The sequence below is a fragment of the Streptomyces sp. NPDC019937 genome (genome assembly GCF_040631655.1).
Classification (GTDB): domain Bacteria; phylum Actinomycetota; class Actinomycetes; order Streptomycetales; family Streptomycetaceae; genus Streptomyces.
On sequence record NZ_JBEYAL010000055.1, the window covers coordinates 1 to 47,229 of the forward strand.

The window sequence follows — 47,229 nt, forward strand, 5'->3', positions numbered from 1 at the left end:
AGTCCTTGCTGCCCGAGTCCTTGCCGTCCTTGTCCTTGCCGCCCTTGTCCTTGCCGTCGGACGCGTCCTTCTTGTCCCCGGCCTCGTCCTTGTCGATGCCGGTCTTCGCGGGCTTCGGCGTGGCGTGCGGGGCGCACGTCACGTCCGTGGCGTCCACCGTGCCCTTGAGCAGGTAGGCGTCCACCCGGTCGTTGATGCAGGGGTTGACCAGGCCGGTGACACCGTGCGAACCGGCGTCCCTCTCCGTGATCAGACGCGAACCCTTGAGGCGCTTGTGCAGCTCGACGCCGCCCTCGTACGGGGTCGCGGCGTCACGGGTGCTCTGCACGATGAGCGTCTTCGGCAGGCCCTTGCCCGCGCCGACCTCCAGCGGGTTCTGCTGCTTGGACCGCCAGGTGGCGCAGGGCAGGTTCATCCAGGCGTTGGACCAGGTCAGGAACGGGTAGTCGCGGTGCAGCCGGGTGTTGTCCCGGTCCCACTTGCGCCAGCTGGCCGGCCACTTGGCGTCGGCGCACTCCACGGCGGTGTACACCGCGTTGCTGTTCTCCGAGGCGATGTTGCCCGCGGTGTCGGACATGTCCGGCCCCGCGGCCTCGACGAGCGCCTTCTCGTCCCCGGCCAGGTAGTCGCTCCACACCTGGGCGACGGTGGCCCACGACGAGTCGTAGTACGGGGCGCTCTGGAAGAAGCCGAGCAGCTCGGCCGGGCCGACGACCCCGCCGATCGGGCTCTTCTTGGCGGTCGCGCGCAGCTTCTCCCACTGCGCCTGCACCTCTCCCGGGGTGCCGCCGATGTGGTAGGCCGCGTCGTTCTTGGCCACCCACGCCTTCCAGTCGTCCCAGCGCATCTGGAACGCGACGTCCTGGTCCAGGTTGGCCTGGTACCAGATCTTCTCCCGCGACGGGTTCACGACCGAGTCCACGATCAGGCGGCGCACATGGGCGGGGAAGAGCGTCGCGTAGACGCCGCCGATGTACGTCCCGTAGGACACGCCCAGGTAGTTGAGCTTCTTGTCGCCGAGCGCGGCCCGGAGGACGTCGATGTCGCGGGCGGTGTTGGGCGTCGTCATGTGCGGCAGCATCCGGCCGCTGCGCTCCTGGCACCCGGCGGCGTACTCCGCGGCGAGCTTGCGCTGCGCCCGCTTGTCCGCCTCGCTGTCGGGCACCGGGTCCATCTTGGGCGCCTTGACGAACTCCTGCGGGTCGACGCAGGAGATGGGGGCCGAGTGGCCCACCCCGCGGGGGTCGAAGCCCACGAAGTCGTACGCCTTCGCCGCCTTCGTCCACAGCGGGTTCTTGTTGGTGACCCGGGTCGGGAACTTCAGCCCGGAGCCGCCCGGTCCGCCCGGGTTGTAGATCAGCGAACCCTGCCGCTCGGAGGCGGTCCCGGTGTTGCCGATGCGGTCCACCGCGATCTTGATGGTGCGGCCGTTCGGCTTGGCGTAGTCCAGCGGAACGGTCACATAGCCGCACTGGATGGGCTTGGCCAGGTTCCAGTCGGCCGGACAGTCCGTCCAGTCGATGCCCGCCTTCGCGGCCCGGGCCGCGGCGATCGCCGCCCCCCGGGCCTCCGCGACGCCCCCCGGCGTCCGCGTGGGCTCCGATGCCCCCGCCGTGGGAGCGGCCAGCGCACCGGTTATCAGCGCACCGGTCATCACGCCGCCGGCCACGCCGAGTACTGCTGTGCGTCTCACGTAGAAATCCCCCTGCTTTGTTGCGCCGCCAGTGCGGCGATGATCACAGAGTGTCAGGAGGATCCTCGCGCCTCACTTACTCCTGAGTACAGGGCAAACCGCCGTTTCTTTATCAACACGTCACCTTCACGTACGGCCCGTCAGCTCCCGACGGCCCCGGCGATGAGGGCCTGGAGCTGCTCGGCGGCGCGGTCCAGCGGCTGAATGCTGCGCTTGGCCCGGCACATGGCCACGGTGCCCTCGACGGCCGCGACGACGAGCGTCGCGAGCTGCTCCGCCTGCCCGGGCGGGGCGCCGTGCTCCCGCAGGGAGGCGGCGAGCAGGTTCTCCCAGTCGTCGAAGACCTCCGCGGCGGCCACGAGGGCCGGCGGGGTCTCGCCGGGCGGGGGCTCCTCGATGGAGACGGCGAGGACCGGACACCCGGCCCGGAAGCCGGTGTCGATGACGATCCCGCGCCACAGGGCGAGGAAGGCCCGGAGCCCCGCGGCCGGGCCCGCCTGAAGCTCCTTGCGGAGGATGCGGGCAACGCTCTCCCCCGCGTAACGGACGGCCTCGGTGGCCAACTGCTGCTTGCCCTCGGGGAAGTAGTGGTACGTGGAGCCGAGCGGCGCCTCGGCGTGCTTGGCCATCTCGCGGATGCTCGTGGCGTTCAGACCGCGCCGACTGATCATGTCGGCCGCTCCGGTCACGATCCGCTGCCGGGCCTGCGGGCCGCCGTTGGCCATGTTCACTCCCCTCTGGCTATAACGCTCGTCATAGTCTAGCGTGACCTCGCGTTATAACGACTGTCATAGACCACGACATCGCTGGACGACGAAAGCCGAGGAACAGCCATGCCGATGATCCGGCTGACCGCCCCGACCGGTGCCCTGACCGAGAAGGGCCGCGAGGGCATTCAGCACGATCTCGCCACGCTGCTGCTGCGCTGGGAGGGCGTGCCCGACACGGCCCTCTTCCGCGCCCAGGCGTGGAGCTATCTGATCGAGCTGCCGGAGGGGGCCCAGACCACCGCGGAGGACGGCGCGCCGCGCTTCCTGGTCGACATCACCGTGCCCCGGGGCGCCCTGTCCGATCGCCGCAAGGCAGGTCTGGTCGAGGACGTGACCAAGGCCGTGCTGAAGGCCGCCGGGCTCTCCCCGGACGAGGCGCTGCGGGTGTGGGTGCTGATCCACGAGCAGCCGGACGGCACGTGGGGTGCGGGCGGGGCGGTCATCCGGTACGCCGACCTGGTCGCCCTCGCCCGGCAGAGCGCGGAGGAGCCGGGCGATGCGTGAACTGACGTACGTCGCGCGGCACACCGTCGAATGGCGCGAGGTGCCCGATCCCCGGCTGGAGTCCGGCCGGGAGGCGATCGTCGCACCGGTGGCCGCCACTCCCTGCGACGTGGACTCCGCGATCCTCGCCGGGCACGGCTTCATCGACCCGCCGTTCCCCCTCGGCCACGAGTGCGTGGCCCGCGTCGTGGACGCCGGCGACGCGGTGACCGGCGCCGCCCCCGGCGACCTGGTCGTCGTGCCCTGGTCCATCAACTGCGGCGACTGCGACCACTGCCGCGCCGGGCTGACCGCCCACTGCACGACCGTGCCGCACATGGCGATGTACGGCGCGCCGATCGGCGGCAGCTGGGGCGGGCTCTTCTCCGACCTGGTCCGCGTGCCGTACGCGGACGCCATGCTGGTGCCGCTGCCGCCGGGGCTCGACCCCATCGCCATGGCCTCGGCCAGCGACAACTGGTCCCTCGCGCGGCGCCTGGTCGCCCCGCATCTGGCGGCCCGCCCCGGAGCGCGGGTGCTGGTCGTCGCCCGGGGCAGCATCGGTCTGTACGTGTGCGACATCGCCCGCGCGCTCGGCGCCTCCGACGTCCTGTACGTCGACCCCGACGCCGAGCACCGGAAGCTCGCGGAGAGCTACGGCGCCCGTACCGCCGAGGCGATCGAGCCGATCCGGCACGGCTTCGACATCGCCGTCGAGGCCACCGGCCGCGTCGACCAGCTCACCCTCGCGCTCACCTCGCTCGCCCCCGAGGGCGTCTGCGAGAGCGCGGGCAACCACTTCCGGCCCGGTGAACTGCCGCTGCTCGACATGTACCTCACCGGCGTCACCCTGCGCGTCGCCCGGGACAACGTACGGAGCCATCTGCCCGACGCCCTCGAACTCGCGGGCTCCGGAAAGGTGGCGCCCGAGCGCGTCGTCTCCCATGTCCTGGACTGGGAGCAGCTGCCGGACGCGCTGCCGGAGAAGCGGCTCAAGCCGGTGTTCGTACGCGATATTCCGCCGGCCGCCCGCTGAGGGCGGGCACGGACGCCATCGCCTCGTCCAGCGTCCGGCGCAGCCGCAGACCGTCCGTGGCCACCGCGCTGACCAGGGCGGCGGGCCCGGCGAGCGGGGTGATGACGGCCGTGTCGGCGAGCAGGCGGGGTGGCACGGGGTCGGTGTCGAACGCCGGGTCGACGACGAGGAGCTGACCGGCCGCCCGGCGTCCGCCGAGCACCGCGCCGCCGTCCCAGCCGGGCGCGCCGGGGCCGTACGACAGCTCCTGGTCCAGCAGCGGGCGCCCGGCGCGGTGCACGGTGAGCCGGCTGGTCAGCCCGCCCGGGGGCTCGCCGGAGCGGCCGAGGATCTGTTCCTCGCGCAGCACCAGACGGGCGGTGGGGGCGAGTTCGACGGTGGTGGTCATGCGCAGATCGCTGCCGTGGGCGGAGATCAGGGGTTCGGGCAGCCAGTGCAGGGTGGCGCCATCGGCGACGGTCAGCCGGATCGCGTAGTGGGCGGGCTCGGCGCGGCGGCCGGGCAGCGCGAGCGTCGCGGCCGACGACCCGACGCGGAGCCGGGCACCGGGGCCGACCGTCGCGGTCAGCGCGATGCGGTCGCCGCCGAGCGGGGCGCTCATCGCCCCGACCACGGTGACGCACGCCTCGCCCTCGCCGGTCGCCCGGGTCCGCCGCAGGGCGAGCGGCCCGTCCCCGGCCAGCACGGGCAGCGCGGTGCCGCCGCGGCCGTCCGCGGCGGCGACGAGGCGAGCGGCGGCGCGTACGCCGGTGCCGTGCGCCCCTGTCGCGCCGTCGGTCGCGCCGGGCCCGCCGGTCACGCCGGGGCCGCCGTCCAGGCGGCCAGCCGCTCCCGTACCCAGTCGGCGATCGGCCGGACGCCGTCCGGCGCGACCAGGGAGGTGAAGGCGACGGGCAGATCGCCGCGCTGCTCCTTGGCGTCGCGCGCCATGCGCTCCAGGTCGGATCCGACGTACGGGGCGAGGTCGGTCTTGTTGACGACGAGCAGGTCGGCCGTCGTCACGCCCGGGCCGCCCTTGCGCGGGATGTCGTCGCCGCCCGCGACGTCGATGACGAACACCTGCGCGTCGACCAGGCCCTTGGAGAAGGTCGCGGTGAGGTTGTCGCCGCCGGACTCGACCAGGACCAGATCGAGCGGGCCGACGCTCTCCTCCAGGTCCTCGACCGCTTCGAGGTTGGCCGAGATGTCGTCACGGATCGCGGTGTGCGGGCAGGCGCCGGTCTCGACGGCGGTGATGCGCTCCGCGGGCAGCACCGCGTTGCGCAGCAGGAACTCGGCGTCCTCGCGGGTGTAGATGTCGTTGGTGACCACGGCGATCGCCAGCTCCTCGCGCAGCGCCCGGCACAGCGCGGCGACCGTCGCGGTCTTGCCGGAACCGACCGGTCCGCCGAGGCCGACGCGCAGCGCCCGGCGGCTGCCGTCGGGGCGGCGGGGGGCGGCGGCGTGGGTGTGACGCCGGGGATAGGTCTCGGGGTGATCGAGGTGCATGGCGGCTCCGGGGTGGCGGTTTACGAGGCGAACAGGCGTACGGGCCAGGTGGCGTGGTGCTCGGCCGCGATGTCGAGCAGCGGCGCCGCGGCGGCGGGCAGCGCGCCGGGGCCCTCGTCCAGGGCCCGGTGGGCCGCCTCGGCGGCCCGGGCGGCGATCCGGTCGATCTCGGGGGCGAGGCGGGCGAGGACGGCGGTGGCGTCGAACGGGTCGAGGCCGAGCAGCCGTACGGCGGCGGACGCCGGTCCCCCGGCCGACTCGTACGCGGCGGCGTACGCGGCGGCCGTGGGGTCGAGCCCGGCGGCGCGCGCGGCCAGGCCCTGCACGACGGGCTGGTGGGCGCCGCGCGGGCGGGCGGCGGCGAGGGCGTCGAGTTCGGGCGAGGGCCAGGTGGCGCGGGCGGCACGCATCAGCTGGCGGCCGAGGCGGCGTGCGGTGGTACGCAGCGCGGGGGCGGGGGTCCGGGCATCGGCGGCCTCGTCGAGCGCGAGCGGGTCCATCCCGGCGGCGGCCGCGGCGGCGAGCGCGGCCGCGGTCAGCCCGGCGGTGTGCAGCCGCCCGCGGCAGAACCCCTCCAGGGTGGCCGCGTCGCGCACCCGGCCCGCCGTGACAGCGGCCTCGACCCCGCCGGAGTGGGCGTGACCCCCGGCGGGGAAACGCCCGTCGGCGAGGATGAGCAGCGCGGCGGCCGTGGCCCGTGGCGGTGTGGCGGCGGTGCCGTCCGTGGTCTTCGCGGTCATCGTGGTTTTCGCGGTCATCGTGGTCAGAAGAGGAAGTACCGCTGGGCCATGGGGAGTTCGGCGGCCGGGGCGGGCTCGACGGGGTCGCCGTCGATGGTCACCGTGAAGGTGTCGGGGTCGACCTCCACCCGCGGCATGGCGTCGTTCTCCCGCATGTCCGCCTTGGTCACCCCGCGCGTCCCCCGGATCGGCACGAACCGCTTCCCGAGGCCGAGCCGGTCGGCCAGGCCGTCGTCCAGCGCGGCCCGCGTGACGAAGTTGAGGGAGTTGGCGGCCGGGGCACGCCCGACCGCGCCGAACATGGGCCGGGGCAGCACCGGCTGCGGCGTGGGGATGGAGGCGTTGGCGTCGCCCATCTGCGCGTACGCGATCTGGCCGCCCTTGAGCACCAGATGCGGCTTGACGCCGAAGAAGGCGGGCTCCCACAGCACCAGGTCGGCGAGCTTTCCGGACTCCACCGAGCCGATCTCGCCGTCGAGGCCCTGTGCCACGGCCGGGTTGATGGTGTATTTGGCGACATAGCGACGTGCCCGGTGGTTGTCCGCGCGCCCGTCCCCCGGCAGGGCACCCCGGCGCCGCTTCATGACGTGCGCGGTCTGCCAGGTGCGCAGGACGACTTCGCCGATCCGGCCCATGGCCTGGGAGTCGGAGGAGATGATCGAGATCGCGCCGAGGTCGTGCAGGATGTCCTCGGCGGCGATGGTGCCGGGCCGGATGCGGGATTCGGCGAAGGCCAGGTCCTCGGGGACGGCCGGGTTGAGGTGGTGGCAGACCATCAGCATGTCGAGATGTTCCTCGACCGTGTTGACGGTGTGCGGCCGGGTCGGATTGGTCGAGCTGGGCAGCACGTTCGGCTGGGAGACCACGGTGATGATGTCGGGCGCGTGACCGCCGCCCGCGCCCTCGGTGTGGTACGCGTGGATCGAGCGTCCGGCGATCGCGGCGAGGGTGTCGGCGACGAACCCGGCTTCGTTGAGCGTGTCGGTGTGGATGGCGAGCTGGGCGCCGCTCTCCTCGCAGACGCCGAGGCAGGCGTCGATCGCGGCGGGGGTGGCCCCCCAGTCCTCGTGGATCTTGAATCCGAGGGCCCCGCCGCGCAGTTGGGACCACATGCCCTCGTAGCTGACGGTGTTGCCCTTGCCGAGCAGCCCGATGTTGACGGGGTACGCCTCCAGCGCCTCGAACATCCGGGCGAGGTGCCAGGGGCCGGGGGTGATGGTGGTCGCCTTGGTGCCCTCGGCGGGTCCGGTGCCGCCGCCGACGAGGGTGGTGATGCCCGAGGACAGGGCCTGGTCGAGCAGGGTCGGGGAGATGAAGTGGACATGGGCGTCGATGGCGCCCGCGGTGAGGATCCTGCCGTTGCCCGCGATGACCTCGGTCTCGGGCCCGATGACGAGGTCGGGGTGGACGCCGTCCATGGTGTCGGGGTTCCCGGCCTTGCCGATCCCGGTGATACGGCCGTCGCGCAGCCCGACGTCGGCCTTGATCACGCCCCAGTGGTCGAGCACCACGGCACCGGTGATCACGGTGTCGGGGGCGCCCTCGGCGCGGGTGGCGCGGGACTGGCCCATGGACTCGCGGATCACCTTGCCGCCGCCGAAGACCGCCTCGTCGCCGGAGCGGCCGGGGCCGCCGCAGCGGTCCTCCTCGATCTCGATCAGGAGGTCGGTGTCGGCGAGCCGTATGCGGTCCCCGGCGGTCGGCCCGAACAGATCCGCGTAGGCGGCGCGGCTCAGCTCCGTCACAGCGCGCCTCCCGTCTCGCCGCGCAGCCCGGGGACGACCCGCGCGCCCGCCAGCGGCACCAGGTCCACCTCGACCGGGATGCCCGGCTCGAAGCGCACGGCGGTGCCGGCCGCGATGTGGAGCCGGTGGCCGCGGGCCGCGGCGCGGTCGAACGCGAGGCCCGGGTTGGCCTCGGCGAAGTGGTAGTGGGAGCCGACCTGGACCGGCCGGTCGGCCGCGTTGAGCACGGTGAGCCGGATGACCGGCAGCCCCTCGTTGAGCCGTACCGGCTCGTCCGCGTGGAGGATCTCTCCGGGGATCATGGAACGCCGCTCCCGTCAGACGATCGGCTGGTGGACGGTGACGAGCTTGGTGCCGTCCGGGAAGGTGGCCTCGACCTGGACGTCGTGGATCATCTCGGGGACGCCCTCCATGACCTCGTCACGGGTGAGCACGGTGCGGCCGGAGGCCATCAGTTCGGCGACGGTACGGCCGTCCCGGGCGCCTTCCAGGATGTGCACGGTGATCAGCGCGACGGCCTCGGGGTGGTTGAGCGACACCCCTCGTGCCCGACGCTTTTCAGCCACTTCGGCGGCCACATGGATGAGCAGCCGTTCCTGCTCGTGCGGCGTCAAGCGCACGTTTTCCCCACCTCATCCTCGCTCACGGGTTATCGCAGGTTAGTTCGGCGGTGTTGCGGCGTGGTTAACGCGTCGGCAAAGAATCGCCCTTGACGCCTACATGGCAAACCGCTGATCCTCATGTCCGCGTCACATGATCCATCCGTTTCGCTCCAACCCCCCACATCCGTACGGAGCCTTCTGTGAATCGAATAGTGCTGATCCGCCGCGGCGCGCTCGCGGCCGGAACCTGTGCCGCCGTCGCCGCCGCCCTGCTGGGCGGGGCGCCGGGAGCCGGGGCGGCCCCATCGCCCCGCGCCGCCGCGCCCGACATCGACGTGGCGGCCGTCAAGGGCGACCTCGACAAGCTCCAGTCGATCGCCGACGGACACGGCGGCAACCGCGCCCACGGGCAGCCCGGCTACCGGGCGTCCCTGGACTTTCTCAAGGGCAAGCTGGACGCGGCGGGCTTCACCACGTCCGTCCAGGAGTTCACCTCCGGCGGCGCCAAGGGCTACAACCTGGTCGCCGACTGGCCCGGCGGCAGCGCCGACCAGGTGCTCATGGCCGGTTCGCACCTGGACTCGGTCGAGGCCGGTCCCGGCATCAACGACAACGGATCGGGCTCCGCCGCGATCCTGGAGGTCGCGCTCGCCGTCGCCAAGGCCGACCTGAAGCCCACCAAGCATCTGCGGTTCGCCTGGTGGGGCGACGAGGAGGACGGCATGGTCGGCTCCACGCATTATGTGGACAGCCTGAAGTCCGACGAGAAGTCCACGATCGACTCGTATCTGAACTTCGACATGCTCGGCTCCCCCAACCCCGGCTACTTCGTCTACGACGACGACCCGGAGCTGGAGAAGGTCTTCAAGGACTGGTACGCGGCCAAGGACATCGCGACCGAGAAGGAGACCGAGGGCGACGGCCGCTCGGACCACGCCCCGTTCAAGGACGCCGGGGTGCGGGTCGGCGGGCTGTTCACCGGCGCCGAGTCCACCAAGAGCCAGGCGCAGGCGGAGAAGTGGGGCGGCACGGCGGGCGAGCCGTTCGACCCGTGCTACCACTCCGCGTGCGACAAGACGTCCAACGTCGACGAGACCGCGCTGGACCGCAACAGCGACGCCATCGCCCACGCGGTCTGGGAGCTCAGCTCCTAGCCGCCGCTCCCCAGCCGTCGTCACCCGCGGCCCGGACGCCGATCCCCGGCGTCCGGGCCGCGGTGCTCCGCCGCGATACCGAAGCGCCGCCGTTCGCCGGGAGCGGACGAGGTCGGGCGCATCGCCGACACCGTACTGATCACCTGCTCCTCCGCCGCCTCCGCCTCGACCGCGTCGAGTCGTTGCAGGTCATCCGAGGACACCAGGGCCACCAGCGGCTTTCCGTGCCGGGTGAGGACCACCCGCTCACCGCCGTAGACCACGCGGTTGATCAGCTCCGCCAGCTCCGCCCGGGCTTGCGTCACCGGAATCTCGTACGCCATGCTCCCCATCGTACGGGACGTACGTCCTGTACATTTTTTACGGAGCCACGGGCCCCACGACCTTCGAGAGGTGACCCCGATGGAACGACCGGCCGCGCGCCATGTCCTGCCCGAGTTCACGGAGCGCACGAGCACGGGCGTGCGCACCATGGACCCCTACTCCAAGCTGCTCTCCGAGCGCATCGTCTTCCTCGGCACGCCCATCGACGACACCGCGGCCAACGATGTGATCGCGCAGCTCATCCACCTCGAATACGCCGGCCCCGACCAGGACGTCTCGCTCTACATCAACTCCCCGGGCGGCTCGTTCGGCGCGATGACGGCGATCTACGACACGATGCACTTCGTCAGCTGTGACATCGAGACCATCTGCCTGGGCCAGGCCGCGTCCGCCGCCGCCGTGCTGCTCGCCGCCGGGGCGCCGGGCAAGCGGCTGGCGCTGCCGGGCGCGCGGGTGCTCATCCATCAGGCGGCGTTCGGCGAGCCCGTCCGGGGCACCACCTCGGACCTGGAGATCCAGGCCGGTGAGCTGCTGCGGACCCAGGCGCTGCTGGAGGAGATGCTGGCGCGGCACACCGGGCAGAGCGCCGAGCGGATCCGCGCCGACGTCGACCGCGACACGATCTTCGACGCCGCGGCCGCGGTGGCGTACGGGCTGGTGGACGGGGTCACCGAGAGCCGTAAGCGTGCCGGTTCGCTGCCCGGGGCGAGGTGATCGCGCCATGCTTCCGCCGGAACTGCCCCCGCTGCCCGCGCTGACCCGCGCGGAGGGAGACCTCGTGGACCGCTACCTGGAGGCGGTCGATCTGCTCGGCCGGATCAACCCGGCCCGCGGCCACGACACCTACAGCGGGCTGCGCGCCGCGCAGGCGCTGGTCGGGAAGGCCGTCGCGCTGCGGGACGCGCTGGCGCTGATGCACGACCGGGGCGAGAGCCGGCTGCACACCGCGACGCTGGCCCGGGCGCTGCGGGTGCTGGACGGGGAGCGGCGCTCGGAGCGGGTGACGCTGCCGTCCGTCCCGCCGCGCTGAGCCCCCACCGCATCACCCGAACGGCGCAGTCCGGATCCCGGCGCGAGGCCGCCGCCGAGTTGCGGCCGAGGGCGCCGGTCCCGCCGTCCCCGCAGGCCAGGGGCCGGATCACGGCCCGCCCCGGTCACCCGAACGGCGGAGCCGTGACCACCTCACACCGCGCCCGCTCGGCTCGGAACCGGTGACCGTCCTGGGCGACCATCCCTGGGACGACCGAACCCGGCCACCGAAGGGTGGTGTGCGAGATGACCACGCACATACGGATCCCCAGAATGGCCTCCCGGGCCAGTGCCCTCTCGGCCCTCACCGCCGTCGCCGTCGGCGGCACGGTGGCGGCGCCCGCCCTGCCACAGCAGGCCGACGCGGCGACCGTGGCGGCCGAGGCGCTGCGGATCGCGGCCTCGAAGAAGGGCGCCCCGTACGCGTACGGGGCCGCGGGACCGAACCGTTTCGACTGCTCGGGGCTCACCCAGTACGCGTACAAGCGGGCCGGGAAGCGGCTGCCGCGCACCGCCGCCGCCCAGTACAACCGCACCCGCCACATCAAGGCGTCCACCCGCGAACACGGTGACCTGGTCTTCTTCCACGCGGGAGGCAGCGTCTACCACGTCGGCCTCTACGCGGGCAGCGGCCGGATCTGGCACGCGCCGAAGGCGGGCACGGTGGTGCGGCTGGAGCGGATCTGGACCGGGAAGGTCTGGTACGGGCAGGTGCGCTGAAAAATACCGGCCGGATGCCGGGGTGCTGCCGTAGGTTGACGGGTGGTCAGGGCGGCCCTGACCACCCGTCATCCGGGGAGGCCGGCACCGGGAGGGGAGCTACCTTGAGCGATCAGTTCCAGGCGGACCGGACGTACGACCAGGTGTATCTCGTCTTCGTCGACACCTCGGGCTATTCGACGATCGTCCGCTCCAATCCCAGGGACCGGGCCGCGCACGGCTTCGATCTGCTGCGGGAGCGGATGCGGGCGCGGATCGGCCAGGTCTCCGCGCAGCACCGCTGTGCCCGCAGCGATCTGTGGAACTGGCGCGGGGACGGTGGGTTCTTCGCGATCCACGACGACAGCGAGAGCGTGGCCCGCGATGTCGCGCTGGAGGCGGCCCGGACGTTCCTCACCCTCGATCTGCGGCATCTGCGGGACGAGTTCACGCAGGCGGGGGTGGACGGCGAGCTGCATGTGCGGATGGCGGTGCACAAGGGGGCGATACGGCACACCGGCGAGGGCCGGACCGGCACCATCCACTCCCCCGACATCAATCTGGCCGCGCATCTGGAGAAGGCGACGCCGCCGGACTGTCTGGCGGTCTCGGAGGACGTCTACCGCACCGCGGGCCGGTATGCGGAGCTGTTCGCGCACGTCGGCAGCCATGAGGGCAAGGACGTCTATCTGATGGCGGGCGACGGCGGCCCGGGCGAGGCGGCCAAGGCGTGGCTGGCGGGCCGTGGGCTGGCGGGCGGCACACCGGTGCACGCCTATCCCGAGCGGCCCAGCTCGGCGGAGAAGGCGCGCATGCTGGACGCGGCGTCCGCGGAGGTGCTCGACATGGGCACCGCGCTGCGCACCTCCTCCTCCCGGCTGGTCACGACCGAGCGCCCGGCCCGCTACCGCGACGCGGTGCTGGGGCTGCTGCGCCGGGGCGGGGTGTACCGCTGCTATCTGCTGGACCCGGCCTCGGACGCGGCGGCCACCCTGTCGCGGCAGTACCAGGAGGACATGACCCGGAAGATCAAGGATTCACTGGAACGGTTCGGCCGGTTCAAGGAGCGGTACGGGGCGGTGGCGGACGGGCTGCGGGTCTACCAGACGGACGAGTTCCCCGGCTTCTCGGCGCTGGCCGTCGATCCGCGCCGGTCGAACGGGCTGATCCTGTACTCCTCGTATCTGATGGGCGCCAGTCCGTACGGGGTGATCGAGCGCGGCGACATGCCCCACTACCTGATCAGCCCGGACGCGGGCCGTACGTACGCCCGCATCCTGGAGCTGGCCGAGGCGCGGGCGGCTACGGGGCAGGTGGAGCGCGTATTGTGAGCGCTTCCGGTAACCCTCAGCGGTATGAAGGACGACGCCCCGAGAACCGTCCGTCGCGAGACCGCGCTGGAGCGTGACGACCGGAACTTCGCCGAGCTGCTGCAGGAACTGCGGGTCACCCAGACGGGGGTGCAGATCCTCTTCGCCTTCCTGCTGACCCTGGCCTTCACCAACCGCTTCGGAACGCTGGACGAGGTGCAGCGCGGCACGTACGTCGCCACGCTGCTGCTCGCGGTCGTGGCGGCGGCCCTGTTCACGGCCCCGGCGGCGCTGCACCGGGCGCTGTTCCGCAGGGGCGCCAAGCGACGGGTCGTGGACGTCTCCGGGAAGCTGGCCTCGGCCGGTCTGTGCGTGCTGACGATGGCGTTCACCGGGTCGGTGCTGCTCGTGGTGGACGTGGTGCTGGGCCGCGGCCCGGGCATCGCCGCGGCGGTGGGCACGTTCGCGGTGTGCTGCGGGCTGTGGGGCGTCCTCCCGCGCTGGATCCGCCACCGCATGGCCCACCCCCCGCCGACCGCGCCGCACGACTCGCCGACCGCGTCGCACGACGACGAGGGCTAGCGCACCGGCACGGTCCACGGCAGTGCGATCCCCACCCTCTTGCCGCCTTCCGCGGTGGGGGTGACGAACACCTCGCCGCCCGATTCGGCGGCCAGGCAGCCGATGATGATCAGGCCCCGTCCGTTGTCCTGATGGATGTCGGCGGACAGCCGCTGGGGGCGGCGCGGGTAACTGTCCGTGACGCCGATCTCCAGCCTCCCCTCGTGGTCGAGCTTTATGTCCACGGTGAAGGTGGGCGACTGGCCCGAGGTGTGCTGTACGGCGTTGGTGGCGAGCTCGGAGACGATGAGGCGCACGGTGTCCGCCGCCTCCTCGCCTTCCCCGAGTCCCCATTCGGCCAGCACGTTCGCCACGTAGGCGCGGGCCGCGGGGACCGAGGCGGGCGCGCTCGGCAGAGTGACGGATGCTTCCTGATGGTCTGCCATGACGGCCTGTCCCTTTCCCGCCGGGGCACGGCTGCGGACGCGTTCGGGTGGCGCCGCGCAGCCTTGGGGTGCGGGTGGGCGGCCCCGGCGGCTCCGACCGTCAGACTGCCACCGATGCCGTCCGTGACGGGGGCGATCCACCGAGTTATGCATATATCTGTCGCCCGAAGCGGTGAACTCTGCTACGGAAGACCGGATTCGCCGGGCAGACTGGGCCATGGTCACGACAGGGCGGGACAAGTGCGGGACAGGCGGGAGGGAGATCCCATGCGGTACGGCCCGGCGGTACGCCGCCGCAAGCTCGGCGCGGAGCTGCGCCGCCAGCGCGATCTGGCGGGGCTCACCAGCGGCGAGGCCGCGCGGCGGCTGAGCTGGCACCAGTCGAAGGTGAGCCGGATCGAGACCGGGCGCAGCGGGGCGAAGCCCGCCGATGTGGCCCGGCTGCTGGACGTCTACGGGGTCACCGACCCCCAGTTGCGGACCCTGTTGGAGGCGCTGTGCGGCGGGGGCGCCTCGGACCCGGAGGGGTCGCGGCGCGGCTGGTGGTACGCCTACCGCGATCTGTTGCCGCCCGCCTACCGGGACTTCATCAGCCTGGAGGCGGAGGCGTCGGCGGCGTACACGCTGGAGACCACGGTGGTGCCGGGGCTGCTGCAGACCGCGGACTACGCGCGGACGGTGACCCGGGCGGCGCTGCCGGAGCTGCCGGAGGACCAGTTGGACACGCTGGTCGAGGTGCGGATCGCGCGCCAGTCGGTGCTGCGCGAGGAGCGGCCGCTGCGGCTGCACGCGGTGCTCGACGAGGCGGTGTTACGGCGCGGAGTGGGTGACGCCGGGGTGATGCGGGCTCAGCTGCGACAATTGGCCGAGTTGGCTGAATTACCGCAGGTGCGGTTGCAGGTATTGCCGTTTTCCGCCGGAATGCCCATTGGTATTACAGGTCCTTTCATTATCTTCTCTTTTACGCACATTACTGACCTCGACGTAGTAGTTCTCGACCATTTGACGAGTAGCCTCTATCTGGAGCGGAAAGAAGACCTCCGGGCGTACAGCAGCGCATTCGATGTGCTGCGGACCAACGCCCTGGCACCAGAGGAATCATTGACGTTCATCAAGAAAATCGGGGGCGGCGCCTGAGAGGGGCACCATGTCCGATCTGTCCGTCAAGTCCGCTGTCTGGCTGCGCAGCAGCTACAGCGTCGGAATGAACAACTGCGTCGAAACGGCCCGGCTGAGTCCGGGTCTGCTCGCCGTGCGGGACTCGAAGAACACCGCGGGTCCCGCCCTGCTGTTCGCCCCGTCGGCCTGGACCTCGTTCGTCGAGGACCTGTGCCACGGCGATCTCGGTGACCCCGGCTCCGGGGAGGCCTCCCGGCCGTAGCCGGGAGGGCTTCACACCGCCGGACACCGATCCGTCAGATCGATCCGTCAGGCGGCCGGTGCGGTCCCCACGATCACGTCGGCCGCCTGCTCCACCTGCTGATCCGTCAGATCCGCGCGAGCGGTGAGCCGTACCCGGGAGATGCCGTCGGGTACGGACGGGGGGCGGAAACAGCCCACCACCAGACCGGCCGCACGGCAGTCCGCGGCCCAGCGCACCGCCTGCTCGGGGGAGGGCGCGCGCACCGACACCACCGAGGCGTCGGGCCGCGCCGCGGTGAGCCCGGCGGCGGTCAGCCGTGCGTGCAGCCGCGCCGCGACCGTACGGGCCCGGGCGGCGCGCTCCGGCTCCCGGCGCAGCAGCCGCAGGCTCGCCAGGGCGGCGCCCACGGCGGCCGGGTTGAGGCCGGTGTCGAAGATGAACGTACGAGCGGTGTTCACCAGGTGCTCGATCACCCGGGCGGGTCCCAGCACCACCCCGCCCTGGCTGCCCAGCGACTTCGACAGGGTGGCCGTGACCACCACGTCCGGCGCGCCCGCGAGCCCGGCGGCGTACGGGGCGCCGCGCCCGCCGTCGCCCACCACCCCCAGGCCGTGCGCGTCGTCCACCACCAGCGCCGCGCCGTGCGCCCGGCAGGCCGCGGCGAGCCCGGTCAGCGGTGCCACGTCGCCGTCCACCGAGAAGACGGAGTCGGAGACGGCGAGCGCGCGCCGAGCCGGGTCCTCCTTCCGGGCCCCGTCGAGGACCTTGGCGACGGCGCCGGGGTCGGCGTGCGGGGCGACGGCGACCTCGGCGCGGGAGAGCCGGCAGCCGTCGATGAGGGAGGCGTGGTTGCCCGCGTCGGAGACGATGAGCGCGCCCCGGCCGCTCAGCGCCGAGACCGCGGCCAGGTTGGCGGCGTACCCGGAGGAGAACACCAGCGCCGCCTCGAAGCCGCAGAACGCGGCCAGCTCCGCCTCCAGCGTCGCGTGCAGCTCGGTGGAGCCGGTGACCAGCCGGGAGCCGGTCGAGCCGGCGCCCCAGCGGCGCGCCGCCTCCGCCGCCGCGGCCGTCACCCCGGGGTGCCGGGCCAGGCCCAGGTAGTCGTTGCTGGCGAGGTCCAGCAGCGGGGACTCGGCGGGCCGGGGGCTGAGCACACGACGCAGCCCGGCGCGGCCGCGCTGCTCCCGGCCCGCGTCGATCCACGCGAACGGGTCGACCGCGAACGGGTCGTCCTGGCGGTCCTGGGGCACCTGGGGCATCGGCTTCCTCGTCTTCGTTCGGGCCTGGGCCGGGCACGGCCGGGCGGGTACCGGGCGCCGACTGTGGGGTCCGGATAGAAGGTAGTCGTGCCCATGCGTGGTCAGGGTGTGGCAATACACACACCCCGAACGCCGCGTCTTGTACGGTCCCTCCTTGGCCAGGAGCGGTGGGGTAAGACAGGATCTCCGCCATGGATCTGCTGAACACGCTGGTGGAAAAGGGGCTGCGGGGCGAGTCGCCGACCCGCGCAGAGGCTCTCGCGGTATTGGCGACTTCCGACGACGACGTGCTCGATGTGGTGGCCGCCGCGGGCAAGGTGCGCCGTCGCTGGTTCGGGCGGCGGGTGAAGCTCAACTACCTGGTGAACCTCAAGTCCGGGCTGTGCCCCGAGGACTGCTCGTACTGCTCGCAGCGGCTCGGCTCGAAGTCCGAGATCCTGAAGTACACCTGGCTCAAGCCGGACCAGGCGGCGGCCGCGGCGGAGGCCGGGGTCGCGGGCGGCGCCAAGCGGGTCTGCCTGGTCGCCAGCGGGCGCGGGCCGACGGACCGGGACGTGGACCGGGTCTCGCAGACCATCGCCGCGATCAAGGAACAGAACCAGGACGTCGAGATCTGCGCCTGTCTCGGGCTGCTGTCCGACGGGCAGGCGCAGCGGCTGCGGGAGGCGGGCGCCGACGCGTACAACCACAACCTCAACACCTCCGAGGCCACGTACGGCGACATCACCACCACCCACACCTACGCCGACCGGGTCTCCACCGTGCAGCAGGCCCAGTCCGCGGGCATGTCGGCCTGCTCCGGGCTGATCGCGGGCATGGGCGAGCGCGACGAGGACCTGGTCGACGTGGTCTTCTCGCTGCGCGAGCTGAACCCGGACTCGGTGCCGGTCAACTTCCTCATCCCGATCGAGGGCACCCCGCTGGCCGGGGACTGGAACCTCACCCCGCAGCGCTGTCTGCGCATCCTGGCCATGGTGCGGTTCGTGTGCCCGGACGTGGAGGTGCGGCTCGCGGGCGGGCGCGAGATCCATCTGCGTTCCCTCCAGCCGCTGGCCCTGCACCTGGCGAACTCGATCTTCCTCGGCGACTATCTGACCACCGAGGGCCAGTCGGGCAAGGACGATCTGGCGATGATCGCCGACGCGGGCTTCGAGGTGGAGGGCACCGACACCCGGACGCTGCCCCAGCACCGCGCCGACGCGCTCGCGGCGGCCGGGGGCGGCTGCGGCTCGCACGGCGCGGAGGGCGGCGGCTGCGGCCCGTGCGGTGACGCGCCCCAGGCCGTCACGGAAGGGGACGAGCCGGTGGCGGAGCCCGTCGCGGTGGCGGCCGTGGAGTCGCACGCGGACCTGGTCGCGGTGCGCCGCCGGGGCGCGGGGACGGAACTGCCGCCCAATGCCTGAGCCGCTGACGCCCGACGCGCTGCTGGCGCTGGACCGGCAGCACGTCTGGCATCCGTACGGCCCGATGCCCGGCCGCACGGACCCGCTCGTCGTGGAGTCCGCGGCCGGGGTCCGGCTGCGGCTCGCCGAACCGGCGGAGGGCGTACGGGAACTGGTGGACGGGATGTCGTCGTGGTGGTCGGCCATCCACGGCTACAACCACCCGGTGCTCAACGACGCGGCGCGCGGTCAGCTCGACCGGATGAGCCATGTGATGTTCGGCGGGCTCACCCATGAGCCCGCCGTGCGGCTGGCCACCCGGCTCGTGGAGATCACGCCCGAACCGCTGCGGCACGTCTTCCTCGCCGACTCGGGCTCGGTGTCGGTCGAGGTCGCGGTCAAGATGTGCCTCCAGTACTGGCGCTCGCTCGGCCGCCCCGCCAAGCAGCGGCTGCTGACCTGGCGCGGCGGCTACCACGGCGACACCTGGCAGCCGATGGCGGTGTGCGACCCGGAGGGCGGCATGCACCGGCTGTGGTCGGGCGTCCTGCCGGAGCAGATCTTCGCGGACGCGCCGCCGCCCGGCTTCGACGCCGAACCGGACCCGGCGTACGAGGCACATGTGCGCGAGCTGGTGGCCCGCCACGCGGACGAGGTGGCCGCGGTGATCGTGGAACCGGTGGTGCAGGGCGCGGGCGGCATGCGGTTCCACTCCCCCGCCCTGCTGCGGACGCTGCGCGAGGCGTGCGACGAGCACGACGTCCTGCTGGTGTTCGACGAGATCGCCACCGGCTTCGGGCGCACCGGCACGCTCTTCGCGGCCGGGCACGCCGGGGTCAGCCCCGATGTGATGTGCGTGGGCAAGGCGCTGACCGGCGGTTATCTGACCCTGGCCGCCACCTTGTGCACCTCGCGGGTGGCGGAGGGCATCTCGCGCGGCGAGCTTCCGGTGCTCGCCCACGGCCCGACGTTCATGGGCAATCCGCTGGCCGCCGCCGTCGCGGGGGCCTCGATCGACCTGCTGCTGTCCTACGACTGGCGGCAGGAGATCAAGCGGATCGAGGCGGGGCTGCGGGAGGGGCTGGCGCCCGCCGCCGAGCTGCCCGGCGTACGGGACGTACGGGTGCTCGGCGCGATCGGCGTCGTCCAGCTCGACCACCCGCTCGACGACGCGGGCATGGCGGCCGCGTCGCGGGCGGCGGTGCGCGAGGGCGTATGGCTGCGGCCGTTCCGCGATCTGCTCTACACCATGCCGCCCTACATCACCGGCGACGACGATCTGGCCCGGATCTGCACGGCGGTACGGGCGGCGGCCGCGGCGGGCTGACGGGGCAGCATCCGGACCACAGCGAGACAACAGCGAAAGGCACGAAGCAACAGATGTCAGTACTGGTCGTGACCGGCACCGGCACGGAGGTCGGCAAGACCGTCACCACGGCGGCCGTCGCGGCGGCGGCGCTGGCGCGCGGCCGGTCGGTCGCCGTCCTCAAACCCGCGCAGACCGGCGTCGGTCCGGACGAGCCGGGCGATGCCGCCGAGGTGGCCCGGCTCGCCGGTGACGTGACCCTGCGCGAACTCGCCCGCTACCCCGAGCCGCTGGCGCCCGACACCGCGGCACGCCGCGCCGGGCGCCCCGCGGTACGGCCGCACGAGATCGCGGAGGCGGCGGAGAAGCTGGCGGCCGAGCACGATCTGGTGCTCGTCGAGGGCGCGGGCGGCCTGCTCGTACGGTTCGACGAGACCGGTGCGACGCTCGCCGACGCGGCCCGGCTGCTCGACGCCCCCGTCCTGGTCGTCGCGCACGCGGGCCTGGGCACCCTCAACGCCACGGCCCTCACGGCCGAGGCGCTGCGCTCCCGGGGCCTGCGCTTCCCCGGCGTCGTCATCGGCAGCTGGCCCGCCGACCCGGACCTCGCCTCCCGCTGCAACCGGAACGACCTGCAGCAGGCGGCTGGCGCCCCGCTGCTGGGCGCCGTGCCCGAGCGGGCCGGGGCCCTTGCGCCCGCCGACTTCCGCGCGGCGGCCCCGGAGTGGCTGGCCCCGCGGCTCGACGGCGGCTGGGACGCGAAGCAGTTCATGATGGAGCACCGCACGGCTTGACGGTGGGGGCGGCATGGGCAGACTCCCGGTACCGGTACACAGCCGTCCCGCTGGAGAAGGGGTGTCACTCATGCCCGTACGCCGTCCCCGGCCCCCGTGCGAAGCCGTCCACCATCCGCTCTTCGCCCGCTTCTACGCGAAGGTCAGCCCCTTGGCCGACGAACGGGCCGGGGTCGCCGGACTCCGCAGTGAACTGCTGGCCGGGCTGTCCGGCCGGGTCATCGAGATCGGCGCCGGAAACGGCCTGAACTTCGCGCACTACCCGAGCGCCGTCTGCGAGGTCGTCGCGATCGAGCCCGAGCGTCATCTGCGCCGGCTGGCGGTGCGGGCGGGCCACCGGGCCGAGGTGCCGGTGGATGTGGTGCCCGGGGTCGCGGAGGCGCTGCCGGTCAAGAGCGAGGCGTTCGACGCGGCGGTGGCGTGTCTCGTGCTGTGTTCCGTACGGGACGTCCAGCGCACCCTGGCCGAACTGATGCGGGTGCTGCGGCCCGGCGGTGAGCTGCGGTTCCTGGAGCACGGGCGGGCCGAGGGGCGGGCGCTGGCGATGACGCAGGGGGTGCTGGACCGGACGGTGTGGCCGCGGATGTTCGGCGGCTGCCACACGGGGCGCGAGGTGCGGGTGGAGATGGCGCGGGCGGGCTTCGAGCCCGTCACCCACCGGTCCCTGCGGCTCCCCGAGCGGGGACTGCCGCTGCCCACGTCGCCCTGCACGCTGGGCGTGGTGCGGCGCCCGGCGGCATAGGGGGTGTCTCGCCGATCATGCCGGGCTCCCGACGCCGCTGTGACATCAGCCGCTGCCGCGGCGGGCGGCACCTCGCGGCCCCGCGCTCGTCGCACGCAGCGCCGCTGCGCTCTCCTCACGCGGGTTGCGAGCCTCCCCCAGCTACCGCTGGGAGGTGCCCTGCACCAGACGCCGCTCGCTGATCCGGCCTGATCGACAAGACACCCCCTGGGTCAAACGCTCCAGCGGCGCAGCTCGTCCGCGATCGCGTGCACGTCCACGGCGCCGTCGTGCACCAGGCGGGCCAGATCCCGCACCCGCTCCGGCGAGATGGCCACCTTCAGCCCGCTCGCCACCAGGTACGCGTACGCGACGGCCGACGCGAACAGCGCGTTCGAGCGCTCCAGCGCCGGCACCAGGAGCAGCAGCTGCAACAGCGCGGCGGCCCGCTCCTGCGGGTCGGTGTAGATCGGGGTGCCGAATATCTCCGCCTCGTGGCGGCTCACGGCGGCCACCAGCGCACCGTAGTCGGTGACGCGCGGGTCCCCCGGGGTGTTGTGTTCGGCGATCATCAGAAGCCAGGCGAGATCGATACGCACGGTCAACGGCGCGCTTCGCCTCCGAGCTCCCGGCCGAACTCCTCGTCGAAGACGGACTGGTACTGCTTCATGAAGTCGGCGGCGGCCTCCACGAACGTGTGCCCCACCTCGCCCGCGTCCTTGCGCACCAGCTCTTCGATGTAGCGGTTGACGCTCACGCCCCGCTGCAGTGCACGCTCCCGGGCCACCTCGGCGGTGGTTTCGTCGACCCGGACGTTCAGCTGTGTTTTGGCCACGCTCTCAAGCTAGCGCATATTTGCTAGCAGCGCCAACCGCGCGCGAAAGCCGGGACGGTCCCTACCATCGAGGGCAGACCGTTCCGACACGGGAGGCGTTTGTGTCCACACCGGCGGCGACGAGAACAGACGGGGACGCGGAGGGCGGCGCTCGCGCGGCGGCCCGGGCCCGCGGCCTGACCAAGGCGTACGGCACCGGCGAGACCGCCGTGATCGCCCTGGACGCGGTGGACGTGGAGATCGAGCGGGGCAGGTTCACCGCGGTCATGGGGCCGTCCGGCTCCGGCAAGTCCACGCTGATGCACTGCCTGGCGGGGCTGGACACGGTCTCCTCGGGCCAGGTCTGGCTGGGCGACACCGAGATCACCGGGCTCAACGACCGGCAGCTGACCCAGCTGCGCCGCGACCGGATCGGCTTCATGTTCCAGTCGTTCAATCTGCTGCCCACCCTGAACGCGGCCGAGAACATCACCCTGCCGATGGACATCGCGGGCCAGAAGCCCGACCCGGAGTGGCTGGAGCGGGTCATCGACACCCTCGGGCTGCGGGACCGGCTGAAGCACCGGCCCGCCCAGCTGTCCGGCGGCCAGCAGCAGCGGGTGGCCTGCGCCCGGGCGCTGGCCTCCCGCCCCGAGCTGATCTTCGCGGACGAGCCGACCGGCAACCTGGACTCACGGGCGGGCCTGGAGGTGCTGACCTTCCTGCGGGAGGCGGTGGACGACCTGGGCCAGACGGTGGTCATGGTGACCCATGACCCGAGCGCCGCCGCCCACTCCGACCTGGTGCTCTTCCTCGACGACGGCCGGATCGTGGACCGGATGGAGCGGCCCACGGCCGACTCGGTGCTGGGCCGCATGCAGATCTTCACCCGGGCGCACATCGCGGCGGCCGACGGCCCGGTGGCCGGCACGGGCTACTGAACGCTCTGCTGAGAGCACACAACCGACCGCACGGCCGACGAAAGAGAGCCGTTCTCCGATAGGTTCGGGACCTCATCCGGTCAAGGAGGGCTCATGGCAAGGCCGTTCCGTTTCGGAGTCAATCTGCTCGCGCTCGAATCGGCCCCGGCATGGCGGGAGAAGTGCCGCCGCGCCGAGCAACTGGGCTACGACGTGCTGCTGGTCCCCGACCATCTGGGCATGCCCGCGCCGTTCGCGGCCCTGGTGGCCGCCGCCGAGGCCACCGAGCGGCCACGGTTGGGCACCTTCGTCCTCAATCTCGGCTTCTGGAATCCGGCCCTGCTGGCCCGCGAGGTCGCCACCTGTGACGCGCTCACCGGGGGACGGCTCGAGCTGGGCCTGGGGGCGGGGTATGTGAAGGCCGAGCACGACAGCGCCGGGCTGCCGTTCGGGTCGCCGCGCGAGCGGGTGGACCACCTGGAGCACACCGTCCGTGAGCTGGCGCGGCTGCTGACCGACCCCGAGCAGCAGCCACGGCCCGCGCAGACCCCGCGCCCGCCGCTGCTGCTGGGCGGCAACGGCGACCGGCTGCTGCGGGTGGCCGCGCGCCACGCCGAGATCGCCGCCTTCACGGGCGCGGTCCAGGCCCCGGAGGGCGCGCCCGCTCCGCTGTGGCTGATCAGCCCGGAGGCGCTGGACGAGCGGGTGGCGGCCTTCCGCCGCTTCGCCGCCGAGGCCGACGCCGACACGGGAGCCCGGCCGGAGCCCCCCGAGCTGAACTATCTGATCCAGCGGGTCGACACCACCGGCGACCGCCGCGCCAAGGCCCGCGAACTCCAGCCGTACGCCCCCGACGTCACCGAGGAGCAGCTGCTGGAACACCCCGCGCTGCTGCTGGGCGATCCCAAGGACATGGCGGACCAGCTGCGGGCCCACCGCGAGCGCTTCGGCTTCTCGTACTTCACCGTGCTGGAGCACAACATGGAGACCTTCGCACCGGTGATCGAGGAGCTGCGCGGCAGCTGAAACCCGGTCGACGCCGGCCACCGCCCGGTGATGGGATGCGGGCATGGACGATCTTCGAATACGGGCCGCCGGGCCCTCGGACGTCGACACCGTGCTCGCCTTCTGGCGCGAGGCCGCGGAGGGCACCAGCATCAGCGACGACCGGGCCGGGGTGGCCCGGCTGATCGCCCGGGACCCGGAGTCGCTGCTGCTGGCCGAGCGGGACGGGGCGCTCGCCGGGACCGTCATCGCGGGCTTCGACGGCTGGCGCTGCCATCTGTACCGGCTCGCGGTCCACCCCGCCCACCGCCGCCGGGGCGTGGCGACGGCGCTGCTCGCGGCCGCCGAGGAGCGGTTCGCGGCGCTGGGCGGGCGACGCGGGGACGCCATGGTGCTCGACGCGAACGCGCTCGCCCACCACGCGTGGAGCGCGGCCGGTTACGCCCGGGAACCGCAGTGGAGCCGCTGGGTGAAGCCGCTCGGCCGCGCCTGATCCGGCGGTTTGCCGTGCCTTTACGATGAGAGTGCGCGGCGTCTCCCGTCGCGCGCTCCTCCGGGCCCTGCCGGATCATGGGACGGAGGTGAACCGATGACCGAAGTCCTCCTCCTGGCCGTGGCGCTCCTGCTGGCGCTCGCCTGCGGCGGCTTCGTGGCGGCGGAGTTCTCGCTGACCACGGTCGAACGCGGCGAGCTGGAGCGGGCCGTGGAGCGCGGCGAGCGCGGTGCGGAGAGCGCCCTGAAGGCCGTGCGCGGTCTGACGTACCAGCTCTCGGGCGCCCAGCTGGGCATCACCGTCACCAACCTGGTCGTGGGCATGCTCGCCGAGCCGTCCATCGCTGTGCTGCTGGGCGGGCCGCTCACCGCGATCGGGGTGCCCCGCTCCGCCGTCCACTCGGTGGCCCTGGTCATCGGCACCGCCCTGTCGACGGTGGTGATGATGGTGATCGGCGAGCTGGTCCCCAAGAACTGGGCGATCTCCCGCCCGCTGCCGGTCGCCCGGGCCGTCGCCACCCCGCAGCGCGTCTTCAGCGCGACCTTCCGCCCGCTCATCGCCCACCTCAACAACACCGCCAACCGCATGGTGCGCCGGATGGGCCTGGAGCCCGCCGAGGAGCTGGCCTCGACGCGCAGCCCGCAGGAGCTGATCGCGCTCGCCCGGCACTCCGCGAAGGAGGGCGCGCTGGAGGAGGACACCGCGGAGCTGTTCGTCCGCACCCTCAATCTGCGCGAGCTGACCGCGCAGAACGTGATGACGCCCCGGGTGCAGGTGATCGCGCTGGACGTACGGGCCACCGCCGAGGACGTCGCCAACGCGACCCGCGCCACCGGCCTGTCCCGCTTCCCCGTGCACCGCGACAGCCTGGACGCGGTGGCGGGCGTCGTCCACATCAAGGACGTGCTCACCGTCCCCGCCGAGGCGCGGCCGCGCCATCCGGTGTCCGAGCTGATGCACGAGGCGCTGCTGGTCCCCGAGTCGCTCACCGTGGACCGGCTGCTGGACCGGCTCTCGGCCAACCGCAGCATGGCCGTGGTCATCGACGAGTACGGCGGCACGGCCGGTGTCGTCACCCTGGAGGACATCGTCGAGGAGGTGGTCGGCGAGGTGCGCGACGAGCACGATCCGCACGAGACCCCCGATCTGGCCCCGGCCGGCGAGGACGCGGAGGGCCGGGCGGTGTACGACGCGGACGGCGCCGCCCGGGTCGATCAGCTGGAGGAGATCGGGCTGCGGGTGCCCCCGGGGCCGTACGAGACGCTGGCCGGGCTGATCGCGGCCGAGCTGGGCCGTATCCCGGCCGTGGGCGACACGGTCCGGACGGAGGGCTGGCGGGTGGAGGTGGTGAACGCGGCGGGCCACCGCGCCGCCCGGGTACGGCTGCATGCCCCGCTCCCCCACGGCCACGGCCGGAGCCAGGACCACGGCGGGAGGGGCCCATGACCGCCGTCCAGCTGCTGATCGGCCTGCTGACGCTGGTCGCGAACGCCTTCTTCGTGGGCGCCGAGTTCGCCCTGATCTCGGTGCGGCGCAGCCAGATCGAGCCGTACGCCGAGCGGGGCGACCGCCGGGCGCGGGCCGTGCTGTGGGGGCTCGAACACGTCTCCGCGCTGCTGGCCGCGGCCCAGCTCGGCATCACGCTGTGCACGCTGGTGCTGGGCGCCGTCGCGGAACCGGCCATCGCGCATCTGCTGGAGCCGCTGTTCCACGCGACCGGGCTGTCGCTCGGGCTGGTCCATCCCGTCTCGTTCGTGATCGCGCTGAGCCTGGCGACCTATCTGCACATGCTGGTCGGCGAGATGGTGCCGAAGAACGTGGCGCTGGCCGAGCCGGTGCGCACCGCGCTGCTGCTCGGGCCGCCGCTGGTGGGGCTGGCACGGGCGCTGCGCCCGGTCATCTTCGCGGTCAACGCGTTCGCCAACGGTCTGCTGAAGCTGATGCGGGTCGAGCCCCAGGGCCAGGTGGCGGCCACCTTCTCGGATGACGAACTGGCGCGCATGGTCGCGGATTCCAGTGAGGCCGGGCTGCTGGACGACCGCGGTGCCGAGCGGCTGCGGGACGCGCTGGAGCTGGGCCGGCGGCCGGTGCGGGACGTGGTGCTGCCCATGGACCGGGTGGTCTCGGCGCGGATCGGGATCACCCCCGAGGAGCTGGAGCGAAGGTCGGCCGAAACCGGCTTCTCCCGCTTCCCCGTGATCGACGGATCCGGGCGGATCCTGGGCTATCTGCATGTGAAGGACGCGCTGGACGCCCATCCGCGCGACGTTCCGTTCCGCCCCGATCAGCTGCGGCCGGTCGCCCGGGTGCGGTCCCAGACGCCGCTGGACGACGTGCTGACCGCGATGCGCGACAGCGGCACCCATCTCGCGCCCGTCATCGACGCGGAGGGACGGCTGGAGGGGCTGGTCACGATGGAGGACGTGCTGCGCCTGCTGGTGGCGTGACGGCGGGCGTGACGTCACGGCGAGCGTGACGTGGCGTTACGGCGGGCCGGTCCGTCACTGGTCCCGTCTGGACTCATGGGCGATGATGCACGCCTGCCAGTGCGCCAGCGCCTCCTCCCGTCCGCCGCCGCCCTCCTCGGCCACGGCCAGCAGCGCGTCGGCGGCCATCGCGGCGAGCCGGACGGCGACCCGGCACACATCGCGCGTCTCCAGCGGCTCCAGCAGGGCCGCCGCGCCCTCACCGTCGTCGGCGAGGGCGGCGGCGACGATCGCCATCGTCGTACGGTCGCATTCAAAGGCATCCACGCGGACCAGACTGCCCTACTCCGCGCCGTACGGAACCCCGCTCCGCCCAACCGAGCGAGCCGTTCGCATCCGCGCGCCGCCCCCGCCGAGGATTCCCGGCCATCGGCGCGCGGGGCGCTCAGGGCCGGTGGCCGGGCCGTGCGCCTGCCGGGTCGTAGCGGAAGACGACGTATTCGATGTGCCCGATCACCTTCGTGCGGTCGGTGCGCCGGTACAGCTCGGGCGGCCGGAAGATGTTGTCGTCGTAGATGTCCGCCCCGGGTTCGAGGTTCCAGCTCGCCGTCGTCCCGTTCCGGGCACCGCCCTCGAAATAGATGTGGGTCATCGCCATGCGGCTCATGATGCGCGCGCCTCCGCCTCCGCGCAGCCCGCGTGCACCGGATAAGATCGTCCGAGTCATGCAGACGAACACCACCTATACGAGCTTTGTCGCGGTCGGCGACTCCTTCACCGAGGGCATGTCCGACGCCCTCCCGGACGGCGGCTACCGCGGCTGGGCGGATCTGCTCGCCGCCCGGCTGGCGGCCCGCACCCCCGGATTCCGGTATGCCAATCTCGCGGTGCGCGGGAAGCTGATCGGCCAGATCGTGGACGAGCAGACGGGCCCGGCGGCCGCGATGGGCGCGGACCTGGTGACGCTGGTCGGCGGTGGGAACGACGTCCTGCGGCCGAAATGCGACGTGGGACGCGTGTGCGGGCTGCTGGAGGAGGCGGTCGGCCGGCTCGCGCCCAGCTGCAAGCAGCTGGTGCTGATGCGCAGCCCCGGGCGGCGCGGCCCGGTGCTGGAGCGGTTCCACCCCCGGATGGAGCGGCTGTTCTCCTTCGTGGACGAGCTGGCCGTGCGGCATGACGCGCTCGTCGTGGACCTGTACGCCTCCGAGGCGGTCGGCGACCCCCGGATGTGGGCGGACGACCGCCTCCATCTGAACGCCGAGGGGCACCGCCGGGTCGCCGAGGCGGTCTGGCAGGCGCTGGGCCACGAGCCGGAGGAGGACTGGGACGCTCCGCTGCCGCCCGCGGTCCGCCCGGGCTGGGTGGCCCGCCGCACCTCGGACGCCCGGTTCGCCCGCGAGCACCTCGGGCCGTGGATCGCCCGGCGGCTGACGGGCCGTTCCTCGGGCGACGGCCGGGCGCCGAAGCGTGCCGCACTGCTGCCGTACGAGGGCTGACCGGACCGGACCGGTGGGCACCGGTCTGGCCTGGGGATACGGCCAGTAGACTCTGTCCACGTGACTGGTAAGCCGCGCATTCCGAACGTCCTGGCCGGCCGCTACGCCTCCGCGGAGCTGGCCGTCCTGTGGTCCCCCGAGTACAAGGTGACGCTGGAGCGGCGGCTGTGGCTCGCCGTACTGCGTGCCCAGAAGGACCTGGGCATCGAGGTGCCGGACGCCGCCCTCGCCGACTACGAGCGGGTCCTGGAGGACGTCGACCTGGCCTCGATCGCCGAGCGCGAGAAGGTCACCCGGCACGATGTGAAGGCCCGGATCGAGGAGTTCAACGCCCTCGCCGGTCATGAGCACGTCCACAAGGGCATGACCTCCCGCGATCTGACCGAGAACGTCGAGCAGCTGCAGATCCGGCTCTCCCTGGAGCTGGTGCGGGACCGTACGGTCGCCGTGCTGGCCCGGCTCGGCAAGCTGGCCGCCGACCACGCCGAGCTGGTGATGGCGGGCCGCTCGCACAACGTCGCCGCGCAGGCCACCACGCTCGGCAAGCGCTTCGCGACCGCGGCGGACGAGCTGCTGGTCGCCCACGGGCGCCTGGAGGAGCTGCTGGGCCGGTATCCGCTGCGCGGCATCAAGGGCCCGGTCGGCACCGCGCAGGACATGCTGGACCTGCTCGGCGGCGACGCGCGCAAGCTGGCCGAGCTGGAGCGGCGGATCGCCGGTCACCTCGGCTTCGCGCAGGCGTTCACCTCGGTCGGCCAGGTCTACCCGCGCTCGCTGGACTACGAGGTCGTCACCGCCCTGGTGCAGCTGGCCGCGGCCCCCTCCTCGCTGGCCAAGACGATCCGGCTGATGGCCGGGCACGAGCTGGTGACCGAGGGCTTCAAGCCGGGCCAGGTCGGCTCGTCGGCGATGCCGCACAAGATGAACACCCGCTCCTGCGAGCGCGTCAACGGCCTCGCCGTGATCCTGCGCGGCTACGCCTCGATGACCGGCGAGCTGGCCGGCGACCAGTGGAACGAGGGCGACGTGTCCTGCTCGGTGGTGCGCCGGGTCGCGCTGCCGGACGCGTTCTTCGCCTTCGACGGGCTGCTGGAGACCTTCCTGACCGTGCTCGACGAGTTCGGCGCCTTCCCCGCCGTCGTCGCCCGCGAGCTGGACCGCTACCTGCCCTTCCTCGCCACCACCAAGGTGCTGATGGGCGCCGTGCGGGCCGGGGTGGGCCGGGAGATCGCCCATGAGGCGATCAAGGAGCACGCGGTCGCCGCCGCCCTCGCGATGCGCGAGCAGGGCGCCGAGCGCAACGAACTGCTCGACTCCCTCGCCGCCGATGAGCGGATCCCGCTGGACCGGGCGGGGCTGGAGGCGCTGATGGCCGACAAGCTGTCCTTCACGGGCGCCGCCGCCGACCAGGTCGGCACGGTGGTCGGCCGGATCGAGGAGATCGTCAAGCAGCATCCCGAGGCCGCCGCGTACGCGCCGGGCTCGATCCTCTGACGCCGCCCGTGACCCCCGAAGAGCTGGAGGCCGCCCGCGACCGCATCGTCCCCGATGTGGTCGGGGACGGTCTGCGGGTCCTCTTCTGCGGCATCAACCCCGGGCTGATGACCGCCGCCACCGGCCACCACTTCGCCCGCCCCGGCAACCGCTTCTGGCCCGTCCTGCACGCCTCGGGGTTCACCCCGCGGCGGCTGCACCCCTCCGAACAGGGCGAGCTGCCGTCCTACAGGCTGGGCATCACCAATGTGGTCGCCCGCGCCAGCGCGCGTGCCGACGAGCTGACCGACGAGGAATACCGGGAGGGCGGCCGGATCCTGGAGGAGAAGGTCCGCCGCCTGCGGCCGCGCTGGCTCGCGGTGGCCGGGGTCACCGCCTACCGGGTCGCGTTCGGCGACAAGCGGGCGAAGATCGGCCCGCAGGAACGGACCATAGGCGACACCCGTATCTGGGCCCTGCCCAACCCCAGCGGGCTCAACGCGCACTGGACGGCGGCGGCCATGGCGGAGGAGTTCGCCCGGCTGCGCGCCGCCGCCTACGAGGAGGGGACGGAGAGCGGCTAGCCGGTGGTACAGCGGGCGCGGTAGGCCCGTTGGCGGCACGCGTCGGAGCAGTAGATACGGGGGCGGCCGGTAGGGGTGGTGGGGCGGGGGACGGGGGCGCCGCACTGCGCGCAGCGTGTTTCGTCACGCCGCATGGTTTCGTCACGCCCGTGGGGATGGTTCCGGACAAACGCCTCCACGCTGTCCAGCACGCGCTGGAGGCCGAACTCGAAGCCGCGATCCCGGGGGTGGTTCAGGGCACCGGCGGCGCGCAGGCTCGCCAGCACCGGGTAGCGGGCCGGAACGAATACGGCGTCCCAGAAGTGGGTGCGGGCGGCCCACCACTGCTCGTCGGTGAGGCCGGAGTGGCGCTCCACGGCGGCCGCGTCGAGGGAGTCGCGGGCCGCGCCGCGGACGTAGGCGTCCACCAGGTCGAAGACGTTGACCCATGCCGCCGGGGGCAGCCCGGTCATGGTGAGCACCCGCAGGACGGATTCGTACCAGGCGAGACCGTGGGGGCCCAGAGCGGGACGTCCGGCGGGGAGCCGCAGTATCCAGGGGTGGCGGTGGTACAGGGTCCAGTCGGCGCGGGCGGACTGCTCCAGCCTGATCCGCCAGCCGCCGGGCGCCGCATCGGCCGGGGGGACCTCGCCCATGACGGAGTCCGTCATGAGGTCGAGCAGTTCCGCCTTGCCGGGCACGTAGCGGTAGAGCGACATCGCGATGCAGCCCAGCCGCTCGGCGACGCGGCGCATGGATACGGCGGCAAGCCCCTCGGCGTCGGCGATCCCGACGGCGGTCCGCACGATCTGCTCCAGGGTGAAGGCGGGGCGACGGCCCTGTTTCGGGCGCTCGCCCAGTCCCCAGAGCAGTTCCAGGCCGCGCACCGCGCTCGCGTTCCCGCCGTGGCCGGTTTCCATCAGCCCTCACCCCGCCCGACGTTGACGGTCACTCAGCGTGTCCGTACAGCATAAACAATGAAATCGAACCGAATGACTCGTTCGCTCGTGGTCCTCGCCTGCCTCGCCGCCACCCTCTCCGGAACGCTCGCCGCCGGGCCCCGGGACCGGGCAGTGGCCCTGTCCCGGCAGCCGGTCGGCCTGAACCCGGCCTGGCGGCAGCAGGTGCTGGACGCCCCCGGCGCGTTCGTACGGCCCGCGTCGGTCACCGTCGAGGGCGACGGCGGCACGGTCACCGGCGCCGACGGGGTGTTACGGGAGGGAGGCCCGGCGGCGGCCCTCACCGCCACCGCGCCGCGGGGAGTGCGCATGGTGATCGACCTCGGCGTACTGGCCGGTGGGTACGTCGAATTGGGGGTCCGGCGGGCGTCGGGGGCGCCGGTCCGGGCGTCGTACGCGGAGGCACGCCGGTACCTCACCGCGGACGGGGACGCCGATCCCGACCCCGGCGGTTTCTTCCACCGGGGCCGTTCCCTGGGCAACGACGACGATCCCGACGGCCGGGCGGACGTCTTCACCCCGCCGGGCAGGCCCACCGTGCTGCGCAGCCCCGGTCTGCGCGGCGCCCAGCGGTACGTGGCGATCACGCTGGACGGACCCGGCCGGCTCGCCCTGGACTTCGTACGGGTGCGGAAGACCACCTTTCGCGGTGCGTACGACGGGCACTTCCTCTCCAGCGATCCGGTGCTCAACCGGGCCTGGTACGCGAGCGCCTACGGCCTGGATATGTCAACGGCCCGTGGACGCCGTACCGGCGCCGGGCAGGCCGGTCCCTGGGTCGTCATGGACGGCCCCAAGCGGGACCGGACCGTCTACGCCGGCGATGTCCAGCTCGTGGCCCTGGCCGCGTACCAGCAGGGCGGCGCGTACCGGCGCGTGCTGCGCGACACCATCAGCCTGTTCGCCTGCCAGCAGTTGCCCGACGGCACCCTTCCGGCGACCAGCCGGATCGACGTCCCGTGCGACCCCGGCGACCCCGGCCCGCCGGACGGGTCACCGGCCGGGTTCGAGCCGCCGGGCGAGGCCGCGAAGGTCAGGCTCGACGGTTTCACCCTCCTGTGGGTCGTCAGCGTGGCCGACTACCTGCGCTTCACCGGGGACTCGGCCTTCGTGAGGCCGCTGCTGCCCGTCGCGCGCCGCGCGCTGAGGTTCTTCGGCGAACGCGCCTCGGACGCCGACGGCGGGCTGTTCCGGACCGCCGACTACGGCGGACTCCCCGCACAGAACTGGCACACCCCGGACCGGGCCACCGGCATCGACGCCACCACCAACGCCGCGTACTACGCGGCCCTGCGCTCACTGGCCCGGCTGGAACGTGCCGTGGCGGGCGACCGGCGCGCCGCGACAGCGCTCGACCGCCGGGTGGCCCGGCTCCGGTCGGCGCTGCTGGCCAGGCTGTGGGACCCGGCGGCCGGAGCCATGAGGCTCAACACCGACGACCCGCGCCGCGACCACACCGCCGACGCGAACGCCGCCGCCCTCGCCTTCGGCGTACTCGACCCCGCGCGGGCCCGCCGCGCCCTCACCTACCTGGACACTCGGCTCAGCGGCCCGTACGGCACGCTCACCACCCGGCTCGCCGACAACCCGTACATGACGCGGTACATCTCCCCGTACGTGCTGGCCCAGGAGAGCCTGGGCCGGTTCCGCTACGGCGACGGGGCCGGAGCGCTCCGGCTGATCCGCACCGCCTGGGGCCACATGATCCGCAACGGCCCCGGCACCGCGTGGGAGGAGGTCGGCGCCGACGGGGAACCGGCCGTGCCCCGGCCCGGCACCTCGCTGGCCTGGGGCGGGCACGTCGGCATGGCCCACGCCTGGAGCACCGCCGTGCCCGCGCTGTCGATGGCCGTACTCGGCATCCGGCCGCTCGGTGACGGCTACCGCACCTGGGCGGTGGAACCCGACCCGGCCGGCCTGGCCTGGGCACAGGGCGATGTGCCGGTACCGGCGGGCACGGTGTCGTCACGGTGGCGGCGTGGCGCGGAGGACGACTCCTTCGTCCTCACGGTCCGGGCGCCGGAAGGCACGGCGGGCCGGGTCGCCGTACCGCTCCTCGGCAAGGACCGCACCATCGCCGTGAACGGCCGGATCGCCTGGCGCGACGGCCACCCGACGGGGGACGCGGGCCACGGCGCCCACCGGATGGGCAATGCGGTCGTCTTCGAGGAGATCGACGGAACCACCACCTTCGCCTGGGCTCAGTAACCCCGAAGCGGCGGATCAGGGCCGCTCCTGACGTCAGTCGACGCTCCCTTCCCCTATCGCCACCACCAGCTGGAAGGGCAGTTCACGGTCGCCCTGGCCCACGCCCAGCCCGATCCAGCGACCCTCCACCCGCCAGATGTGCAGCTCCGGTACGTAACCGCACAGCGTGTCCAGGGGCGGCGGGACCGGCTCGCCCATCGCCGAGCGCTCCAGGGCGTCGCTGAGGTCCAGGACCTCGGGGGCGCCCCACCGTAACGTCAGCACCTGGACGAGGACGGCCAGCTCGGCCTCGAACTCCTCCAGCACCTCCTCGACCCGGGTCAGGTCCGCGTCCCAGAAGTCCTCGCTCACCCGGAGGTCGGCGACATGGCACCCCGGACCGCCGCGCCGCTGCGCGGGGAAGTCCCGGGTGCGCAGGTCCTCGATCGCGGCCAGGTGGTCCGCTGTACTGGTCATGGTGTCAGTGAACAACCAGGGTCCGACATCTGGATACCCGTCAGGGGTTCGGTCGTCGGCGGGCGTAGGCGCGGGCCAGGGCGGTGAACGACTCCTTGGGCTCCCAGTGCCAGGGCGAGTCCGGATCCGCCGGACGGTCCCGGATCACCTTCACCAGGCTGTAGCCGGCCATGTCCAGGTCGAGTCGCCGCTCGCGGCGGTGGGGGGCGTCGGGGGTGACGAAGGTGTAGGCCATGGCCGCGTACAGGTTCATCGACTCGAACACGTCGAGCACGCCGGTCAGATACGCGGCCTGGGTGCGCTCGCTGCGCACCAGCCCCTTCCTCACCCGCGGTGGCGTCGTGGTGTAGTCGACGACGTCCCAGGCCATGCCGCCCAGCCGCGGTGCGCCCTCGAAGGTGCAGGAGCCGAACTCGGTGATCGCCAGCGGTTTGCCGTGGCGCTGGTACGCGCGCAGTGCGCGGACGTGTCCGGAGCGGTGCGGGAACCAGCCGTAGTAGTCGAGGCACACCAGGTCGAACAGGCCCCAGTCCACGTCCTCGTCCTGTGCGGCCCCGTACGACAGCGGCCCGTGGAAGACCGAGCGGCCGACGGCGGCGGCCCGCGCGGTGAAGCGGCGCAGCCGGCGGGCCGTCGCGACCGGGTCGTAGTTGCCCTTGAGCAGGTTGTCGATGCGTTCGGTCGCGGTGGCGCCGGGCACGATGCCGGGGACGAACAGCAGGAACTCGCACCCCACGTTGAGGTGTACGCGGACTCCGTGGCGGCGCAGCCGTTCGGCGAACCGTCCGGTCTCGGCGAGGTGGTCGAGGATGTCCCGGGCGGGTACGTCGCCGAGGGTCGGCTCCAGCCATACGTGCAAGCCCCTCTCGGCTGCCTCGGCCGCGGTGCGGGTGAGGCGTTCGACGCCGTCGCCGGTGATCTTCACCGTGTCGGCATGGAGCTGGTGGCGGATGGCCCGCAGATCGGCCCGGGTGCGTTCCGGGTTCCACGCCGTGGCGGGCGTTTCGCCCTCCCCCACCTCGTAGACGACCCCGCGATGGCGCACCCCGCCCGGCTCCGGGTCCCGCGCCGGCCGTTCAGGGGCCGGGTGGCGCCCCGCCGCGGCGGCGTGCCCGGCGGGCAGTGCCGTGCCGACGGCGACGGCCCCCGCGAGCCGCAGAAACCTCACCCTGCTGATCTGGGCTGCGTCCATGTCATCTCTCCCGTCCTCCGGATGGAAGCAGCCTGCCGGGCCGCCGGTGCCCGCACCATGCGCCGATGGTCCACCACGGGGTGGCCAAGTGGCCGAAGGAGATTGGCCGATGGGCCGATGTGCGGCTCCCGGTGGCCCGCTTACTCTCCCGTCATGACCAACGGCCTCGACCTCGCTCTCCCGGCCGGGCGCGCCTGGCGCGACCGGGCGGTGGACGCGGCGCTCTTCTGCGCTGCCGTGCTCCTCGGCATGGTCGTCCTCGGTGTGGTGAAGGAGCAGGGTGATCTGCCGGGGTGGGCGGTGGAAGCGGACCCGCTGCTCGGGCTCGTGGCCTGCGGCGCGCTGTGGTGGCGGCGCCGCCACCCGCTCGTGGTGGCCCTGATCGGGCTGCCCGCGGTGGCGCTGGCGACCAGCGCCCTGCCCGCGGGTGCGATGATCGTCGCCAACGCCGCGCTCCGGCTCCGCCGGCGGCGGGCGCTGCCGACGCTCGGTGCGTACGCGCTGTGCATGGCGCCCTCCGGCCTGCTGCTGTCGGGGACGGCCGGCGACCTGTGGTTCGACGCCGCGTTCTCGCTGGCCTACCTCCTGGCCGCCTTCGCCTGCGGCCATGCCCTGCGGTCCCGGCGGCTGCTCGTCGAACGGCTGCGCGCGGACGCCGCGCGGGCCCGGGCCGAACACGAACGCCGGCTCGCCGACGCCCGCCGCGCCGAACGCCAGGCCATCGCCCGGGAGATGCACGATGTCCTGGCGCACCGTGTCTCCCTGCTCTCCGTGCACGCGGGCGCGCTCGCCTACCGCACCCGGCAGGCGGAGGCGGGCGCCGGACCCGCGCTGGACGGCGCCGAGGTCGCCGAGAGCGCCGAGGTGATCCGGGGCAACGCGCACGAGGCCGTGGAGGAGCTGCAGGAGGTGCTGCGCCTGCTGCACGCGGAGGACGGCGGCGAGCCGGTGTCGCTGCTGCCACGGATCGAGGACATCGACGGTCTCGTCGCGGACGCCCGTGCCACGGGCCAGCCGGTGGACTTCCGCACCGAGGTGGCCGCCGACACCGTCCGGGCCTTGCGTCCGCAACTGCACCGGACCGTCTACCGGGTGGCCCAGGAGGGATTGACCAACGCCCGCAAGCACGCGCCCGGCGCCCCCGTCGGCCTGACGCTGGCCGGAGGTCCGGGCGGCGGTCTCACGGTGGAGGTCCGCAACGCGCTGCCCGCCGCCCCGAGCGCCCGCGACCCGATCCCGGGCACCGGCACCGGCCTCACCGGGCTCGCCGAACGCGTACGGCTCGACGGCGGCACCCTCGACCACACCGCCGCGGACGGCACGTTCACACTGCGCGCCCGGCTACCGTGGCCCGCGAGGTGACGTCATGATCCGAGTGCTGCTGGCCGACGACGACCCGCTGGTGCGGACCGGGCTGAAGATGATGCTGCGCGGTGCGGACGGCATGGAGGTCGTCGGGGAGGCGGCCGACGGCGCACAGGTGGCCGCCGCCGTCCGCGAACACGAGCCCGACGTGGTCCTCATGGACATCCGGATGCCGGTCATGGACGGCCTCGCCGCCACCCGGGCCCTCGCACAGCGCGACACGCCGTCCCCACGGGTGATCGTGCTGACCACCTTCGACGAGCACCGGCTGGTGCTGGAGGCGATGCGCGCGGGCGCCGCCGGGTACCTCGTCAAACACTCCGCGCCCGAGGAGATCGTGGAGGCGGTACGGCGGGCCGCCCGCGGCGAGCCCGCCCTGTCGCCGTCCGCCGCGCGGGCACTGATCCAGCACGCGGCGACGGGACCGGACGACCGGTCCGAACACGCCCGGCGGCGGCTCGCGTTGCTCACCCCACGGGAGCGCGAGGTGGCCGAGGCGGTCGCCGAAGGCTTGTCCAACACCGAGATCGGCGTCCGCCTGCACCTGTCCGTCGGCACGGTCAAGGCCCATCTCTCCGGCGCCCTGGCCACATTGGGCCTGGACAACCGCGTCCAGCTGGCCCTCCTCACCCACGACGCCCGCCCGCGGACCTGACCGCACGGGTGCCGTCGACGAGCCCAGCAGATACGATCCGGCACACACGCACTGGGAGGGGGTCCGACGTGGGGCGGCTGACCGGCGGGGATCCGTCCCTGCTGCGGCGCATCAACTCCGCCGTGGTGCTGCAGGCGCTGCGCGCCGCGACCGCGTCCGCGCCACCGGACGCCCCCTCCGCGTCCCTCACCGACCTCACCCTGGCCACCGGCCTGTCGCGGCCCACCGTCGAGGGCGTGGTCGACGGGCTGCTCGACAGCGGGCTCGCGGCGGAGGTGCCCGCCGAGGAGGGCGGGGTCCGCCGCCAGGGCCGCCCCGCGCGCCGGTTCCGCTTCCGCGCCGAGGCCGGACATCTGCTGGGCCTGGAGATAGGGGCGCACCGGGTCGCCGCCCTGTTGTCGGACCTGGACGGGCGTGCGCTCGGCAGAGCGGTGCGCGAGGTGTCCGAGAAGGCCCCGGCCGAGATGCGCCTGGAGCGGGTGCGGGCCACCGCCGCGGATCTGCTGCGGGAGGCCGGGGTCGAACGCCACTCGCTGCGGGCGGTCGGGGTGGGCAGCCCCGGCGTCGTGGAGGCCGACGGCACCGTCCATCTGTGCACCGCGCTGCCGGGCTGGACGGGCCTGCCGCTCGGGGAGCGGCTGCGGGACTCCTTCCAGTGCCCGGTGCTGGTGGAGAACGACGCGAACACGGCCGCCGTGGCCGAGCACTGGAGGGGCGCCGCGGCCGGTTCGGACGATGTCGTCTTCGTCCTGGCCGGACTGAGCCCCGGCGCCGGATCGCTGATCGGGGGGCGGCTGCACCGCGGCTACGGCGGCGCGGCCGGGGAGATCGGCGCGCTGCATCTGCTGGGCCGCGAGGCCAGCCCGGAAGAGGTGCTCTCCACCACCGGCGAGCCGCTGAACCCCCTGGACGAGGCGCAGGTCGTACGGGTCTTCGCGCTCGCCCGGGACGGCGACGTCCGGGCGCGCGCGGCCGTGGACCGCTTCATCCGGCGGCTGGTGCACGACACGGCGGCCCTGGTGCTGGCGCTCGACCCCGAGGTGGTCGTGGTGGGCGGCTGGGCCGCGGGGCTGGAGGGCATGCTGGACCCGCTCCGCGAGGAGCTGGCGCGCTACTGTCTGCGCCCGCCGCAGGTCGCCCAGTCGCTGCTGGGCGAGGCCGCGGTGACGACGGGCGCGGTGCGGCTGGCCCTGGACCATGTGGAGGCGGAGCTGTTCGCCGTGGACAGCACGGTCACCGCTCGCCGCGCCGCTCGCTGATCAGCCGGCCGGACCAGCCCTCGTATCAGCCGGCCAGCAGCTCGACGCCGCTCGGGTCGCCGAAGGTGAGGCGGCAGGTGTCGGCGCGGTAGGTGGCCACGGCGACCGCCGCGGTGCGCTGGTCCGCCACATAGCGGGTGGTCACCACGAGCACGGGGGCGCCGGGCAGCCGGTCCAGCTCCTTGGCGTCGTCCGCGCGGGCCGACCCCAGCTCCACCGACTGCTCCCGCCCCTCCAGGCGCAGCCGGCTCAGCTCGCGCAGCACGGCGCGGGCGCGGGCCAGCCCGCTGGGGGTGTCGATGGCGGCGAGGCCGGGAACGGACGCGGCCGGTACGTACAGCAGCTCGGCGGCGAGCGGCTGGCCCTGGCTCACCCGGGTGCGCCGCACCTGGTGCACGGGGGTGGCGGGGTCGGTGTCGAGCAGCCGCACGACGGCCGCGGGAGGCACCGCCTCGACGCTGTCGACGCAGGCCCAGGCGTCGTCGCCCGCCTCGCTCCAGGTGTGGGTGTAGTCCGCGACGGCCACGCCGACGCGCGGCGGCGCGACGGTGGTGCCGACACCGCGGCGGCGCTGCAGCCTGCCCTCCAGCTCCAGCTGTTCGAGGGCCTGCCGGAGGGTGGCGCGGGCGACGCCGAAGCGGGCGGCCAGCTCACGCTCGTTGGGCAGGATCTCCCCGACCGCGAACTCCGAGTCGAGCGCCTCGCTGAGCACGGTCTTCAGATGCCAGTACTTCGGCTCCGGTACCGAGTCGAGCTGCGTGGTCCCCACCCTGATCTCCCCCAGTCTTCTTTATGCGCACTTATTTATTAAACATTGTTGCAGTATGAAGGCGACCATAGGACGGGGCGCACGCTTGGTCAAGACCAATGCACGATCAGCTATCGTCGATGATCATTCCATCGGGGCGATACGGGGCGGGAGCTGACGGCAATGGACCAGGTCACCGTGGTGACGGGCGGCAGTCGTGGCATCGGGGCGGCGGTGGCGGTGCGGCTCGCGCGCGCCGGGCACCACGTCGCCATCGGCTACGAGCAGGCGCGGGACGCCGCCGAGCGGTGTGCGGAGCTGGTGCGCGCGGAGGGGGTGCGGGCCGCCGTCGTGCGGGCCGACACCAGCGTCGTGGAGCAGGTCGAGGCGATGTTCGACACCGTCCGGGAGGAGCTGGGCCCGATCACCGGGCTGGTCAACAACGCCGGGATCACCGGGCCGTTGGGCCGCTTCACGGAGACGTCGCCCGAGGTGATGCGGCGGGTCGTGGACGTCAACACGACCGGCGCCCTGCTGTGCGCGCGGCGCGCGGCGCGCGAGATGTCCACCCGGCACGGCGGCCGGGGCGGCGCCATCGTCAACGTCTCCTCGGGCGCGGCGACGACCGGCAGCCCCGGGGAGTACGTGCACTACGCGGCCAGCAAGGCGGCCGTGGACGCGATGACGGTGGGCCTGTCGAAGGAGCTGGCCATGGAGGGGATCCGGGTGAACTCGGTCCAGCCGGGCATGACGCTGACCGACATCCACGCGCGGATGGGCGACCCGGAGCGGCCGTGGCGCAACCCCGAGCGGGTGCCGATGGGGCGGCCGGGCGAGCCGGAGGAGATCGCGGGCGCGGTGGCGTGGCTGCTCTCCCCGGAGGCGTCGTATACGACGGGAGCCGTGCTGCGGGTGGCGGGCGGACTGTAGTGGCGCCCTGGAGGTGTCACCGGACCGGGCCCCGGAAAGGGCTGCTGTTCACTGTGCGTTCGGGAATGAGGCATCTCGCACCGATAGCAACAGACCGGCACAGCTGTTCTACGAGCAACGGGAGGCTCCACCATGGCGCGGGAATCCGGCAGAACGATCGGGCGGCGTACGGTACTGCAGGGGTCGGCGGCCGCGTCCGCGGCGCTGGCACTGCCCGCCGCGGCGTCGGGGGTGGCAGCGGCGGCGGCGCCCGCACAGGCGCTGTCGGGCCGCCCGAGCGCCCGGTGGGGCGTGCAGACGGGCGACGTGACCACGTCCTCGGGTCTGGTGTGGGTGCGCTCCGACCGCCCGGCGCGGATGATCGTGGAGACCTCCGCGACCGAGTCCTTCGCGCGCCCGCACCGCTGGCAGGGACCGCTGCTCGGGCCGGGCACGGACTTCACCGGCCGCACCGCGCTGCACGGTCTGCCGTCCGGCAGCCAGGTGCACTACCGGGTGCTGCTCGCCGACCCGGAGGACCCGCGCCGCACCGGTGAGCCGGTGTACGGGACGTTCCGTACGGTGCCGGAGCGCCGCAAGGGTGTGCGGTTCGTCTGGTCGGGCGACCTGGCGGGGCAGGGCTGGGGCATCGACCCGGACCGCGGCGGCTACCGGGTCTTCGAGGAGATGCGCCGCCGGAATCCGGACTTCTTCCTGTGCAGCGGCGACAACATCTACGCCGACGGCCCGCTGACCGAGACCGTCAAGCTGCCCGACGGCTCCACCTGGCGGAACATCATGACGCCGGAGAAGTCCAAGGTCGCCGAGACCCTGGACGAGTACCGGGGCAACTTCCGCTACAACCTGCTGGACGCCAATCTGCGCCGGTTCCACGCCGAGGTGCCGTCCATCACCCAGTGGGACGACCACGAGGTGCTGAACAACTGGTACCCGGGCGAGATCCTGGCCGACGACCGCTACACCGAGAAGAACGTGAACGTGCTGGCGTCCCACGCCCGGCAGGCGTTCGCCGAGTACTTCCCGATCAGCACGCTGCGGCCGGACGCGAGCGGCCGGGTGTACCGGGTGCGGCACCACGGCCCACTGCTGGACGTCTTCGTGCTGGACTGCCGTACGTACCGCGACGCCAACTCGCCCGGCCGCCAGCCGGAGGACACCCAGGGCATCCTGGGCGCCGAGCAGCTGAGCTGGCTCAAGCGGGAGCTGTCGCGGTCGCGCGCGGTGTGGAAGGTGATCGCCTGCGACATGCCGCTCGGTCTGGTGGTCCCGGACGGCGCCAGCGACTTCGAGGCGGTCGCGCAGGGCGACCCGGGCGCCCCGCTCGGCCGTGAGCTGCAGCTGGCGGAGCTGCTGCGGCACATCAAGCACCAGAAGATCACCGGCACGGTGTGGCTGACGGCGGACGTCCACTACACCTCGGCGCAGCACTACGACCCGTCGCGGGCGGCGTTCAAGGACTTCGCGCCGTTCTGGGAGTTCGTCACCGGCCCGCTCAACGCGGGGGCCTTCCCGGCGGTGAAGCTGGACGGCACGTTCGGCCCGGAACAGCCGTTCGTGAAGGCGCCGGACCGGGCGAACGTCTCGCCCGCCGAGGGCTACCAGTTCTACGGCGAGGTGGAGATCGACGGCGACAGCGGCGAGCTGACGGTCCGGCTGCTGGAGGTCGGCGGGACGGTGCTGTACACCAAGGCGCTCCGCCCGGGGCTGGTCGGCCAGTAGGCCCCCGCGTGTGCGGTGCGCGTCCCCTGAGGAGCCCCGGGGGCGCGTACCGTTGCGCCCATGGCCCCCCGCGTTCCGCCCTCCCGCCTCACCTACCCGGAGGTGGGCGCCACCCGGCACCGGCCGCTGCCCGCCGGATACCACCATCTGCGGGTGCGGACCCGGATCGGGGCGGGCCCGGAGGTGTTCGAGGCCGCGGGGCGCGCGGTGCTGGACTGGCGGATGCACCGGGCGGTCGGGGTCACGATCAGCGCCCGGGGTCCCGCCGTCGAGGGGCTGACGGTCGTGGTGGGGCTGGGCGCCGGGCCGCTGCGGCTGCGCGCGCCGTGCGAGGTGGTGTGGACGGTGGCGGACGCGACGGCGGCCGGCTTCGGGTACGGGACGCTGCCCGGCCATCCGGAGCGCGGCGAGGAGTCGTTCGTGGTGAGCCTGGAGCCGGACGGCTCGGTGTGGCTGACGGTCACGGCGTTCAGCCGCCCGGCGGTAGGGTTGACCCGGGCGGTGGCGCCGCTGGTGCCGTATTTCCAGCGGGCGTACGCGCGGCGCTGCGGGCGGGTGCTGCGGCGGCTGGCAGCGGGGGGCCGCGATGGGTGAAGCCGCCACCATTCAATCCCGGACAAAACGAGCTTCTGCGAGCAGATGCACACTTAACCCATAGGTCACAGAGCGTTTGTGATCACGCAACACCCTTGCGCGAGGCTGTTTTCCATGACTCCTCGAGCGACACCCGACCACCACCCCACCCAGTCCCGTGACCGCTGGCGGCTGCCCACCTGGTGGCGGCGACTACACGGCCACGCCCCGCCGGTGCCGGAATCCTCACCGGAGCCCGCGGACCCGTCGCGGACCGGCGCGGCCGAGGCCGCGGGCGCCCCGGAGAACTCCCCGCAGGAAGACACCGCCACCACGCTGTGGCGGATACGGACGACCGTACGGGACGAGCCGGGCACCCTGGCCGCGCTGTGCGGGGCGCTGGCCGGCCACCGGGTCGACATCCTGTCGCTGCAGACCCATCCGCTGGCCGAGGGCACCGTGGACGAGTTCCTGCTGCGCGCCCCCGCCGTCGTACCGGCCGACGAGCTGAAGCGCGCGATCGCCGCGGGCGGCGGCAGCGACACCTGGATCGAGCGCGCCGACGCCCACGACCTGGTGGACGCGCCGACCCGGGTGCTGACGCTGGCGACCCGTACCGCGCTGGACGGCGCCGAACTGCCCCTCGCGCTGCGCCAGCTGCTCGGCCGCTGCACCCTCCACTCGCTTCCGGCCACCTCGCTCGGCGGCCGTCCGCTCCAGGACGCGCCGCCGGTCGAAGGGGTGCTGGAGGAGACCGTGATGCGGCTGCGGGACCCGTCCGGCGGGGCGCTCGTCATCGAGCGGCCGCATCTGCCGTTCACCCCGACGGAGTTCGCGCGCGCCCGCGCGCTGGTCGAGCTGGACGCCCGGCTCGGCCCTCGGCTGCCGCACCGCCGCGATGTGCTGACGCTGCCCGAGGGCAACGAGGTCACCGTGCGCCGGGCCGACACCCGGGACCTGGACGCGGCCCGCGCGATGCACCAGCGGTGCTCGGCCACCACGCTCGCGCAGCGCTACCACGGCCCGGTCGGCGACGCCGACCGCTATCTGGACCATCTGCTCAGCCCGCGCTTCGGCCGCACCCTCGCCGCGTACACCGCCTCCGGCCGGCTGGTCGCCCTCGGCCATCTGCTGTGGGACGGGGACGAGACCGAGGTCGCGCTGATCGTCGAGGACGCGTGGCAGGGCCGCGGCATCGGCGGGGAGCTGCTGCGGCGGCTGGTCGCGATGGCCGCCGAGACGGGCGGCGCATGCGTCTACGCGGTCACCCAGTCGGCCAACACCGGCATGGTCGCGGCGATGCGCGCGCTCGGGCTGCCGCTGGACTACCAGATCGAGCAGGGCACGCTCGTGGTCACCGCCCAGCTCGCCCCCGTGTCGCAGGTGCCCGCCGCCCCGGCCCCGCGGAGCGGCCGCTGAGCGGCGGCGGGCGCGGAGCACCCCCGCGCGGATGACGCCGCGCCCCCGGCCGTACGAGGATGGCCCCATGTCCGATTCCAAGAACGCTCCGCTGCCCCGGCAGGTCGCCGACGCCTACGTCGACGACCTCATCGCACTCGACCCGATCACCGGCACCTACCTGGGCGTTCCCGAGAGCGCACGCGATCTGCCCGACTTCTCCCCCGCGGGCGCCGAGGCCGCCGCCGAGCTGGCGCGCACCACCCTGGACCGGCTGACCGAGGCCGAGGCGCGGCCCGGTGCGGACAGCGACGCCGAGCGGCGCTGCGGGCGGCTGCTGCGGGAGCGGCTGACCGCCGAGCTGGCCGTGCACGAGGCCCATGAGTCGCTGCGCGCGGTCAGCAATCTGCACTCCCCGCTGCACTCGGTCCGCAGCGTCTTCACCGTGATGCCGACCGCCACCGAGGAGGACTGGTCGGCGATCGCGGCCCGGCTGCGCGCCGTCCCCGGCGCGCTGGAGGGCTACCGCGCCTCGCTCGCCGAGGGGCTGCGGCGCGAGCTGCCCGCCGGGCCCCGGCAGGTGGTCACGGTCCTCGGCCAGCTGGAGGAGTGGATCGGCACCGGCCGCGGCTGGTTCGGCGACTTCACCGCCGAGGGACCGGAGGCGCTGCGCGCCGAGCTGGACGAGGCCGCCGCCGCGGCCACCGGGGCGCTGGCCGCCCTGCGCGACTGGCTGCGCGACGTGTACGGCCCGGGCGTCGAGGGCGCCCCGGAGGTGGTGGGGCGCGAGCGCTACCAGCGCTGGTCGCGGATGTGGAACGGCACCGACCTGGATCTGGACGAGGCGTACGCGTACGGCTGGTCCGAATACCACCGCATCCACGCCGAGATGCGCACCGAGGCGGAGAAGATCCTGCCCGGCGCCACCCCGTGGGAGGCCCTGCGCCACCTCGATGAGCACGGCGTGCACATCGAGGGCGTCGAGGAGACCCGGGTGTGGCTGCAGGAGCTGATGGACGAGGCCATCGAGCAGCTGGACGGCACCCACTTCGACCTGGCCGAGCGGGTCAAGCGGGTCGAGTCGATGATCGCCCCGCCGGGGAGCGCGGCAGCCCCGTACTACACCCAGCCGTCGGTGGACTTCTCCCGCCCCGGCCGCACCTGGCTGCCCACCATGGGCGAGACCCGCTTCCCCGTCTACGACCTGGTCTCGACCTGGTACCACGAGGGCGTCCCCGGCCACCATCTGCAGCTCGCCCAGTGGGCGCACGTCGCCGACCGGCTCTCCCGCTACCAGGCCACGGTCGGCATGGTCAGCGCCAACGCCGAGGGCTGGGCGCTGTACGCGGAGCGGCTGATGGACGAGCTGGGCTATCTGACCGACCCGGAGCGGCGGCTGGGCTACCTCGACGCGCAGATGATGCGGGCACTGCGGGTGATCGTCGACATCGGCATGCACCTGGAGCTGGAGATCCCCGGCCACTCGCCGTTCCACCCCGGTGAGCGCTGGACGCCGGAGCTGGCGCGGGAGTTCTTCGGGCTGCACTGCGGCCGCCCCGCGGACTTCCTCGACAGCGAGCTGGTGCGCTACCTGGGCATGCCGGGCCAGGCCATCGGCTACAAGCTGGGCGAGCGGGCCTGGCTGACCGGGCGGGAGGCGGCCCGCAAGGCGCACGGCGATGCCTTCGACGCCAAGAAGTGGCACATGGCGGCGCTGTCGCAGGGGTCGCTCGGGCTGGACGACCTGGTGGCGGAGCTGTCCGCGCTCTGAGGTGACGAGGCGGGGGCCCGGGACGGTGGTGTGTCCCGGCCCCCGGCTCCTGATCGTCGGCCGGGGCCGGGCGGCCGGGGCCCGGCGGGACGTCGCGGACACTCCCGCAACGACACGTGTGTGCCGCCCCGGCCGAGTACAGTCTCACGCTGGGCCGCGCGAATCCGCGCCGCGTCCCGGTGAGGAAGGGCCCCACGTGGCGTACCAGAAGACGCACGAGAACGGCCGGTTCGTGCTGCGGAACGACCGGGTGGCGCTGCGCGAGCACACGCCCGGCGACGCGGCCGTGGTCGCCGACGGCAAGCCCGGCGATCTGGACTGGATCGACGGCGTCCCCGGCGACGCGTCGATCGGCGCCGCCGGAATGACCGCGCGCGCAGCGGCGGCGGGCTACCACCGCTCCCCCTGGGGCACCTACGCGATCCTGCGCGCCGAGGACGGCGTCGCCCTCGGCAGCATCGGCTTCCACGGCGCGCCCGCCCCCGGCGAGGGCGAGGTGGAGGTCGGCTACGACCTGTCCCACTCGGCGCGCGGCGCGGGCTGGGCCACCGGTGCGCTGCGGCTGCTGATGGAGTGGACCGTGGAGCGGCCGGAGGTCCACACCGTCATCGCGACCACCGAGCCGTGGAACATCCCCTCCCAGCGGGTGCTGCTCCGCGCGGACTTCACGCGCACGGCGGACCGCGGCGATCTGTACGTCTACCAGCACACCGCGAGGCCCTGACCCCGCTCTCACCCCAGCGCGGCGGTGGCGGCGCGGTGGCGCACCGCCGATCCCTCGCGCCCCTTCACCACCTCCAGCCGCGCCGGGATCCGCTGGCGCAGATCCGCGACATGGCTGACGATGCCGACCGTACGGTCCCGTTCGCGCAGCGAGTCCAGGACGTCCAGCACCTCGTCCAGGGTCTGTTCGTCCAGGCTGCCGAACCCCTCGTCGATGAAGAGGGTGTCGAGCCGGACCCCGCCCGCCTCGTCCGTGACGACATCGGCGAGCCCGAGCGCGAGGGAGAGCGAGGCGAAGAACGTCTCGCCGCCGGAGAGGGTCGCGGTGTCCCGCTCACGACCGGTCCAGGCGTCGATGACGTGCAGCCCGAGCCCGGAGCGGCCGCGGCCGCCCGCCCTCGCGTCGGAGTGCACCAGGGTGTAGCGCCCGGAGGACATGTGCCCCAGCCGCGCGCTGGCCGCGGCCGCGACCTGCTCCAGCCGCGCGGCCAGCACATACGCCTCCAGCCGCATCCGCCGCTCGTTGTCGGCTGAGGTGCCGGCCGCGAGCGTGGCGAGGCGGGCCACGCGGTCGTACTCCTCGCGCAGCGGGGCGAGCCGGCGCGCGTCCTCCACGGCCTGCGCGGAGAGCCCGTCCAGGTCCTGGCAGCGGGTGCGGGCCGCCGCGTCGGCCGCGGAGGCGTCGCGCAGGGCGCGGGTGGCCGCGTCAGCTGCGGCCCGGGCCGCGGCGAGGTCGGCCGGCGGCTCCTGCGCCGCGGCGGCGAGCCGCGCGTCGGCCAGCTCCGCCGCGACGGCCGCCTCCTCCGTCCGCCACTCCTCCAGGCGGCGCTGCGCCTCGCGCCGCCGGTCGGCGGACAGCACGGCGTCGGCCGCCGCCTCCGGCGTGTCGAAGCCCGCGCGGTACGCGGCGTCGGCGAGGTGCGCGTCGGCCTCCTTCAGCCGCCGGGCGGCGGCCTGGGCGTCGCGCACCGCCTCGGCCGTCCGCGCCAGCAGCCCGGCCTGCCGCTCCAGCCGCGCCACGCGCTCGGCCACCGAGGCGTCCGCGCCGCGGGCCTCCTCCAGCTCGGCCAGCAGCGCGGCCCGCTCCCGGGCCAGCGCCTCGCGGTGCGACGTGCGGGCCGCCGAGCGCCGCTCGGCCTCCTGCCGCTGGGCCAGCCGCCGGGCGTGCTCGCCCTCGG

Annotated in this window: 51 protein-coding genes and 1 pseudogene; 32 read left to right on the plus strand and 20 right to left on the minus strand. The window is 73.4% G+C overall.

The annotated features are described in order from the left end of the window. Positions 1-109: 109 nt before the first annotated feature. Positions 110-1,654, minus strand: a pseudogene (locus tag ABZ562_RS36685) (alpha/beta hydrolase); the annotation flags it as partial. 179 nt (positions 1,655-1,833) lie between these two features. Beyond that, a complete protein-coding gene (locus ABZ562_RS36690; RefSeq protein ID WP_361488473.1) occupies positions 1,834-2,418 on the minus strand; it encodes a TetR family transcriptional regulator in 585 nt (194 codons plus the stop codon). 108 nt (positions 2,419-2,526) lie between these two features. Between ABZ562_RS36690 and ABZ562_RS36695 the strand changes: the two genes are divergently transcribed. Both ABZ562_RS36695 and ABZ562_RS36700 read left to right on the plus strand, forming a co-directional pair. Next, on the plus strand, positions 2,527-2,967 hold the full coding sequence (locus tag ABZ562_RS36695; protein ID WP_361488476.1) for a tautomerase family protein: 441 nt from the start codon (positions 2,527-2,529) through the stop codon (positions 2,965-2,967). Continuing rightward, positions 2,960-3,982, plus strand: coding sequence for an alcohol dehydrogenase catalytic domain-containing protein (locus ABZ562_RS36700; RefSeq protein WP_361488478.1), 1,023 nt, complete (start codon positions 2,960-2,962; stop codon positions 3,980-3,982). Before ABZ562_RS36695 ends, ABZ562_RS36700 begins: the two co-directional genes overlap by 8 nt. On the opposite strand, the gene ABZ562_RS36705 is transcribed toward ABZ562_RS36700, so the two are convergent. From ABZ562_RS36705 to ABZ562_RS36730, 6 genes are read right to left on the minus strand one after another with little or no spacing between them, the layout of a single operon-like run. Continuing rightward, on the minus strand, positions 3,939-4,781 hold the full coding sequence (locus ABZ562_RS36705) for an urease accessory protein UreD (RefSeq protein ID WP_361488481.1): 843 nt from the start codon (positions 4,779-4,781) through the stop codon (positions 3,939-3,941). The two genes, ABZ562_RS36700 and ABZ562_RS36705, sit on opposite strands and share 44 nt — an antisense overlap. After that, positions 4,778-5,470 carry an urease accessory protein UreG gene (gene ureG / locus ABZ562_RS36710; protein ID WP_361488483.1) on the minus strand — a complete coding sequence of 231 codons (693 nt, stop codon included), beginning with the start codon at positions 5,468-5,470 and terminating at the stop codon, positions 4,778-4,780. The genes ABZ562_RS36705 and ureG overlap by 4 nt, the downstream gene beginning before the upstream one ends. Positions 5,471-5,490: 20 nt before the next feature. After that, positions 5,491-6,210 carry an urease accessory UreF family protein gene (locus ABZ562_RS36715; protein ID WP_361488608.1) on the minus strand — a complete coding sequence of 240 codons (720 nt, stop codon included), beginning with the start codon at positions 6,208-6,210 and terminating at the stop codon, positions 5,491-5,493. A 23-nt stretch (positions 6,211-6,233) separates the two neighbouring features. After that, positions 6,234-7,955 (minus strand): urease subunit alpha, encoded by a 1,722-nt coding sequence (locus ABZ562_RS36720; RefSeq protein WP_361488486.1) that lies wholly within the window; start codon positions 7,953-7,955, stop codon positions 6,234-6,236. Next, complete coding sequence (locus ABZ562_RS36725) at positions 7,952-8,257, minus strand: urease subunit beta (RefSeq protein WP_361488488.1); 306 nt, start codon at positions 8,255-8,257, stop codon at positions 7,952-7,954. The genes ABZ562_RS36720 and ABZ562_RS36725 overlap by 4 nt, the downstream gene beginning before the upstream one ends. Positions 8,258-8,272: 15 nt before the next feature. Next, complete coding sequence (locus ABZ562_RS36730) at positions 8,273-8,575, minus strand: urease subunit gamma (RefSeq protein WP_361488491.1); 303 nt, start codon at positions 8,573-8,575, stop codon at positions 8,273-8,275. A gap of 182 nt (positions 8,576-8,757) precedes the next feature. Here ABZ562_RS36730 and ABZ562_RS36735 point away from each other — a divergent pair, with 182 nt between their 5' ends. Beyond that, positions 8,758-9,711 (plus strand): M28 family metallopeptidase, encoded by a 954-nt coding sequence (locus ABZ562_RS36735; protein ID WP_361488494.1) that lies wholly within the window; start codon positions 8,758-8,760, stop codon positions 9,709-9,711. A 20-nt stretch (positions 9,712-9,731) separates the two neighbouring features. Here the strand turns inward: ABZ562_RS36735 and ABZ562_RS36740 are convergent, their stop codons facing one another. Continuing rightward, on the minus strand, positions 9,732-10,034 hold the full coding sequence (locus tag ABZ562_RS36740) for a type II toxin-antitoxin system Phd/YefM family antitoxin (protein ID WP_361488496.1): 303 nt from the start codon (positions 10,032-10,034) through the stop codon (positions 9,732-9,734). A gap of 79 nt (positions 10,035-10,113) precedes the next feature. Between ABZ562_RS36740 and ABZ562_RS36745 the strand changes: the two genes are divergently transcribed. The 5 genes from ABZ562_RS36745 to ABZ562_RS36765 all read left to right on the plus strand — a co-directional run bounded on the left by ABZ562_RS36745 (position 10,114) and on the right by ABZ562_RS36765 (position 13,655). Then, positions 10,114-10,749, plus strand: coding sequence for an ATP-dependent Clp protease proteolytic subunit (locus ABZ562_RS36745; protein WP_361488499.1), 636 nt, complete (start codon positions 10,114-10,116; stop codon positions 10,747-10,749). A 7-nt stretch (positions 10,750-10,756) separates the two neighbouring features. Continuing rightward, complete coding sequence (locus tag ABZ562_RS36750) at positions 10,757-11,065, plus strand: hypothetical protein (RefSeq protein WP_361488502.1); 309 nt, start codon at positions 10,757-10,759, stop codon at positions 11,063-11,065. A 245-nt stretch (positions 11,066-11,310) separates the two neighbouring features. Further along, complete coding sequence (locus tag ABZ562_RS36755; RefSeq protein WP_361488505.1) at positions 11,311-11,784, plus strand: C40 family peptidase; 474 nt, start codon at positions 11,311-11,313, stop codon at positions 11,782-11,784. Positions 11,785-11,888: 104 nt separating this feature from the next. Further along, entirely contained in the window at positions 11,889-13,094 is a 1,206-nt protein-coding gene (locus ABZ562_RS36760) for a hypothetical protein (RefSeq protein WP_361488507.1), read from the plus strand. A gap of 24 nt (positions 13,095-13,118) precedes the next feature. Continuing rightward, a complete protein-coding gene (locus ABZ562_RS36765) occupies positions 13,119-13,655 on the plus strand; it encodes a DUF6328 family protein (RefSeq protein WP_361488510.1) in 537 nt (178 codons plus the stop codon). Here the strand turns inward: ABZ562_RS36765 and ABZ562_RS36770 are convergent. Continuing rightward, complete coding sequence (locus tag ABZ562_RS36770) at positions 13,652-14,080, minus strand: ATP-binding protein (RefSeq protein WP_361488513.1); 429 nt, start codon at positions 14,078-14,080, stop codon at positions 13,652-13,654. The two genes, ABZ562_RS36765 and ABZ562_RS36770, sit on opposite strands and share 4 nt — an antisense overlap. Before the next feature lie 267 nt (positions 14,081-14,347). Here ABZ562_RS36770 and ABZ562_RS36775 point away from each other — a divergent pair, with 267 nt between their 5' ends. Both ABZ562_RS36775 and ABZ562_RS36780 read left to right on the plus strand, forming a co-directional pair. Next, positions 14,348-15,217, plus strand: coding sequence for a helix-turn-helix transcriptional regulator (locus ABZ562_RS36775; RefSeq protein ID WP_361488516.1), 870 nt, complete (start codon positions 14,348-14,350; stop codon positions 15,215-15,217). A 10-nt stretch (positions 15,218-15,227) separates the two neighbouring features. After that, positions 15,228-15,461 (plus strand): DUF397 domain-containing protein, encoded by a 234-nt coding sequence (locus ABZ562_RS36780; protein ID WP_361488519.1) that lies wholly within the window; start codon positions 15,228-15,230, stop codon positions 15,459-15,461. Between the two features lie 47 nt (positions 15,462-15,508). Here ABZ562_RS36780 and ABZ562_RS36785 read toward each other — a convergent pair whose 3' ends face one another. Further along, entirely contained in the window at positions 15,509-16,702 is a 1,194-nt protein-coding gene (locus tag ABZ562_RS36785; RefSeq protein WP_361488522.1) for an 8-amino-7-oxononanoate synthase, read from the minus strand. A gap of 191 nt (positions 16,703-16,893) precedes the next feature. Here ABZ562_RS36785 and bioB point away from each other — a divergent pair, with 191 nt between their 5' ends. The 4 genes from bioB (at position 16,894) to ABZ562_RS36805 (ending at position 20,926) form a co-directional block, all read left to right on the plus strand. Next, on the plus strand, positions 16,894-18,105 hold the full coding sequence (gene bioB / locus ABZ562_RS36790; RefSeq protein ID WP_361488525.1) for a biotin synthase BioB: 1,212 nt from the start codon (positions 16,894-16,896) through the stop codon (positions 18,103-18,105). Then, complete coding sequence (locus ABZ562_RS36795; RefSeq protein ID WP_361488528.1) at positions 18,098-19,411, plus strand: adenosylmethionine--8-amino-7-oxononanoate transaminase; 1,314 nt, start codon at positions 18,098-18,100, stop codon at positions 19,409-19,411. Before bioB ends, ABZ562_RS36795 begins: the two co-directional genes overlap by 8 nt. Positions 19,412-19,464: 53 nt before the next feature. Next, on the plus strand, positions 19,465-20,184 hold the full coding sequence (gene bioD / locus ABZ562_RS36800) for a dethiobiotin synthase (RefSeq protein WP_361488531.1): 720 nt from the start codon (positions 19,465-19,467) through the stop codon (positions 20,182-20,184). 70 nt (positions 20,185-20,254) lie between these two features. Then, entirely contained in the window at positions 20,255-20,926 is a 672-nt protein-coding gene (locus ABZ562_RS36805; RefSeq protein ID WP_361488534.1) for a class I SAM-dependent methyltransferase, read from the plus strand. Positions 20,927-21,138: 212 nt separating this feature from the next. On the opposite strand, the gene ABZ562_RS36810 is transcribed toward ABZ562_RS36805, so the two are convergent. Together ABZ562_RS36810 and ABZ562_RS36815 are read right to left on the minus strand one after the other, a co-directional pair. Further along, positions 21,139-21,510 carry a hypothetical protein gene (locus tag ABZ562_RS36810; protein WP_055551449.1) on the minus strand — a complete coding sequence of 124 codons (372 nt, stop codon included), beginning with the start codon at positions 21,508-21,510 and terminating at the stop codon, positions 21,139-21,141. Then, complete coding sequence (locus tag ABZ562_RS36815) at positions 21,507-21,740, minus strand: antitoxin (RefSeq protein ID WP_055551448.1); 234 nt, start codon at positions 21,738-21,740, stop codon at positions 21,507-21,509. Before ABZ562_RS36815 ends, ABZ562_RS36810 begins: the two co-directional genes overlap by 4 nt. 101 nt (positions 21,741-21,841) lie before the next feature. On the opposite strand from ABZ562_RS36815, the gene ABZ562_RS36820 reads away from it, so the two are divergent. From ABZ562_RS36820 to ABZ562_RS36840, 5 genes are all read left to right on the plus strand, one after another. Beyond that, complete coding sequence (locus ABZ562_RS36820; RefSeq protein ID WP_361488538.1) at positions 21,842-22,660, plus strand: ABC transporter ATP-binding protein; 819 nt, start codon at positions 21,842-21,844, stop codon at positions 22,658-22,660. Positions 22,661-22,753: 93 nt separating this feature from the next. Continuing rightward, positions 22,754-23,665: a TIGR03621 family F420-dependent LLM class oxidoreductase gene (locus tag ABZ562_RS36825; RefSeq protein ID WP_361488541.1), complete on the plus strand. Its 912-nt coding sequence runs from the start codon at positions 22,754-22,756 to the stop codon at positions 23,663-23,665. 43 nt (positions 23,666-23,708) lie between these two features. After that, positions 23,709-24,137 (plus strand): GNAT family N-acetyltransferase, encoded by a 429-nt coding sequence (locus ABZ562_RS36830; protein WP_361488544.1) that lies wholly within the window; start codon positions 23,709-23,711, stop codon positions 24,135-24,137. 96 nt (positions 24,138-24,233) lie between these two features. Then, entirely contained in the window at positions 24,234-25,583 is a 1,350-nt protein-coding gene (locus ABZ562_RS36835; RefSeq protein WP_361488547.1) for a hemolysin family protein, read from the plus strand. Continuing rightward, a complete protein-coding gene (locus tag ABZ562_RS36840; RefSeq protein ID WP_361488550.1) occupies positions 25,580-26,584 on the plus strand; it encodes a hemolysin family protein in 1,005 nt (334 codons plus the stop codon). Before ABZ562_RS36835 ends, ABZ562_RS36840 begins: the two co-directional genes overlap by 4 nt. A 54-nt stretch (positions 26,585-26,638) precedes the next feature. On the opposite strand, the gene ABZ562_RS36845 is transcribed toward ABZ562_RS36840, so the two are convergent. Both ABZ562_RS36845 and ABZ562_RS36850 read right to left on the minus strand, forming a co-directional pair. Next, positions 26,639-26,890 carry a hypothetical protein gene (locus ABZ562_RS36845; protein ID WP_009712946.1) on the minus strand — a complete coding sequence of 84 codons (252 nt, stop codon included), beginning with the start codon at positions 26,888-26,890 and terminating at the stop codon, positions 26,639-26,641. 118 nt (positions 26,891-27,008) lie between these two features. Next, positions 27,009-27,221, minus strand: coding sequence for a hypothetical protein (locus ABZ562_RS36850; protein ID WP_361488553.1), 213 nt, complete (start codon positions 27,219-27,221; stop codon positions 27,009-27,011). Between the two features lie 67 nt (positions 27,222-27,288). Between ABZ562_RS36850 and ABZ562_RS36855 the strand changes: the two genes are divergently transcribed. The 3 genes from ABZ562_RS36855 to mug are packed head-to-tail and all read left to right on the plus strand — an operon-like array spanning position 27,289 to position 30,116. Then, positions 27,289-28,059: an SGNH/GDSL hydrolase family protein gene (locus ABZ562_RS36855; protein ID WP_361488556.1), complete on the plus strand. Its 771-nt coding sequence runs from the start codon at positions 27,289-27,291 to the stop codon at positions 28,057-28,059. 60 nt (positions 28,060-28,119) lie between these two features. Then, positions 28,120-29,553: an adenylosuccinate lyase gene (purB, locus tag ABZ562_RS36860; protein WP_055551435.1), complete on the plus strand. Its 1,434-nt coding sequence runs from the start codon at positions 28,120-28,122 to the stop codon at positions 29,551-29,553. An 8-nt stretch (positions 29,554-29,561) separates the two neighbouring features. Beyond that, positions 29,562-30,116 (plus strand): G/U mismatch-specific DNA glycosylase, encoded by a 555-nt coding sequence (gene mug, locus ABZ562_RS36865; protein ID WP_361488560.1) that lies wholly within the window; start codon positions 29,562-29,564, stop codon positions 30,114-30,116. Here mug and ABZ562_RS36870 read toward each other — a convergent pair. Then, positions 30,113-31,015, minus strand: a complete 903-nt coding sequence (locus ABZ562_RS36870) for a TetR/AcrR family transcriptional regulator (RefSeq protein WP_361488563.1) — start codon at positions 31,013-31,015, stop codon at positions 30,113-30,115. The genes mug and ABZ562_RS36870 overlap by 4 nt on opposite strands. Before the next feature lie 72 nt (positions 31,016-31,087). Here ABZ562_RS36870 and ABZ562_RS36875 point away from each other — a divergent pair, with 72 nt between their 5' ends. Next, a complete protein-coding gene (locus ABZ562_RS36875) occupies positions 31,088-33,262 on the plus strand; it encodes an alpha-L-rhamnosidase C-terminal domain-containing protein (protein ID WP_361488565.1) in 2,175 nt (724 codons plus the stop codon). Between the two features lie 33 nt (positions 33,263-33,295). Here the strand turns inward: ABZ562_RS36875 and ABZ562_RS36880 are convergent, their stop codons facing one another. Both ABZ562_RS36880 and ABZ562_RS36885 read right to left on the minus strand, forming a co-directional pair. Next, positions 33,296-33,718 carry a hypothetical protein gene (locus ABZ562_RS36880; protein ID WP_361488568.1) on the minus strand — a complete coding sequence of 141 codons (423 nt, stop codon included), beginning with the start codon at positions 33,716-33,718 and terminating at the stop codon, positions 33,296-33,298. Positions 33,719-33,758: 40 nt separating this feature from the next. After that, complete coding sequence (locus ABZ562_RS36885; RefSeq protein WP_361488571.1) at positions 33,759-34,910, minus strand: abortive phage infection protein; 1,152 nt, start codon at positions 34,908-34,910, stop codon at positions 33,759-33,761. 153 nt (positions 34,911-35,063) lie between these two features. Between ABZ562_RS36885 and ABZ562_RS36890 the strand changes: the two genes are divergently transcribed. From ABZ562_RS36890 to ABZ562_RS36900, 3 genes are all read left to right on the plus strand, one after another. Beyond that, positions 35,064-36,272, plus strand: coding sequence for a histidine kinase (locus tag ABZ562_RS36890; RefSeq protein ID WP_361488574.1), 1,209 nt, complete (start codon positions 35,064-35,066; stop codon positions 36,270-36,272). Positions 36,273-36,276: 4 nt separating this feature from the next. Further along, positions 36,277-36,930 (plus strand): response regulator transcription factor, encoded by a 654-nt coding sequence (locus tag ABZ562_RS36895; protein ID WP_361488577.1) that lies wholly within the window; start codon positions 36,277-36,279, stop codon positions 36,928-36,930. A gap of 68 nt (positions 36,931-36,998) precedes the next feature. Then, positions 36,999-38,189: an ROK family protein gene (locus ABZ562_RS36900; protein WP_361488580.1), complete on the plus strand. Its 1,191-nt coding sequence runs from the start codon at positions 36,999-37,001 to the stop codon at positions 38,187-38,189. 25 nt (positions 38,190-38,214) lie between these two features. Here ABZ562_RS36900 and ABZ562_RS36905 read toward each other — a convergent pair whose 3' ends face one another. Beyond that, positions 38,215-38,958 carry a GntR family transcriptional regulator gene (locus ABZ562_RS36905; RefSeq protein ID WP_361488582.1) on the minus strand — a complete coding sequence of 248 codons (744 nt, stop codon included), beginning with the start codon at positions 38,956-38,958 and terminating at the stop codon, positions 38,215-38,217. Between the two features lie 162 nt (positions 38,959-39,120). Between ABZ562_RS36905 and ABZ562_RS36910 the strand changes: the two genes are divergently transcribed. From ABZ562_RS36910 to ABZ562_RS36935, 6 genes are all read left to right on the plus strand, one after another. Then, positions 39,121-39,867 (plus strand): SDR family oxidoreductase, encoded by a 747-nt coding sequence (locus ABZ562_RS36910; RefSeq protein ID WP_361488585.1) that lies wholly within the window; start codon positions 39,121-39,123, stop codon positions 39,865-39,867. A gap of 132 nt (positions 39,868-39,999) precedes the next feature. Then, positions 40,000-41,586 (plus strand): alkaline phosphatase D family protein, encoded by a 1,587-nt coding sequence (locus tag ABZ562_RS36915; protein ID WP_361488588.1) that lies wholly within the window; start codon positions 40,000-40,002, stop codon positions 41,584-41,586. A gap of 60 nt (positions 41,587-41,646) precedes the next feature. After that, a complete protein-coding gene (locus tag ABZ562_RS36920; protein WP_361488591.1) occupies positions 41,647-42,180 on the plus strand; it encodes a DUF1990 domain-containing protein in 534 nt (177 codons plus the stop codon). 114 nt (positions 42,181-42,294) lie between these two features. Next, complete coding sequence (locus ABZ562_RS36925; RefSeq protein WP_361488593.1) at positions 42,295-43,578, plus strand: GNAT family N-acetyltransferase; 1,284 nt, start codon at positions 42,295-42,297, stop codon at positions 43,576-43,578. Positions 43,579-43,645: 67 nt separating this feature from the next. Next, on the plus strand, positions 43,646-45,328 hold the full coding sequence (locus tag ABZ562_RS36930; protein WP_361488596.1) for a DUF885 domain-containing protein: 1,683 nt from the start codon (positions 43,646-43,648) through the stop codon (positions 45,326-45,328). 196 nt (positions 45,329-45,524) lie between these two features. Then, entirely contained in the window at positions 45,525-46,052 is a 528-nt protein-coding gene (locus ABZ562_RS36935) for a GNAT family N-acetyltransferase (protein ID WP_361488603.1), read from the plus strand. An 8-nt stretch (positions 46,053-46,060) separates the two neighbouring features. Here the strand turns inward: ABZ562_RS36935 and ABZ562_RS36940 are convergent. Next, a partial coding sequence (locus tag ABZ562_RS36940; RefSeq protein WP_361488605.1) for an SbcC/MukB-like Walker B domain-containing protein occupies positions 46,061-47,229 on the minus strand: 1,169 nt, incomplete at its 5' end.

Coding starts and splice junctions, on each gene's coding strand:
- ABZ562_RS36690 (WP_361488473.1), bottom strand. CDS start 2,418: ATGGCCAACGGCGGCCCGCAGGCCCGGCAGCGGATCGTGACCGGAGCG.
- ABZ562_RS36695 (WP_361488476.1), top strand. CDS start 2,527: ATGCCGATGATCCGGCTGACCGCCCCGACCGGTGCCCTGACCGAGAAG.
- ABZ562_RS36700 (WP_361488478.1), top strand. CDS start 2,960: ATGCGTGAACTGACGTACGTCGCGCGGCACACCGTCGAATGGCGCGAG.
- ureG (WP_361488483.1), bottom strand. CDS start 5,470: ATGCACCTCGATCACCCCGAGACCTATCCCCGGCGTCACACCCACGCC.
- ABZ562_RS36715 (WP_361488608.1), bottom strand. CDS start 6,210: ATGACCGCGAAGACCACGGACGGCACCGCCGCCACACCGCCACGGGCC.
- ABZ562_RS36725 (WP_361488488.1), bottom strand. CDS start 8,257: ATGATCCCCGGAGAGATCCTCCACGCGGACGAGCCGGTACGGCTCAAC.
- ABZ562_RS36740 (WP_361488496.1), bottom strand. CDS start 10,034: ATGGCGTACGAGATTCCGGTGACGCAAGCCCGGGCGGAGCTGGCGGAG.
- ABZ562_RS36745 (WP_361488499.1), top strand. CDS start 10,114: ATGGAACGACCGGCCGCGCGCCATGTCCTGCCCGAGTTCACGGAGCGC.
- ABZ562_RS36750 (WP_361488502.1), top strand. CDS start 10,757: ATGCTTCCGCCGGAACTGCCCCCGCTGCCCGCGCTGACCCGCGCGGAG.
- ABZ562_RS36755 (WP_361488505.1), top strand. CDS start 11,311: ATGACCACGCACATACGGATCCCCAGAATGGCCTCCCGGGCCAGTGCC.
- ABZ562_RS36765 (WP_361488510.1), top strand. CDS start 13,119: ATGAAGGACGACGCCCCGAGAACCGTCCGTCGCGAGACCGCGCTGGAG.
- ABZ562_RS36770 (WP_361488513.1), bottom strand. CDS start 14,080: ATGGCAGACCATCAGGAAGCATCCGTCACTCTGCCGAGCGCGCCCGCC.
- ABZ562_RS36775 (WP_361488516.1), top strand. CDS start 14,348: ATGCGGTACGGCCCGGCGGTACGCCGCCGCAAGCTCGGCGCGGAGCTG.
- ABZ562_RS36780 (WP_361488519.1), top strand. CDS start 15,228: ATGTCCGATCTGTCCGTCAAGTCCGCTGTCTGGCTGCGCAGCAGCTAC.
- ABZ562_RS36785 (WP_361488522.1), bottom strand. CDS start 16,702: ATGCCCCAGGTGCCCCAGGACCGCCAGGACGACCCGTTCGCGGTCGAC.
- bioB (WP_361488525.1), top strand. CDS start 16,894: ATGGATCTGCTGAACACGCTGGTGGAAAAGGGGCTGCGGGGCGAGTCG.
- ABZ562_RS36795 (WP_361488528.1), top strand. CDS start 18,098: ATGCCTGAGCCGCTGACGCCCGACGCGCTGCTGGCGCTGGACCGGCAG.
- bioD (WP_361488531.1), top strand. CDS start 19,465: ATGTCAGTACTGGTCGTGACCGGCACCGGCACGGAGGTCGGCAAGACC.
- ABZ562_RS36805 (WP_361488534.1), top strand. CDS start 20,255: ATGCCCGTACGCCGTCCCCGGCCCCCGTGCGAAGCCGTCCACCATCCG.
- ABZ562_RS36825 (WP_361488541.1), top strand. CDS start 22,754: ATGGCAAGGCCGTTCCGTTTCGGAGTCAATCTGCTCGCGCTCGAATCG.
- ABZ562_RS36830 (WP_361488544.1), top strand. CDS start 23,709: ATGGACGATCTTCGAATACGGGCCGCCGGGCCCTCGGACGTCGACACC.
- ABZ562_RS36835 (WP_361488547.1), top strand. CDS start 24,234: ATGACCGAAGTCCTCCTCCTGGCCGTGGCGCTCCTGCTGGCGCTCGCC.
- ABZ562_RS36840 (WP_361488550.1), top strand. CDS start 25,580: ATGACCGCCGTCCAGCTGCTGATCGGCCTGCTGACGCTGGTCGCGAAC.
- ABZ562_RS36850 (WP_361488553.1), bottom strand. CDS start 27,221: ATGGCGATGACCCACATCTATTTCGAGGGCGGTGCCCGGAACGGGACG.
- ABZ562_RS36855 (WP_361488556.1), top strand. CDS start 27,289: ATGCAGACGAACACCACCTATACGAGCTTTGTCGCGGTCGGCGACTCC.
- ABZ562_RS36870 (WP_361488563.1), bottom strand. CDS start 31,015: ATGGAAACCGGCCACGGCGGGAACGCGAGCGCGGTGCGCGGCCTGGAA.
- ABZ562_RS36875 (WP_361488565.1), top strand. CDS start 31,088: ATGACTCGTTCGCTCGTGGTCCTCGCCTGCCTCGCCGCCACCCTCTCC.
- ABZ562_RS36880 (WP_361488568.1), bottom strand. CDS start 33,718: ATGACCAGTACAGCGGACCACCTGGCCGCGATCGAGGACCTGCGCACC.
- ABZ562_RS36885 (WP_361488571.1), bottom strand. CDS start 34,910: ATGGACGCAGCCCAGATCAGCAGGGTGAGGTTTCTGCGGCTCGCGGGG.
- ABZ562_RS36890 (WP_361488574.1), top strand. CDS start 35,064: ATGACCAACGGCCTCGACCTCGCTCTCCCGGCCGGGCGCGCCTGGCGC.
- ABZ562_RS36895 (WP_361488577.1), top strand. CDS start 36,277: ATGATCCGAGTGCTGCTGGCCGACGACGACCCGCTGGTGCGGACCGGG.
- ABZ562_RS36910 (WP_361488585.1), top strand. CDS start 39,121: ATGGACCAGGTCACCGTGGTGACGGGCGGCAGTCGTGGCATCGGGGCG.
- ABZ562_RS36915 (WP_361488588.1), top strand. CDS start 40,000: ATGGCGCGGGAATCCGGCAGAACGATCGGGCGGCGTACGGTACTGCAG.
- ABZ562_RS36920 (WP_361488591.1), top strand. CDS start 41,647: ATGGCCCCCCGCGTTCCGCCCTCCCGCCTCACCTACCCGGAGGTGGGC.
- ABZ562_RS36925 (WP_361488593.1), top strand. CDS start 42,295: ATGACTCCTCGAGCGACACCCGACCACCACCCCACCCAGTCCCGTGAC.
- ABZ562_RS36930 (WP_361488596.1), top strand. CDS start 43,646: ATGTCCGATTCCAAGAACGCTCCGCTGCCCCGGCAGGTCGCCGACGCC.